The 57,671-nt window shown below is 37.4% G+C and carries 50 protein-coding genes, 1 tRNA gene and 1 riboswitch (2 of these 52 running past the window's edge); of the genes, 21 read left to right on the forward strand and 30 right to left on the reverse strand.

Translation table 11 applies throughout. The annotated features are described in order from the left end of the window. The 8 genes from pheT to Q8S25_RS01020 all read left to right on the forward strand — a co-directional run. A protein-coding gene (pheT, locus tag Q8S25_RS00985; RefSeq protein WP_305533980.1) for a phenylalanine--tRNA ligase subunit beta crosses the window boundary here: on the forward strand, positions 1-148 show its end. The gene continues 2,267 nt to the left of window position 1, outside the view; only the last 148 of its 2,415 coding nucleotides appear in the window; its start codon lies off the left edge, out of view; it ends in the stop codon at positions 146-148. Between the two features lie 16 nt (positions 149-164). Beyond that, a complete protein-coding gene (locus tag Q8S25_RS00990) occupies positions 165-452 on the forward strand; it encodes a hypothetical protein (protein ID WP_305533982.1) in 288 nt (95 codons plus the stop codon). A gap of 4 nt (positions 453-456) precedes the next feature. Then, a complete protein-coding gene (locus Q8S25_RS00995; RefSeq protein WP_305533984.1) occupies positions 457-753 on the forward strand; it encodes a cell division protein ZapA in 297 nt (98 codons plus the stop codon). 127 nt (positions 754-880) lie between these two features. Then, positions 881-2,446 carry a ribonuclease Y gene (rny, locus tag Q8S25_RS01000; RefSeq protein ID WP_305533986.1) on the forward strand — a complete coding sequence of 522 codons (1,566 nt, stop codon included), beginning with the start codon at positions 881-883 and terminating at the stop codon, positions 2,444-2,446. Positions 2,447-2,515: 69 nt separating this feature from the next. Beyond that, entirely contained in the window at positions 2,516-2,866 is a 351-nt protein-coding gene (gene rplS / locus Q8S25_RS01005) for a 50S ribosomal protein L19 (RefSeq protein WP_295190795.1), read from the forward strand. 106 nt (positions 2,867-2,972) lie between these two features. Beyond that, on the forward strand, positions 2,973-3,161 hold the full coding sequence (locus Q8S25_RS01010; RefSeq protein ID WP_295190796.1) for a twin-arginine translocase TatA/TatE family subunit: 189 nt from the start codon (positions 2,973-2,975) through the stop codon (positions 3,159-3,161). Further along, positions 3,161-4,597, forward strand: a complete 1,437-nt coding sequence (gene gatA, locus Q8S25_RS01015; RefSeq protein ID WP_305533989.1) for an Asp-tRNA(Asn)/Glu-tRNA(Gln) amidotransferase subunit GatA — start codon at positions 3,161-3,163, stop codon at positions 4,595-4,597. The genes Q8S25_RS01010 and gatA overlap by 1 nt, the downstream gene beginning before the upstream one ends. Then, positions 4,594-5,616 (forward strand): lytic transglycosylase domain-containing protein, encoded by a 1,023-nt coding sequence (locus Q8S25_RS01020; protein WP_305533991.1) that lies wholly within the window; start codon positions 4,594-4,596, stop codon positions 5,614-5,616. Before gatA ends, Q8S25_RS01020 begins: the two co-directional genes overlap by 4 nt. 14 nt (positions 5,617-5,630) lie before the next feature. On the opposite strand, the gene Q8S25_RS01025 is transcribed toward Q8S25_RS01020, so the two are convergent. Next, positions 5,631-6,104 (reverse strand): ribonuclease H-like YkuK family protein, encoded by a 474-nt coding sequence (locus tag Q8S25_RS01025; RefSeq protein ID WP_305533993.1) that lies wholly within the window; start codon positions 6,102-6,104, stop codon positions 5,631-5,633. Positions 6,105-6,215: 111 nt separating this feature from the next. Here Q8S25_RS01025 and Q8S25_RS01030 point away from each other — a divergent pair, with 111 nt between their 5' ends. Then, positions 6,216-8,006 carry an ABC transporter ATP-binding protein gene (locus tag Q8S25_RS01030; protein WP_305533995.1) on the forward strand — a complete coding sequence of 597 codons (1,791 nt, stop codon included), beginning with the start codon at positions 6,216-6,218 and terminating at the stop codon, positions 8,004-8,006. A gap of 7 nt (positions 8,007-8,013) precedes the next feature. On the opposite strand, the gene Q8S25_RS01035 is transcribed toward Q8S25_RS01030, so the two are convergent. Beyond that, complete coding sequence (locus tag Q8S25_RS01035) at positions 8,014-9,153, reverse strand: ATP-binding protein (protein WP_305533997.1); 1,140 nt, start codon at positions 9,151-9,153, stop codon at positions 8,014-8,016. A gap of 84 nt (positions 9,154-9,237) precedes the next feature. Beyond that, on the reverse strand, positions 9,238-9,687 hold the full coding sequence (locus tag Q8S25_RS01040; protein WP_305533999.1) for a DUF2721 domain-containing protein: 450 nt from the start codon (positions 9,685-9,687) through the stop codon (positions 9,238-9,240). A gap of 219 nt (positions 9,688-9,906) precedes the next feature. Between Q8S25_RS01040 and Q8S25_RS01045 the strand changes: the two genes are divergently transcribed. Next, positions 9,907-10,446 (forward strand): T9SS type A sorting domain-containing protein, encoded by a 540-nt coding sequence (locus Q8S25_RS01045; protein WP_305534002.1) that lies wholly within the window; start codon positions 9,907-9,909, stop codon positions 10,444-10,446. Positions 10,447-10,456: 10 nt separating this feature from the next. Continuing rightward, a complete protein-coding gene (locus Q8S25_RS01050) occupies positions 10,457-15,811 on the forward strand; it encodes an S-layer family protein (protein ID WP_305534004.1) in 5,355 nt (1,784 codons plus the stop codon). 71 nt (positions 15,812-15,882) lie between these two features. Here the strand turns inward: Q8S25_RS01050 and Q8S25_RS01055 are convergent, their stop codons facing one another. From Q8S25_RS01055 to Q8S25_RS01065, 3 genes are all read right to left on the reverse strand, one after another. Further along, entirely contained in the window at positions 15,883-18,276 is a 2,394-nt protein-coding gene (locus Q8S25_RS01055) for a TonB-dependent receptor (RefSeq protein ID WP_305534006.1), read from the reverse strand. Positions 18,277-18,362: 86 nt separating this feature from the next. Then, complete coding sequence (locus tag Q8S25_RS01060; RefSeq protein ID WP_305534009.1) at positions 18,363-19,937, reverse strand: DUF1501 domain-containing protein; 1,575 nt, start codon at positions 19,935-19,937, stop codon at positions 18,363-18,365. A 10-nt stretch (positions 19,938-19,947) separates the two neighbouring features. Further along, the gene (locus Q8S25_RS01065) at positions 19,948-21,567 is read right to left on the reverse strand and encodes a DUF1800 family protein (RefSeq protein ID WP_305534011.1); all 1,620 of its coding nucleotides are present in this window, start codon (positions 21,565-21,567) and stop codon (positions 19,948-19,950) included. Positions 21,568-21,661: 94 nt separating this feature from the next. Between Q8S25_RS01065 and Q8S25_RS01070 the strand changes: the two genes are divergently transcribed. From Q8S25_RS01070 to uvrC, 4 genes are read left to right on the forward strand one after another with little or no spacing between them, the layout of a single operon-like run. Further along, positions 21,662-22,240 (forward strand): RNA polymerase sigma factor, encoded by a 579-nt coding sequence (locus Q8S25_RS01070; RefSeq protein WP_305534013.1) that lies wholly within the window; start codon positions 21,662-21,664, stop codon positions 22,238-22,240. Between the two features lie 10 nt (positions 22,241-22,250). Beyond that, entirely contained in the window at positions 22,251-23,678 is a 1,428-nt protein-coding gene (locus tag Q8S25_RS01075) for an outer membrane beta-barrel protein (protein WP_305534015.1), read from the forward strand. 27 nt (positions 23,679-23,705) lie between these two features. After that, positions 23,706-24,293: a hypothetical protein gene (locus Q8S25_RS01080; RefSeq protein ID WP_305534017.1), complete on the forward strand. Its 588-nt coding sequence runs from the start codon at positions 23,706-23,708 to the stop codon at positions 24,291-24,293. Beyond that, on the forward strand, positions 24,293-26,101 hold the full coding sequence (gene uvrC, locus Q8S25_RS01085) for an excinuclease ABC subunit UvrC (protein WP_305534019.1): 1,809 nt from the start codon (positions 24,293-24,295) through the stop codon (positions 26,099-26,101). Before Q8S25_RS01080 ends, uvrC begins: the two co-directional genes overlap by 1 nt. Positions 26,102-26,288: 187 nt before the next feature. On the opposite strand, the gene gldN is transcribed toward uvrC, so the two are convergent. The 6 genes from gldN to Q8S25_RS01115 all read right to left on the reverse strand — a co-directional run bounded on the left by gldN (position 26,289) and on the right by Q8S25_RS01115 (position 33,175). Next, positions 26,289-27,452: a gliding motility protein GldN gene (gene gldN, locus Q8S25_RS01090; RefSeq protein WP_305534021.1), complete on the reverse strand. Its 1,164-nt coding sequence runs from the start codon at positions 27,450-27,452 to the stop codon at positions 26,289-26,291. 8 nt (positions 27,453-27,460) lie between these two features. Then, positions 27,461-29,002: a gliding motility protein GldM gene (gldM, locus tag Q8S25_RS01095; protein ID WP_305534023.1), complete on the reverse strand. Its 1,542-nt coding sequence runs from the start codon at positions 29,000-29,002 to the stop codon at positions 27,461-27,463. Positions 29,003-29,054: 52 nt separating this feature from the next. Next, positions 29,055-29,798, reverse strand: coding sequence for a gliding motility protein GldL (gldL, locus tag Q8S25_RS01100; protein ID WP_305534025.1), 744 nt, complete (start codon positions 29,796-29,798; stop codon positions 29,055-29,057). 25 nt (positions 29,799-29,823) lie between these two features. After that, positions 29,824-31,107: an SUMF1/EgtB/PvdO family nonheme iron enzyme gene (locus Q8S25_RS01105; protein WP_305534027.1), complete on the reverse strand. Its 1,284-nt coding sequence runs from the start codon at positions 31,105-31,107 to the stop codon at positions 29,824-29,826. 272 nt (positions 31,108-31,379) lie between these two features. Continuing rightward, on the reverse strand, positions 31,380-32,267 hold the full coding sequence (locus Q8S25_RS01110) for a uroporphyrinogen-III synthase (protein WP_305534029.1): 888 nt from the start codon (positions 32,265-32,267) through the stop codon (positions 31,380-31,382). Positions 32,268-32,299: 32 nt separating this feature from the next. Continuing rightward, positions 32,300-33,175, reverse strand: coding sequence for a DUF4271 domain-containing protein (locus tag Q8S25_RS01115; protein ID WP_305534031.1), 876 nt, complete (start codon positions 33,173-33,175; stop codon positions 32,300-32,302). A gap of 78 nt (positions 33,176-33,253) precedes the next feature. Here Q8S25_RS01115 and hemW point away from each other — a divergent pair, with 78 nt between their 5' ends. After that, positions 33,254-34,381 (forward strand): radical SAM family heme chaperone HemW, encoded by a 1,128-nt coding sequence (hemW, locus tag Q8S25_RS01120; RefSeq protein WP_305534033.1) that lies wholly within the window; start codon positions 33,254-33,256, stop codon positions 34,379-34,381. A gap of 11 nt (positions 34,382-34,392) precedes the next feature. Here the strand turns inward: hemW and Q8S25_RS01125 are convergent, their stop codons facing one another. The 5 genes from Q8S25_RS01125 to Q8S25_RS01145 all read right to left on the reverse strand — a co-directional run bounded on the left by Q8S25_RS01125 (position 34,393) and on the right by Q8S25_RS01145 (position 40,202). Continuing rightward, positions 34,393-34,764 (reverse strand): helix-turn-helix domain-containing protein, encoded by a 372-nt coding sequence (locus tag Q8S25_RS01125; RefSeq protein WP_305534035.1) that lies wholly within the window; start codon positions 34,762-34,764, stop codon positions 34,393-34,395. A gap of 50 nt (positions 34,765-34,814) precedes the next feature. Next, positions 34,815-35,810, reverse strand: a complete 996-nt coding sequence (locus Q8S25_RS01130; RefSeq protein WP_305534037.1) for an NAD(P)H-dependent glycerol-3-phosphate dehydrogenase — start codon at positions 35,808-35,810, stop codon at positions 34,815-34,817. Positions 35,811-35,903: 93 nt separating this feature from the next. After that, positions 35,904-37,283, reverse strand: coding sequence for an efflux RND transporter periplasmic adaptor subunit (locus Q8S25_RS01135; protein WP_305534039.1), 1,380 nt, complete (start codon positions 37,281-37,283; stop codon positions 35,904-35,906). A 10-nt stretch (positions 37,284-37,293) separates the two neighbouring features. Beyond that, positions 37,294-38,754 (reverse strand): TolC family protein, encoded by a 1,461-nt coding sequence (locus Q8S25_RS01140; protein ID WP_305534041.1) that lies wholly within the window; start codon positions 38,752-38,754, stop codon positions 37,294-37,296. A gap of 104 nt (positions 38,755-38,858) precedes the next feature. Further along, on the reverse strand, positions 38,859-40,202 hold the full coding sequence (locus Q8S25_RS01145) for an APC family permease (protein ID WP_305534043.1): 1,344 nt from the start codon (positions 40,200-40,202) through the stop codon (positions 38,859-38,861). Between the two features lie 13 nt (positions 40,203-40,215). Next, positions 40,216-40,418: riboswitch (cobalamin riboswitch) on the forward strand. Between the two features lie 114 nt (positions 40,419-40,532). Between Q8S25_RS01145 and Q8S25_RS01150 the strand changes: the two genes are divergently transcribed. Genes Q8S25_RS01150 through Q8S25_RS01170 form a run of 5 tightly spaced genes read left to right on the forward strand, consistent with a single transcriptional unit; the run spans position 40,533 to position 45,561 of the window. Then, on the forward strand, positions 40,533-42,464 hold the full coding sequence (locus Q8S25_RS01150; RefSeq protein ID WP_305534045.1) for a TonB-dependent siderophore receptor: 1,932 nt from the start codon (positions 40,533-40,535) through the stop codon (positions 42,462-42,464). Between the two features lie 8 nt (positions 42,465-42,472). Continuing rightward, positions 42,473-43,498, forward strand: a complete 1,026-nt coding sequence (gene cobT, locus Q8S25_RS01155; protein WP_305534047.1) for a nicotinate-nucleotide--dimethylbenzimidazole phosphoribosyltransferase — start codon at positions 42,473-42,475, stop codon at positions 43,496-43,498. 22 nt (positions 43,499-43,520) lie between these two features. After that, entirely contained in the window at positions 43,521-44,363 is an 843-nt protein-coding gene (locus tag Q8S25_RS01160; RefSeq protein WP_305534049.1) for an adenosylcobinamide-GDP ribazoletransferase, read from the forward strand. Beyond that, positions 44,348-44,950 (forward strand): alpha-ribazole phosphatase, encoded by a 603-nt coding sequence (cobC, locus tag Q8S25_RS01165; protein WP_305534051.1) that lies wholly within the window; start codon positions 44,348-44,350, stop codon positions 44,948-44,950. Before Q8S25_RS01160 ends, cobC begins: the two co-directional genes overlap by 16 nt. Positions 44,951-44,979: 29 nt before the next feature. Beyond that, positions 44,980-45,561: a MarC family protein gene (locus tag Q8S25_RS01170; RefSeq protein WP_305534053.1), complete on the forward strand. Its 582-nt coding sequence runs from the start codon at positions 44,980-44,982 to the stop codon at positions 45,559-45,561. A 9-nt stretch (positions 45,562-45,570) separates the two neighbouring features. Here Q8S25_RS01170 and Q8S25_RS01175 read toward each other — a convergent pair whose 3' ends face one another. From Q8S25_RS01175 to rfbA, 13 genes are all read right to left on the reverse strand, one after another. Further along, positions 45,571-47,241: a sodium/sugar symporter gene (locus Q8S25_RS01175; protein ID WP_305534055.1), complete on the reverse strand. Its 1,671-nt coding sequence runs from the start codon at positions 47,239-47,241 to the stop codon at positions 45,571-45,573. A gap of 298 nt (positions 47,242-47,539) precedes the next feature. Continuing rightward, positions 47,540-47,611: transfer RNA gene (locus Q8S25_RS01180), tRNA-Arg, on the reverse strand. A 30-nt stretch (positions 47,612-47,641) separates the two neighbouring features. Further along, the gene (locus Q8S25_RS01185; protein ID WP_305534057.1) at positions 47,642-48,571 is read right to left on the reverse strand and encodes a 1-phosphofructokinase family hexose kinase; all 930 of its coding nucleotides are present in this window, start codon (positions 48,569-48,571) and stop codon (positions 47,642-47,644) included. A gap of 9 nt (positions 48,572-48,580) precedes the next feature. Next, positions 48,581-49,750, reverse strand: a complete 1,170-nt coding sequence (locus Q8S25_RS01190) for a lycopene cyclase family protein (protein WP_305534059.1) — start codon at positions 49,748-49,750, stop codon at positions 48,581-48,583. A gap of 4 nt (positions 49,751-49,754) precedes the next feature. Beyond that, on the reverse strand, positions 49,755-50,222 hold the full coding sequence (locus Q8S25_RS01195; protein WP_295190886.1) for a sterol desaturase family protein: 468 nt from the start codon (positions 50,220-50,222) through the stop codon (positions 49,755-49,757). 1 nt (position 50,223) lies between these two features. Continuing rightward, the gene (locus tag Q8S25_RS01200; RefSeq protein ID WP_305534062.1) at positions 50,224-50,898 is read right to left on the reverse strand and encodes a carotenoid biosynthesis protein; all 675 of its coding nucleotides are present in this window, start codon (positions 50,896-50,898) and stop codon (positions 50,224-50,226) included. 5 nt (positions 50,899-50,903) lie between these two features. Continuing rightward, a complete protein-coding gene (crtD, locus tag Q8S25_RS01205) occupies positions 50,904-52,406 on the reverse strand; it encodes a 1-hydroxycarotenoid 3,4-desaturase CrtD (RefSeq protein ID WP_305534064.1) in 1,503 nt (500 codons plus the stop codon). A gap of 5 nt (positions 52,407-52,411) precedes the next feature. Then, the gene (idi, locus tag Q8S25_RS01210; RefSeq protein ID WP_305534066.1) at positions 52,412-52,936 is read right to left on the reverse strand and encodes an isopentenyl-diphosphate Delta-isomerase; all 525 of its coding nucleotides are present in this window, start codon (positions 52,934-52,936) and stop codon (positions 52,412-52,414) included. A gap of 4 nt (positions 52,937-52,940) precedes the next feature. After that, on the reverse strand, positions 52,941-53,777 hold the full coding sequence (locus Q8S25_RS01215) for a phytoene/squalene synthase family protein (protein ID WP_305534068.1): 837 nt from the start codon (positions 53,775-53,777) through the stop codon (positions 52,941-52,943). Continuing rightward, complete coding sequence (locus Q8S25_RS01220; protein ID WP_305534070.1) at positions 53,770-55,269, reverse strand: NAD(P)/FAD-dependent oxidoreductase; 1,500 nt, start codon at positions 55,267-55,269, stop codon at positions 53,770-53,772. The genes Q8S25_RS01215 and Q8S25_RS01220 overlap by 8 nt, the downstream gene beginning before the upstream one ends. Positions 55,270-55,294: 25 nt before the next feature. Next, positions 55,295-55,795, reverse strand: coding sequence for an RNA polymerase sigma factor (locus Q8S25_RS01225; protein WP_305534072.1), 501 nt, complete (start codon positions 55,793-55,795; stop codon positions 55,295-55,297). A gap of 150 nt (positions 55,796-55,945) precedes the next feature. Next, a complete protein-coding gene (locus Q8S25_RS01230; RefSeq protein WP_305534074.1) occupies positions 55,946-56,824 on the reverse strand; it encodes a MerR family transcriptional regulator in 879 nt (292 codons plus the stop codon). A 39-nt stretch (positions 56,825-56,863) separates the two neighbouring features. Continuing rightward, positions 56,864-57,671 carry the 3' portion of a glucose-1-phosphate thymidylyltransferase RfbA gene (rfbA, locus tag Q8S25_RS01235; protein ID WP_305534076.1) on the reverse strand. 56 nt of this gene lie beyond the right edge of the window, so the window shows 808 of its 864 coding nt (coding positions 57-864); its start codon lies off the right edge, out of view; the stop codon is at positions 56,864-56,866.

Consider the following 57,671-nt stretch of genomic DNA (forward strand, 5'->3'; position numbering starts at 1 on the left):
TAAACTCGGTGCCGATAAAAAATCAATGGCTGTTAATTTCACTTTTTCAGACGATACCAAAACATTGACCGATCATGAAATTGATGCAATGATGAATAAATTGATCAAATGTTTTGAAAAGGAAATTAATGCTGAAATCAGAAAATAACGTCTAATTTTTGACTATGGCTCTGTTGAATGAACATATAACTGAATTGCAAGAAAAACTGCAAGTATTGTTGAAAGCTTATCGCCAGGTTCAAAAAGAGAACCAGCGACTAGAAAAAGAGTTGAGCAATATTCAACAGTTGCAAGCGAGTAATACAGCCACATTAAGTGTATTGGAACAAAAATTAGCAGCGGCCAGAATGAGTTCAGGCAGCTGGGATCCGGAAGAAAAACTCAAATTGCAAAAACAAATAGATACCTATCTTAAAGAAATAGATAAATGCCTGGCGTTGCTGCACGCTTAATACCATGTCTGAATTAATACCCGTAAATATTGTTGTTGCCGACCGGAACTACCGCTTAAAAATTGAAGCGGAAGACGAAGAAATGGTGCGCAAAACAGCCCAAACCATCAACGAAAAAATTGCCCAATTCAAAACTGATTTTGCGGGCAAAGACACACAGGACTATTTGGCCATGGTTTTGCTTTGGTTTGCTACCGAGCAAAAAGACAATGCTAAACTGGCTTTACTGGCCGATGAAACTTCCAAACAAATTAAAGAACTGGCTCAATCCATTGATAAAGCATTGGAAGATCACCCCTAATTTACCTTAGTACTCAAAAATCTCCTATCTTCTTGTTATCTTCGTAGCAAGTCAATTACTTATTATATATAAATGAGATTTGATCTGTTAAATAGAATTGTGAACGTTTTAAACCCTTGCCAAGAACATGGATCCAATAATTATTTCCATCATATCAGCTGTAGTAGCCCTAGTAGCGGGTGTTGTAGCGGGTAAAGTCATTTTTGCAAAAAACACCCAAAAACAAGTAGAAGACGCCGAATTACAGGCGCAAACCATTTTAAAAGAAGCAGAACTAAGAGCAGAAACCGTAAAAAAGGAGAAGCAATTAGAAGCAAAAGAAAGGTTTGTACAATTAAAATCGGAGTATGAGCGCGATGTGAACGAGCGCAATCGCAAAATTGGCGAAGTAGAAAATCGCATTAAGCAGAAAGAGATTACCATCAACCAAAAGGAAGCCAGCATTGAAAAGCAGGTGAAAGAAAACGATGCTATCAAAGAAAATTTGAACCGTCAGATTGAGTTGGTGAATATCAAAAGAACTGAATTAGAGAAGCACCAAGAAGAGCATATCCGCCGATTAGAAAAAGTGGCTGGCTTAACTGCTGAAGACGCTAAAGCCCAGTTAATTGAAAGCTTGAAGCAAGAAGCGCACACACAGGCATTGGCATTACAACAAGAAATTATTGAAGACGCCAAGCAAAAAGCCAATAAAGAAGCCCGCAAGATTGTTATTCAGTCTATACAGCGTACCGCTGCGGAGCATACCATTGAAAATACGGTGACCGTTTTCAACTTAGAAACCGACGAAATAAAAGGTCAAATCATTGGTAGAGAAGGTCGTAATATCCGCGCCATTGAAGCCGCTACTGGGGTTGATTTAATTGTGGATGATACGCCGGAAGCCATTATACTCAGCAGTTTTGATCCACTAAGAAGAGAAATTGCCCGCTTGAGTTTACAGCGCTTGGTATCCGATGGACGTATTCACCCTGCACGTATTGAAGAAGTGGTAGAAAAAACCCGTCGTCAATTAGAAGACCAGGTAATGGAAATTGGAGAGCGCACCGTAATAGAAATGGGCATCCATGGTTTACACAAAGAGTTAATTAGAATTGTAGGTAAAATGCGTTTCCGTTCTTCTTACGGCCAAAACCTATTGATGCATAGCCGTGAAACAGCCAATTTATGTGGGATTATGGCCTCCGAGTTAGGCATGAACCCTAAACTGGCTAAAAGAGCGGGATTATTGCACGATATAGGCAAGGTTCCTGACGAAGAAACCGAATTAAGCCACGCCTTATTAGGGGCTAAATTGGCCGAGAAATATGGCGAAAACCCTGCGGTAGTAAACGCAATTGGGGCTCACCACGACGAAATGGAAATGTTGTACGTGATTTCTCCGATTGTTCAGGCTTGTGATGCTATCAGTGGTGCAAGACCGGGTGCTAGAAGGGAAATTATGCAGCAATACCTGCAAAGAATCAAAGATTTAGAGAACCTAGCATTGGCTTACCAAGGGGTAGAGAAAGCGTATGCAATTCAAGCAGGACGTGAGTTACGCGTGATTGTAGAAGCAGATAAAGTAAGCGATGTAGACAGCGATAAACTCAGTTTTGAAATAGCACAAAAAATACAAACAGAAATGACCTATCCAGGTCAAATTAGGGTGACGGTAATTAGGGAAAAGAGGGCTGTAAACGTAGCTCGATAGAAAATTCATGAAAATTTGCATTTTTTAAAATATTCCCATTACCTTTGCCGTCCGATAAAAATAAATGTTATGCAGGCAGCAGTACAGTTTGTTCACGAACAATTGACCACGAAAAGAGAATTACCTAGCTTCAAAGCTGGTGATAATATTACCGTTAACTATAAGATTGTAGAGGGTGGTAAAGAGCGTATCCAGTCTTTCCGCGGAGATGTTATTAAACTACAAGGTGTAGGAGCTACTGCTTCATTTACCGTACGTAAAATCTCTGATGGTGTAGGTGTTGAGCGTTTGTTCCCCATCCAATCTCCAAATATTGAGTCAGTTATCTTAAACAAAAAAGGTAAAGTACGTCGTGCGAAGTTGTTTTACCTACGTGAAAGAAGCGGTAAAAGTGCTCGTATTAAAGAAAAACGTTTCTAGTAGAACGATAAATTATATAAAAAAGCGTCCCGAATTATCGAGGCGCTTTTTTTATTGGGTTTGTGGTACAGTTTTGCCTTAACTTTACGGCATTAAATAATATACTATGGGAAGTTTAGGTTTTCAGGAATTACTGATCATTGGTATCGTAGTCCTAGTTTTATTTGGTGGAAGAAAAATTCCTGAGTTCATGAGAGGTCTTGGTAAAGGTATCCGTGAATTTAACGACGCCAAGAATAACGTGAAGAAAGAATTAGAAGAAGGCATTAAGGAAAAAGACAGCACAACCGCGTAATGTTTGGTTTTACTACAATCAAAGCATTTCATACTGCATTGCAAAACGGCCAAACCACTTGTGTGGAGGCCGTTCTTTTTTATACTAAGGCCATTGCTCAAAATGCTCACTTAAATGCGTTTTTAGAAGTTTACGAAACCGAAGCAGTAGAAAGAGCAAAGCAGTTAGATGCTGCAGCAGCCAATGGTGTGCTTGCAGGCCCATTACACGGTGTGGTAGTGGGACTAAAAGATGTGATTGCCCATAAAGGGCATACACTTACTGCCAGCTCAAAAATGTTGGGCACTTTTGAGTCCGTTTACAACGCCACTGTTACCGAAAAATTATTAGCCGCCGGAGCCATTATTATTGGCCGTCAAAACTGCGATGAATTTGCCATGGGCAGCAGCAATGAAAATTCTGCATACGGCCCTGTTTGCAATGCAGCAGATACCAATAAAGTTTCCGGAGGCTCTTCAGGGGGATCAGCAGTTGCTGTGCAAGCAGGACTCTGCATGATTAGCTTGGGCAGCGATACTGGCGGCTCTGTAAGACAGCCAGCAGATTTTTGTGGCGTAGTGGGTATTAAACCCAGCTACGGAAGAATCTCGAGATATGGGTTAATTGCTTATGCTTCTTCCTTTGATCAGATTGGAATTTTTTCTACCACTGTGGAAGATACCGCATTGGTATTAGAAGTAATTGCCGGTGCTGATGAATATGATAGCACGGTTTCTCAGCGGCCTGTAGAACCATACAGTAGCGCTATTGTAGCACCCGAAAAAAAATACAGATTAGCCTATTTTAAAGAAGCATTAAATCATCCTTCTTTAGATGCAGCAATACAAGAACAAACTTTCTCCTTTATAAAAAGTATGCAAGCAGCAGGGCATACAGTAGAAGCCATTGATTTTAATTTACTCGAATACGTAGTGCCCACTTATTATGTATTAACCACTGCAGAAGCATCTAGTAATTTATCTAGATACGATGGAGTACGCTTTGGTCATAGAACAAACAAAGTAGGAATTGATTTAACCGAAATGTACAAAGCTTCTCGCTCAGAAGGTTTTGGAGAGGAAGTAAAAAGAAGAATTTTACTAGGCACATTTGTATTGAGTGAGGGATTTTTTGATGCTTATTTTACGAAAGCCCAACAAGTTCGACAACTACTGAAACAACGAACTGATGCTATTTTCGGCGAATACGATGCCATCCTTTCTCCTACTGTTCCATCAACTGCATTTACGATTGGCGCAAAATCGGATGATCCTATTGAAATGTTCTTGGCAGATATTTATACCGTATATCCAAACTTAGTGGGCATACCTGCTATTTCCATTCCTTTGTTTACGCATCCCAATGGAATGCCATTTGGTTTGCAACTTATGACGCGTTCTTTTGATGAAATGAATCTATTGCAATTGAGTGCTCAATTGATGGAACTAAAACCATGAAAAACTGCCATTATAATCCAACTATAAAAAATCTATTGCGCATATTTATACAAGCAATATTAGTAGGATTATGCATGCTCCCAAACACTAGTGCTCATGCACAAAAAGACAGTACGACCGATAAGTTTGGTTTTAAATCGCTCTTCAAAAACAAGTTTGATGCATCCAAGCCTTATGCCGCACAACTCAATCCCAGGGCGGTTTCCTTTGTACAAGAATACATGCGAAAGCATACCAAGTCTTTAGAAAAAATGAAGTTGTGGGGCAAGCCCTATTTTGATTTGTATGATGCCGTATTGGTGCAATATGGGATTCCTAAAGAAATGAAATACCTCAGTGTAATTGAAAGTAATTTAGGCGCAGGGGTTGTATCCTGGGCAGGCGCAGCAGGCCCTTGGCAAATCATGGACTTTGAAGCAAAGCGTTTTGGTTTAAGTGTGCGCAACCCCGATGAGCGAATGGATTACAACAAGAGTACCCATGTTGCAGCAAAAATAATGCGTGAATTATTTGCACAATTTAACGATTGGTTATTGGTAGTAGCAGGTTACAATGGAGGCGCAGGAAGGGTTAGACAAGCCATCAAAAAAACAGGCAGCAGCAATTTCTGGCAATTGCAATACCATTTGCCCGAAGAAACGCGCAACCATGTAAAGAAATTTATTGCAACGCATTATGTAATGGAAGGTGGAGGAGGATGGACCACCATGACGGCTGCTGAAACCAAATACCAGAAAGAGAATACCCCACAAAACGGAAATACTGCATTATTAAGCGCAGAAGAATTGGCCAACTCTACAGAAATAAAAATTACTGGCAGGTATCAATCATTGGTAATAGCCAATGAGCTAAGTTTAGATATACAACAATTTAATAAATGGAATCCCGGATTTGAAAAGTCTTTGTCTGCGGGAAAAGAATACCCTATGCGCTTACCAAAAGATAAGGCAGTACTATTTGAAGCAAAAAAACAAGCCCTGTTGGCAGCATCATTGCGGGCTTTGCTACAGAACTTTTAGCGTGTTGCTTTTACTTAGTTCACCGCTTTGTCTGCACAACAACTGCTGGCAAATGCATCTGGCTTGGCTTTAAAGGCAAAACCCATTCCCAATATATACCCCATTGCTTCGCGCAAAGCATCATTGCTTTTAAACATGGGGTTGGTATTAATGTCGGCATGCACTTCCATTTCAATTTGGTGCTCAATAAACAATGGGCAAAGTTCGTAGGCAATTTCAATGCTCTTGGCCACTTCAGTAAGCATTCTTTCTTTTAAATGATACCGCTGTTTGGTTTTTTCGTTGTGGATGTACATAAAGCCACCACTGTGTTCGCGCAAGAAAACAATCACTGTGGCAAACTCAGTGTCTTCTCCTTTAACCTGGCTGTCGGTGCCAATACAAACTTTTAGTTTAGTGCCTTTTGCCGTTTCTTTTTTGATGGCTTCTTCTACCGCATCTTTAATGGGTAATACGATGTTTTCTCCATTGAATTTTCTCCAACGCATAAAATAGGGTTTTTTGAAGTTACCAACTAAAAGCCCTAATTACCGCAAATCCATATCATCTTATTATTAACAGTGGTGGATAATGCCCCAAATGGTAACTTTGTCCCTACCATGAAATTACTGTTACAATACCTCAAACCTTATAAATGGCTGATTGGATTAGCCTTGCTATTGGCAGCCATCAACCAAAGTTTTAGCATGCTCGATCCCTACTTTTTTGGTAAGCTATTAGACCAATATGGTATGCATCCTTTGCAAACAGGTTACTTTAATGAACAAAAACAATTTGTTGCTACTGGCACCAGAACTGAATCGGAATTCATTTGGGGGGTATTGGGCTTCTTAGGCATATTGATAAGTGTTGCCATGGTATCAAGAATTGCGAAAGCATTTCAAGACTATTTTAGCAATGTTATTGTTCAAAAATTTGGTGCTAAAATTTTTACGGATGGATTAAAGCATTCGATGCAGTTACCTTACCAAGAATTTGAAGACCAAAGAAGTGGAGAAACTTTATCCATTCTTTCTAAAGTAAGAACTGATACAGAAAAATTCATCATTGCATTTATTAATGTGCTCTTTAGTATACTCGTAGGTATTGTATTTATTTCTGTTTATTCATTCCGTTTGCATTGGAGTATCATGCCCATTTATGCAGTAGGTATTGTGTTTCTTTCTTTGCTTACCAGCTTTTTAAGCAAGCGCATTAAAGCCATTCAAAAAGATATTGTAAAAGAGACCACTACCCTAGCGGGCACTACCACAGAGAGTTTGCGCAATATAGAGTTGGTGAAAAGTTTGGGATTAACCGAACAAGAAATTAGCCGACTCAATAAAAATACCTACAAAATTTTAGGCCTTGAATTACGCAAAGTAAAAAGCATTCGATCATTAAGTTTTGTGCAAGGCACATTTGTAAACTTGCTCCGACAAATTATTATGTTCACTTTGCTGTGGTTGGTATTTCAAGGAAAGCTAACAGCTGGAGAAGTAATGACATTAACCTTCTACTCCTTCTTTATTTTTGGACCACTTCAAGAAATAGGTAATATCATTTTAAGCTACCGAGAAGCAGAAGCATCCTTGAATAATTTTCACAAGCTGATGCAAAAACCATCTGAGCCTAAACCTGCTAGTCCTAAAGCCATTGGCCCAATTAGCAACCTAGCTTTCAATGATATTCGCTTCAAGCACCAAAGTGCCAGTTTTTATGCATTAGATGGAATAACATTTCAGGCAAAAAAAGGAGAAACCATTGCATTTGTAGGGCCATCAGGTGCAGGTAAAAGTACTTTGGTTAAATTATTAGTAGGGCTTTACCATACCCAAGAAGGATCGGTAGATTACAATGGAATACATGGCCATGAGATTGATATGGAAGAACTTCGCAATCAAATAGGATTTGTAACACAGGATACCCAATTGTTTGCAGGCACTTTAAAAGAGAATTTATTATTTGTGGCACCCAACGCCAGTGATGAAGAAATAAAAGCAGCATTGCATAAAGCCAGCTGCGACAACCTATTGGCCAAGGCCAACGATGGCATTGATTCATTAATTGGCGAAAGTGGATTAAAATTAAGCGGTGGAGAAAAACAACGATTATCCATTGCCCGTGCATTAATTAGACAGCCAAAATTGTTGATTTTTGACGAAGCCACATCGGCCTTGGACAGCATTACTGAGGAAGAAATCACCAATACCATAAGATCTATTTCTGCTTTAAAAGAGCAGATTACCATCATGATTGCTCACCGTTTAAGTACTATTATGCACGCCGACCGCATTTATGTACTCGAGAAAGGCAAAGTGGTAGAGACAGGAAGTCATGCAGAGTTGCTAACTGAAAAAGGTTTGTACTACGCTATGTGGCGTCAGCAGATTGGGGAGAGGAAGGGGTAAGGAGGATTTAAATAATTTTATTCGACCATAATTTTTCTAAAAAAACTTTCCAAGGCATCACTATTATATCGCCTATTTTTCGTTCAAGTGGATCGTTACTAACGACTATTAATTTCTTTACTTTATACTCTTCAGAAAAACTTTTGAGTCCTTTTATATGACGAGATTGCACATTGTCTGTTCCTTTTACTTCAACAGCAACTTCATGGTCGCCTAAAATAAAATCAACTTCAATTTGTGAAGTGGTTCGCCAGTAGGCAATAGAATAATTTTTATCTGAGTAATTACTGTGCGCGTATAATTCTTGATAAATAAAATGTTCAAATGCCCCACCAAATGCTTCACTACCGATTTCAATTTTTCCTCTCTTCAATAAATTGTTTGCAATGCCTATATCAAAATAATAAAACTTAGGAGCTACAATAACTCTTCGTTTGGGCTTTTTCTGAAAAGCAGGCACGAATCTACCAATCAATGTATCTATTAAAATTTGAAAATAGTCTTTTACAGTATGATAGCTTACACCACATTCGGATGCAATATTTGAATAATTAACCATTTCCCCATTTGAAAAAGCAGCTGCTTCTAAAAATTGCGTAAATGCATTGATATTTCTAATTTTTGCTTCAGCAATAATTTCATCTTTTAAGTAATTACCTAGATAAGCATCTATCAATTTTTTGGGATTGTCTGCTAAATAATGCCTTGGCAATAAACCATTATTTAATGCTCGAGTCAAATCAAAATCAGGAATTTCTGATTCAATTAATGGATACAGCTCATACCGAACTGCCCTACCCCCTAATAAATTTGAACCAGCTCTTATAATTTTTCTAGGACTTGATCCACTCAATATAAATTGAATGGGATGATTCACAATGAGCCAATGTATTTCATCTAATAATTCAGGAATTTTTTGAATTTCATCAACAATTACAATACTGTTTGTTTCACTCGCTAGTATGGTCTCTCTAAATTGAGCAGGGTTTGCTTGATATCTTCTATAAACGTCGGATTTAAGTAAGTCAAACCAAATAGCATTAGGGAAAAGCGATTTCAATAAGGTACTTTTTCCCGTTTGGCGAGCACCCCAAAGGAAAAGACTTTCATTACCAGCCCCTTCAAAAACTTGCTTTCTAGTGAACATATGCGAATAAATTACTTACTAAATTACATGATATTTAGAAGTAGCAGTTCTAATTATCATGATATTTAGAAGTCAAATATATTCTTAATCCTTGTCTTTATCAAATTTGCTCTTAATGTATTCAATTACCGTAGGGTCTTCTAATCCCTCCATATCACTTAATTCTAGCTCGAGGGCCTTGGTGCTTAATTGAATTTCCCAAAGCGATAATGCAAGTGAGCAAGAAAAACTGAGCAAACTGAAAGCAAATACCCAATGACTCATGATCATCCATTCTATGTAAATAAAATACATACAGATAATGCAGCTTAAAAATGCCATTACGCCCAAAGCTTGCATTTGCTTGATGAGTTTTATTCTAAAACGTAAATTCTTGATTTGACCATGCACTACAGGATTGTTATCCGTTTTATTGTATTCGCTGTGTAAGGTTCTAACTCGAGTAGCCAATGCTAAAAAACGATTGGTATATGCCAACATAATTAAGCTGATTGCAGGAAATAAAAGTGCAGGAGTGTTGATGCTTATGTCCATATAGTTCAAGTTACAAATTTATATTTTAACCATACTATAAGAAGCATTACTAACGCGTGTAAGTAAAAGGGTTTTTTATATACAATCTTGTAGTTGAAAAACTACATGAAATCCTTTAAAAGCGTTTAAAATCAGGGGCAGCAGAGAGATAATAAATTCTATCTTGTTTATACCAAAGCAATCTAAAATTCGTTTATAAAATTGTTCGTACCCCCCTTTATGAGAATAATAAAACTACTAGTCTGTTTATTGCTAGCAATTGGTGCCAATGCACAATTGTTAGAACCAGGCACAATGAATTCAACAGGTGGCAACTATGTATTTAGAGGTGCCCCTACTATACCCAATTTTAGTTTGGTTTGGAGTGTTGGAGAATCTACCATGATTGAAACCTTCTCGGTTAATGGAGGAATGTACATTCTTACACAAGGTGTGCTACAACCCTTTGTACCATTAGATTTGCAAACAGTACCCATACAAGGATGGAACAAGGAAGAAGTAAAATACTATCCCAATCCAGTAAGTACTCAACTACAATTTGATTTATTCAGCAACGATACTGGAAGAGTGGTTTTAAGAATACTTGATTTACTGGGTAATACACATGGCGTAAGAGAGTTTCAATACAACACATTACCAGTTAATCAAAAAATCGATTTCAGCAAATACGCATCAGGCCCTTATTACTTGATGCTTTCCTTATATAGCAAAGGGCAATTAAAGAAACACGGAGTGTTCAAAATTTTAAAATTACGGTAAATCCAATATTATGTTCAAGAGATTCTTATTGCTGCTTTTTGTTTTCGTTCTAGTAGCATCTATGCAAGCAGATGCACAGCAGCTAAACTATCAGGCAATTGCCCGAAATGCCAATGGTGTTGCACTTACATTTAGAGATGTAGGCATTCGATTGAGTATACGTGATGGTTCTCCTAATGGATCCATTGTTTATTCTGAATCAAGAAATATCAGAACCAATCAATTCGGTTTATTTACCGTAATTATTGGAAGCCCTGGCGCAACTAGTGTATTAGGAAGCATGGCTTCTATCAATTGGATCAGTGGTAACAAATATTTACAGGTAGAAATTGACCCAGAAGGAGGAACCAATTATTTTCAAGCAGGCACTTCTCAACTACAAGCAGTTCCTTATGCATTGTTTGCTAACGCCGCTTACCCTGTTGGCCCAGCAGGCGGAGACTTGTTGGGATCAACCTATCCCAATCCCATTATTGCACCACTAGCAGTAACCACAGGAAAAATTGCTAACCAAGCAATCACTACTCCCAAAATTGCAGACCTAAATGTAACTACGCCAAAACTGGCAGACCAAGCAGTTACCAATGCAAAAATTCAAGACAATACCATTGCGAATATTAAATTAGTGAATAGCAGGGTTACTTTAAATGGCCTGATTTTAAATTTAGGAGACACACAAGATTTTGCAATTGGCACCAATGGCATTGATGTTAATATCGTTTCTGCAGGCAATACCCATACGTTTAATTTTCCAGATGCGTCAATTGCCAATAGAGGATTGATTACTCCCAATGCACAAACCATTGGCGGAAATAAAACATTCAATAATGATATCACGGCGGCTCGCATCATAAGAGCAGGTGGATTAGCTGCACAATTTTTAAAAGCAGATGGATCAGTTGACAACAATATTTATTTAACCGAGAATCAACCCATTATTGTAACAGCCACTGGAGATGCAACAGGGGTTTCAACCAGCAGCAGAACCGCACCTGTATTGCCTTTAACGCTTGCAACAGTAAACAGTGCAGTAGGTACTTATGGAACAAGTATTGTTGTTCCATCTATTACAGTGAACAACAAAGGCTTAGTAACCAATGTTGTGGCCAACCCAATTCCTACTGCAACAGCCATTACAAGTGGTTTGCTCACTGTAGGTGATTGGAATATCTTCAACAATAAACAAAACGCCATACCATTAGGATCAGCAGCACAATATTTTAGGGGAGACTTTACCTTAAGTAATTTTCAAACAGATGTAAGAAATCAATTAAGCGCCGGCACGAATATTACTTATGCTAATGGAAATATTGGACTCACCAATAATAGTGTTACCCTTAATACATTACCATTAACATTAGGAGGCGCTCAAACATTTGCAACAGGAACTACTGGTGTAGATTTTAATATTAGTTCTGCAGGATCAGTGCATACATTTAATATTCCAACCGCATCTGTATTTGCAAGAGGATTAATAAGTAGTACCGATTACACCAATTTCAACGCAGCATATAACAACAGAATAGCCAGCCTTACTACCACAGGAACGAGTGGTGCAGCCACTTTGAGCGGGAATGTGTTGAATATTCCAAATTACACTATTGCGGGATTAGGTGGCGAAAATGCAATAGTACCAGGAACTACACTTCAATATTGGAGAGGTGATAAAACTTGGCAAACACTGAACTCATCTGTTGTTCCAGAGGGAACCAACTTTTATTACACAGATACCAGAGCAAGAAATGCATTCTCCATCACAACCAGTGGAAGCAACGGTGCAGCAACTTACAATAGTGCTACAGGCGCTTTTAATATACCAGCTTATACACTAAATGGTTTAGGAGGTGTTCCATCTAGTAGATTAATCAATGGTTTAGACTTATCTGCAGATAGAACATTTAGTACAAGTGATATTGCAGAAGGCAGTAGACAATATTTTACTGATGCAAGAGCAAGAACTGCCATTAGCTTAACTACCGTTGGAACTGGTGGGTTGTCTACCTATGATAATAGTTCTGGTGTATTAAATATTCCTAATTATACCGTAACAGGTTTAGGAGCTGAACCAAGTATCACTGCAGGCAATGCATTACAATATTGGAGAGGAGACAAAACTTGGCAAACATTAAATACCACAGTCGTTCCTGAAGGCGCTAACGAATATTTTACACAAGCAAAAGCAAGAGCAGCATTAAGTTTAACAACCACTGGAAACAGTGGGTCTGCTGTTTATAGTGCTGCAACAGGAGTATTAAATGTTCCTAGTTATACATTAACAGGATTAGGTGGTGAAACAGCAATCACTCCTGGAAGTATTTTAGAATATTGGAGAGGTGATAAAACTTGGCAAACATTAAATACTACAGTTGTGCCTGAAGGAACTAATGAATATTTTACTCAAGCAAAAGCAAGAACAGCTATCAGCTTAACTACTACAGGAACAAATGGTGCAGCAGCCTATGACAATACAACTGGTGCATTAAATGTACCTGCTTATACGTTAACTGGGTTAGGAGGTGTTCCAACTTCAAGACAAATCAATGGAGTTGATTTATCAGCAGATAGAACTTTTACAACTACGGAAATTAATGAAGGAACTAATTTATACTTTAACAATACAAGGGCTAGATCTGCAATTAATTTTTCAACAACAGGAAACAGTGGTGCAGCAACTTACAATACAATTACAGGTGATTTAAACATTCCACAATATACAATTGGTGGTTTAGGCGGTGTTTCTACAGCAAGAACAATTAATGGGATTGATTTATCTGCTAATCAGTCATTTGCAGTTGGGACTGCAGGAACCAATTTTAATATTGGAATTAGCGGAGGCACAACACATCTATTCAATATACCCAATTCATCTACGGCATTAGTTACTGGAGGATTACTTAGTAATACAGATTGGACAACATTTAATAACAAGCAAAATGCAATCAGTGGAACTGGTTATAGTAAATGGTCTGGAACAACTCCTTCATTTATTACTCAAATACCGTTGGGAACAGATGTCACAGGAACGCTTTTAGCAGGAAACTTTGGAGCATTAACTGGTGATGTAACTAATACTGCTGGTTCTTATGCAACAACAATTAGTAATAATGCAATAACTACTGCAAAAATCTTAAATTCAAATGTTACTAATGCTAAATTGGAAAATAGTAGTTTGACAATTGGAACAACTCCAATAACTTTAGGAACTGCTGAAACTACTATTGGAGGATTAACTTCTGTAACTTCAACAAATTTTACAGGCGCACTAACTGGTAATGTTACAGGAAATGTTTCTGGTTCGGCGGGTTCCGTAACAAATAATTTAACATTTGCAAGTGATGGTTCAGGAGCAATACCAACTTCTACATTTAATGGAAGTGCTGCAAGAATTATTTCTTATAATAGTGTAGGAGCATCTCCATTAATTGGTTCTAACTCATTTACAACTGCAGGAATTATCACTACGGGTACATGGAATTCCGATATTATAACTGGTCAATATGGAGGGACAGGGGTAGCAAACAATGGTAAAACAATAACTCTGGGAGGTGATTTAACAACTGCAGGAGCATTTGCAACAACACTTACTTCAACAGCTTCAACGAATGTTACTCTTCCAACAACAGGAACACTTGCTACACTAGCTGGAACTGAAACATTTACCAATAAAACTTTAACCACTCCAATTATCAATCTCCCTGCAATAAGTTTTACAAATGTTGCCTTGTCAGCAGGAACTGATGTACAAAACTCAGCTGCAATAACAAATGACTTAAATATTATTACAACTGCCTCCTCCTCTCCTTCAGGCATTACATTACCAGTTGCTTCAGCTGGGAGAAGGATTGTTATTTTGAATAGAGGTGCCAATGCGGTAAATGTGTATCCAGCAACTGGCGGTGAAATTAATTCTTTGGGGGCCAATGCTGCCTTTTCAAATATTCCAGCAAACACTTATGCGGAATTTTATGCTACTTCTGCAACACAATGGTATTCCGCAAATAGTGCTACTGCATCAACTACACAATGGAATGTATTGGGTAATACAGGCTTAAATGCATCAAATAATTTCGTAGGAACAACAGATGCAGTTGCCTTAAGATTTAGGGTAAATAATACATTCGCAGGACAAATACATCCAGATGCTTTAGTCGGGAATACTAGCTTTGGATTAGAGACAAACGCTACAACAAATAATAGTAGTTACAACTCAGCCTTTGGCTCATATGCATTAAGAGCAAATACAAATAGTGGAGTTAGAAATTCAGCTTTTGGTGCTTTAGCATTAGCTTCAAACAATTCAGGTTTAGATAATACTGGAATTGGACAAGGCTCATTAACTGCAAATTTGAGTGGTGATAATAATACAGGTGTTGGACAAGGTGCGCTAGCATTTAATAGCACTGGTTCAAGTAATACTGCTGTTGGTCAAGCAGCTCTTAACACTAATACAACAACTTCAAATAACACAGCTGTTGGTAAATCAGCATTATTTGCAAGCACTGGTTCAAATAATACAGGCATTGGACATTTTGCATTATTAACAAACACAACTGGAAGTGCAAATACAGCAGTTGGACAAAATAGTCTTAGTGCAAATACAACCACCTCAAATAATACTGCCGTTGGTTGGGAAGCTCTAAGGAGTACAACGAATAATGGCAATGTTGGCATTGGCTATAGAGCAGATGTAGGAACAGGCATATCGGAAGCTGTTGCAATAGGTATTAATTCAAATGTGACTGCTGATAATTCAATTGCAATAGGTAGAAATTCTTCTGCTACAAATATTAATTCAATTGTACTTGGAAATACTGCAAGTACAACACAACAAAATACAGTTTCAATTGGATTTACTGCATCCACAACCAATGCATATGCAATTGCAATTGGGGATCTCTCCAATGCTTCAGGGGAAAATTCAATAGCAATAGGAAAGTCTTCTGCAGCATCCAATCAAGGAAGTGTAGCTATTGGAGATGGAGCTACAAACAATACAATTAATTCTATTTTACTCGGTGGTACATCTAATACAATAGTTAACGTTACTGGTGCACTTACTTCAACTGGAAGAATAACAGCTACTGGCGCAAGATTTGCTTACAGAGCTTCTGCCATAGCTACAACTTTAACTGTAAATGATTATTATTTAAAAATGACTTCCAATGTGCAAGTTACTATGCCAGATGCAACAACTATGGCAGGTCAAAAATTTGTTATTTTTAATGGCACTGGTGGAGTATTTAACGATTTCGCATTTTTTGGTGCACAAACAATTGTTGGTGCTAGTTGGACTGGATTGGCATCTGATGGTAGCGTTACTTTATTTAGCGATGGAGCAAACTGGCTAATTGAATCTAAGAACTAATAATCAACAAACGCACCCCTTTCACAAGGAGTGCGTTTTCTTCTTTGTAAAACCAAACCAACAAAAAAAAGCTATTTCAATTTCCACTCAAGTGGAATATTCATTCGTAGGGTAAAGTTTCTTCCCATATTAAATACGCCAGCACGACCTGTTACTAAATTATCTGCTGTGTATTTTAATCGGCTCAAGTGATTTTGATAAGCCACATCAGTCATATTATTCGCTGCTAAATTAATGGTAGCAAATGTTCTACCCTTGCTTTGGATGTCGGCACCAATTCCAAAATTGAGTAGAGAAAATCCTGCTGTTGCAGTTTCTGTATTATAAGTAGTGAATACCCTGTTTTGTGTAAACATATTATCCAACTCTAGCTTCAAGTAAAAATTCTTTAATGCGCCGTTGGCCGCTTTTGCAAAGTCTGCTCTTAATTCTGTGGTCCATCTTGCTGGTGGTATAAAAGGCAAGCGGTTGTTTCCTTCATAAGGCGTATTAAATTTTCCTGCTACATAAGAGAAAGTACTTGCCAAGTGTAACCAGTCTAATGGATGCGGATGTATATCTATCTTAGTTTCAAAGCCATACAATCTTGCATTGTTTTGTCTAAACTGAAATGCCATCATATCTTCTCCATCAACATTCACCAATGAATCTCCACCTGCCACACTACTCAACTTAGCATAGAAAATATAATTACTGATGCTATTGTAAAAAGCGGTTACTTGAAAACTAAAATGCTGGGTATTTACTTCTATTCCTGCATCTGCTTGTATAGATGTTTCATTTTGCAGATTTTGATCGCCATGTTCATACCTATTCGTTCCTTCATGGGTGCCATTGCTCGCTAATTCAGATACAGAAGGCGCTCTATAGCCTCTTGATACATTCGCTTTTAATGTAACTGCTTCTGATGCATTGTAGCTTACTCCAACAGATCCACTGATATTGCTAAAGGTTTTACTGAATGTATTAAACTTTACTTCTGTTCCTTCAGTGAATCCTTCACTGTTTAATTTTCTATAATCGCTTCTAAGTCCTCCACTCAAAGTCAATTTATCATTGAATGTTTTTCGTGTGTAAACAAATAAACCCGCGTCAAATAATTTGTATTCTGGAATCAATACCTCATCTGCTTTATTTTGATTTTGTTGCTGCATTCCGTTCACTCCAATACTGGTTTTCCATCCATTCATATCGGCAAAATGGTATTGAAGATTATAGTTAACAGTGCGCAAATCAAAATACAATTCAGGACTAGTGGGCGCTTCAGGGTCTCCAAATTCTTTTCGTTGGTTTCTTTGGTAGCCAATATTGAAGTTGAGTCTTCCAGTTCCTAAAGCAATATTATTGTCTAATGCAATTTTAAAATGATTAATTCCTTGTGAGGGTGTTTGCACGTTACGCGAATTCAAATCTGCATCAGTGGCAATTCTTTCTAATGGAGAACCTGCAAACAAAATAAACTTTCCTGTTGCATCATCTCTATCTCCTTCTACTAAGCCCAAATTTTGATTAAAATTACTTACCATCAAATGACTGTATCCCCATTTTTTATTGATGCCTATATATCCACCAAAATTTCTTTCATTAAATCGGCTTCCTAGCACACGACCATCGTATTTATTTTGATAATCTTTAGCAGTTTTAAACGATCCATACATATTGTAATTGAATCCATTTTTAAAATGACCGGCTGTATTAAAATTATTGCTGATTAATCCATTATTACTATTGGTAGATACATTGTAATTGGCTCTAATGCGGCCTTGTTCAACTGGTACATTCGTGATAATATTCACTACTCCACCCATACCATCACTTCCATACAATAATGAAGCTGGTCCTTTTAATACTTCTACTCTTTGCACACTGGCTTCATCAATTTCTATACCGTGCTCGTCGCCCCATTGTTGTCCTTCTTGTCTTACTCCATCGTTAATGGTGATGACTCTATTGTATCCCAATCCTCTTATGATGGGTTTGCTAATGGCTGGTCCAGTACTTAATGCACCAACACCTGGAACCAATTTGCTTAACGCATCTATAATATTGGTTGAACTTCCACGCATTAAATCGGTTTTTCTTACTACTGAAATAGCTTGTGGATTTTGCGAAATTCTTACTGCTGATGCAACACCTGTTACTGTTACTGCTTCGTGCTCTACTACCGATTGCTTTAAGGCAATATCTAACACTTGGGCTTGAGTAATGGCAATGGTTTTTAAGAATGCACTGTATCCCATAAAACTTACTTCTACTAAGTATTTGCCTGATGGAATCGTAAGTGTTTGATAACTACCATCGGATCCAGTGATGGTCCCCGTTTTTAATTCATGTAAATAAATGGATGCCCCCACCAATGGCTTACCCGTTTGCGCGTCGGTCACTTTCCCTTTTAATGAACCATTGGCCAAAGCGGTGGCTGTAATTGAACCCAAAAAAAACATCGTCAAAACAACAGATTTCATATACTTCTTTTTTGCTACTATGTTGCAAATATAGGGAAGCATTTGAATTTTTACATCATTGTTGCAAATATTTTTTCGGGTAGATTTTACCTGACTTTTAGCATAGGCCGCACTTGCTGTACAGATAGGTTTTGAAAGCGGGCATAATAGACTCCTGTTGGCAAAAATCCACTATTGAATGTGACGGTATAGGTTCCTGCGGGGTATTCTTTATCGGTCAATACTGCCAATACCCTGCCACTGGTATCAATGATTTGAATTAAGGTATGTCCACCCGCGGTTTTGAATGTGATGACGGTGCTGGATGTAAATGGATTTGGATAATTGCTTACCAATTGCTCTGTTGCCAATGGTTGTGGCTTCTTACATGCTGCTCCACTTACCAATGGTAGGTTCTGGTAATTCTTTAGCATGATTTGTTGCAAATCGTTGTCGTCTACACATAACCAATTGCTCAATAGTGTAGAATACACCGATCTAAAATCGTATTGAAATGGAACGTTGTCGCCCACTCCCACACTTGCGCCAAAATTGGGAGTATTACCCGTAACTCCTCCAATTACTTGTTTACCAAAAACAAATACGGGTGCGGCTGCGCCGTGATCGGTGCCGCTACTGCCATTGCTCTTGATGCGTCTTCCAAACTCAGAGAAAGTCATTCCTACTACTTTATCATCTACTCCTAAAAATGCCAAGTCGGTTTGAAAGGCTTTAATGGCATCACTCACTCTTCCTAATAATGTGGCATGTGTTCCAGTGGTTGTATCTGCCGCATTTACCTGTGATGCATGCGTATCAAAGCCTCCGGTACTTACCATATACACCCTGGTTTGTAAGCCCCCTTTTATTAGTCGGGCAACAATTTTTAATTGATCACCCAAAGAATTATTGGTTGGATAAGTTGATTGTGTAGGCACTTTTGCAGCTGCATCTTTTATGACTGTTGCATACTGCTGCGTTTGTTGGGTGATCTGTCTTATATAAGTTAATTCTTTTCCGGCAGGTGTTGCTGGTGCTGGATCTTGTACGCCATTAATCAGGTTATAAAAATTACTAGTGTTGCTGATGCTCATGGCCATATTCACCGAAGGTCCTTGCATAGTAAGCGATGTAGCCGATCCTATTTGTATAGCCAATGGATCTTTCATGCTTGCATTGGGGTATCCAGTTGGAAAATTAGGATACTGATAATCTAAGTATCTGCCAGCCCATCCACTGTTTACCACCGTATTAGAATCACTGGCACTCATCCAAATATCGGTTGCCCTAAAATGGGAAAAGCTCGGTTGCGGATAGCCTACTGATTGTATAATATTTAATTTTCCATCGTTGTACAAACTTTGTAACCCGGTCATGGCTGGATGCAATCCCGCTTTATCTACGCCTGATAATTTTAAAACTTTATTTTCTGGAATAAAAATATTGGAGCGGGCATTGGCATAGTTCGCAAAATTTTCTAATGGAATAATTGTATTTAATCCATCATTGCCTCCATTCAATTGTATAAGTACTAAAATATGATCGTTCTCTTCTGCTTGCATTTGTAGTGCCGCGGCAAAAACTGAAGATGCACCAAATACCTTGAACGAAAATCCACTCACCAAAGAGGGAAGCAATATACCTGCTGGTACAGTATTTTTTAAAAAGTCTCTCCTTTTCATATAAGTGGTTTTAGGCGAGTTGGTATTCGGCTAGGTTCATTAAATATTTGATTAGGTCGCGTACTTTATTTCGGACGGTTGTGGCATTAGCAGTATTACCGGGTGTGCTAATAAATAAATTCCATGCATCCGTCCAATAATGGTCACTGGTTTGTCCACTCAATAATATATCTCTTTTTAATTGTGCCTTTGATGCATCGGAAATATCTAACCTAAACATATGGGCAGTTAAATCGTTAATCAATATATTCGGATCGGCAGGATTGCTAAGGGTTCTAACAAATGTGACCCCATCTATTTGAATTCGTTTTCCGCCAAAACTATATCCACTCACAATCATGGTATCGGTAAACTGATTGCGCTTGGGAAGGGTATCGCTGTTGATCCATATTTGATAAAACTGTGGCTCTTGGTAATATGCTTTCCAACCACTTACATCGGGTGGGTCTCCAATATTTTGTTGCATATTACTTACCCATGTAACCATATAATTCCAATGGGCGTAATTGGTTACATAATCAGTTGAAGGTGGAAACTGAATATTAAATTCTCTACACATGCCTACTACTAAATCTACCGGGCTTTTAATTTGACATCCACGAGAAAGTGTATCAAAAAAATGTTCGCTTTGTAGTAAAGCTTGTAATACTGGTTTTATTTCATAATTATTACTTCTAAAAATATTGGCAAGCGGTGTAATAATATTGGATTCTACCGATGCATCAATATCATAGTAAACAAACCATCTGTAAATACGTCGGCAAATATATTTAGCTACTTCCTGCACATTAAAAATCATATTCAACATATCGTCTAACTCCAAATCTCCTGCAGTTGCACCTGTTCTTCCTGTAATAACAGTGTTATTATAAAAAGAAGAGAAAGCCTTTGGATTGGTATCGTGTCTGGTAGCATCAAAATAGGCAATCATGGTGGTGTTGTTATTCCTCCATCCCGTCAAAACCCTTGCTGCTGCTTTAACATCGGCTTCTGTGTACAATGAGTCTGGTCCCTTCCCACAACAAAATAATTCTTGTAATTCTCTACCATAGTTTTCATCGGGTGCAGTTCTTGTATTGAGTTGCCCATTCAAATAAACCAGCATGGCAGAATCTACAGTAACAGCTCTTGTAAGCACTTTGAAATTTCCCAATGCATATGTTCTTAATAACTGATGGTGCCTATAAACATATTGTGCATTACTAATATCATTAGACTCAGTAGCAAAATGATTGTGCCAAAACAGTGTCATTTTTTCTAGTATTGACCTGTCTTGGTTAATCATTAAACCCATCCACCATTTTTTAAATGAAGCCCTTCTTTGGCTTTGCACCGTTCCATCATTATTTAAATCACCCACCCATGTACTGCCTAGTGCAATTGCAGTATCAGGTGCCGATGCAGTAGTGGAAGTGGTGTATTCTTTTATTGGGGGAGCTGGGGCTGTAGTTATTGGATTCAGTATTTCATTTAGCACAACCGCTAAAGATTTTCCGCCAAAATAAGTCAGGTCGGCCTTACTAGCGCCAAACATGGTCCGCTTAAGCAAATGTTGTAATTCAACCTGGGTAAAACTACCAGAATAGGGCGTTAAACCAGTAAGGGGTGGTGGGGTAAATGAGTTATCCATATGCAGAATTGGTAATCGTATGATGCTAAATAAAGCTTTTATGCAGCTTTTTAACATTAAAATTGTCTTATATTTAGGGAAATAAAACCCCCAAATGACCGAGCAAACCATTCTGGTAGGCTGTTTAAATAACGATCCCTCCGCACAGCGGGAACTGTACAATAGATACAGTCCTAAGATGTTGAGTGTATGTTATAGATTCGGCAATAGCAGAGAAGATGCAGAGGACATGTTGCAAGAAGGCTTTATCAAAATCTTTACGCAAATACATACATTTCAGAACAAGGGTGCATTTGAAGGTTGGATAAGAAGAATCATTGTTCATACTTGTATTAATTTTCTAAAGAAGAATAAAAAATTCAGCAACAGTATAGATCTTGACCAGGCCGATTATTTAGAAGTAAAAGAAGAAACCATGCCTTCAGTAATGCAGGCAAGACAAATTATAGAGTGTATTAGACAACTGCCTTTAGGATATAGAACGGTTTTGAACTTGTACGCAATGGAAGGGTATAGCCATAAAGAGATTGCTGATATGCTCGATATAGAAGAAAGCACTAGCAGAAGCCAGTACACTAGAGCAAAAGTGATGTTAGAAGGAATTTTAATTAAGAAAAGAATTATAGAACAACCAAGAGAGCGTTTCAATTGGGCGGCTGCTTTTAAGAAGTAGCATTTAGTATATGGATCGTAAGTATTACCAAGACAACGAATTTGAGCAATTCTTGCAAGAAGAGCTGAAGGACCATCGCATGTATCCTGCAGATGATGCGTGGAAAAATATCCGCACTCATTTGCACGGTAATCCTGCTTGGCCTGCACTTACCGTTATTTCGTTACTGGTAATTGTTAGTTTAACTATTTCTACTTTATTAATTGCCCCCTCTGCAGATCGTTTCAAATTTGTTGCCACTACCACTACTAAAGTGAGCAAGCCAGCTGTTGAAACCCGCATGCACGCCCCTGCTCCTAAAGAAGCTTACTATCAAGCAATTGAACCCAATCATATAACAGAGCAAACCATAACTCAGCTAAGAGAGCCTGTTGCAACTGTTCCTACTTTAGCCAATCCTGAATGGCAAATGGCCCATACTATTATTAGTAGCAGTGCTATTACAACTGTACCAACAATAAATGAAGAACTGATTGCAAATAACGAAGCCAAAAAAGAAATAGAAGTATATGAAGAAGTGCTTCCGTTGGCATTAAAATTAAACGCAACAGAAACCATTTCGAGCTCTGCTGCTCTTGCTGGCATTGGACAATTACAATTGGCTAAATCTGCGGAAGAAACATCACTGAGCATTAATTTAAATGATGAAAAACGAACTCAGCCCATTAATAATGCTATTAGTTTACCAATTCCTAATAAGCGCATAGGATTTCAGTTTTATATAACTCCTTCAACCAGCTATCGCTCTTTGTCTGATGCTCAGGTTAAAGAAATTATACAACCAACTAATATAGCAGCTGCCCAAAACGTACCATTGGCACTCAACTATACAGCAGGAGTTAATGACGTAGTCCGTCATCGCCCTGCAATGGGCTTAGAAGTTGGATTGGCAGCACTATACAATATCAATTCAAAACTTAAATTTAAAACGGGAATTCAAGTAAATATTCGCCAATACCATATTGAAACATTTAAGGCCAATACCGGTTTGGCAACTGTTTCTTTAATTAACAATGGCAGTGTAGAAAACTTAAACATGTTCTCGAACTATAATAATTCAGGTGGCTATAAACAAGAGCAATTAGATAATAAAAGTTTTCAAGTTGCTTTACCTGTAGGTGTTCAGTGGGATATCATAAAAGGAAAACAATTTGGTATTAGTGCAGAAGCAACAGTACAACCCACTTATTCTTTTAACTCAAGTGTATTCTTACTTTCTACCGATTTTAAAAACTATACCGATGGCAATGAATTTGTACGCAGGTGGAATATCAATACCAGCGCAGGCATTCACGTAAACTTCAAATCGGGCTCCAATCTTTGGCAGTTAGGCCCTCAAATTAGGTACCAACATTTGCCTACTTACACCAACCGTTATCCAATTAAAGAGTACCTAATGGATTATGGTATTCGCTTGGCGTTTACTAAGCAACGCTAATTGCGCTATTTTGGATAGTTTTGTTGCATGAATATTTTTCTTCGTATTGGTTTGTTTTGCTTTTTCTGTTGTGGAATTGTAGCTTGTAATAACAATAAGACCGCTAATACTTCTGCCAATAAAGTAGCAGCAGACACCGCTCAATTTTATCCAGTTGCCAATTTTATTGCAGATGAAATGAAATATGTAGACCTCCGCAATTTTACTATTGTAGAAAAAAAATCCAATTTAAAAGATACCAGTTCACACGAAATCAGCAAAGACGATTTTCTATCGGCTGCATCTGTTATACTACAACAAGCCCAATGGTTCATGTCTAATAAATATTTATTTAATGAATCAATATTCCAAGACCTAGGCACAGAAAGTTATACCATCAATTACAGTAGCACTAAAGCCCCAATAAAAAGCATTGACTTGCTTTTGAACCAGCAAACTAATTTGCCCAAAAGATTGTTTATACGAGTAATTCAACAAGTGGGAGATACTACTATTACCGAACAATACAGCTGGATAGCCAATAAACAATTTGTTATCAGCAGTTCTAAGAGAACACAAAATGGCTTTAATGAAAGTAATAGCAAGGAAATTAGTTGGAAAAACCAGGAACAATAATGACGCAAGAAGCTTTTCAACAAATAGCACATACCATTCCTTTACAACCTGGTATTTACAAATACTTCGATAAAGAGCATACGCTTTTATATGTAGGAAAAGCAAAAAGTTTACGCAAAAGAGTCAGCTCCTATTTCAGTAAAAGTTTTGTTGGATATAAAACACATGAACTGGTTAAGCGAATTCATCAAATTGAATTCACTATTGTAGATTCTGAACAAGATGCTTTTTTATTAGAGAACGCTTTAATTAAAGAATACAAGCCAAAGTATAATATTGAATTAAAAGACGACAAAACCTATCCTTATATAGTAGTAAAACGCGAGGCTTTCCCTAGGATATTTTTAACGCGAAGAAAAATAAATGATGGGTCAGAATATATTGGCCCCTTTACCTCTGCGGGAAAAGTTAGAGAGCTCATTGAATTTGTAAAACAATATATTCCATTAAGAAGTTGCAAGCTCAACTTAAGCAAGGAAAATATTGCTGCAGGAAAATTTAAAGTCTGTTTAGAATACCATTTAGGTAATTGCAAAGGGCCCTGCGAAGGTTTGCAATCGTTGGAAGATTATCAAAATGGCATTCAACAAATGCGCAATATTTTAAAAGGAAACCTGGGCTCGGTGATTGCGCAGTTTAAAGAAGAAATGCAGCAATATGCCATGGGGCTTGAGTTTGAGAAAGCCGAAATGATTCGAAAAAAGATTGATCATTTAGAAAATTATCAATCTTCATCTGTGGTAGTAAGCAAGCATTTAAACAATATAGATGTATTTAGTATTGCCAAGGACGACAACAAAGCCTATGTGAACTATTTGATGGTTCAAAATGGAACCATTGTACAAACCCACTCGGTACCTATTGAAACTAAATTAGAAGAAACAGAGGAAGAAGTATTGATTTGGGTAATAGGCGAGTTACGCAACACATTTAATAGCATGGCTAAAGAACTAATTGTTCCCTTCCCTATTGAATATCCTGACCCCTCTATTATCATTACCATACCCAAAGCAGGTGATAAGAGAAAACTATTAGACCTCTCTTTAAAAAACGTGGCTTACTTTAAAGAAGAGTTGAGAAAGAAAAAAATGTTACGATTGGAGGGCAAAACGGATGATGAGCAAAAAAAGGTATTGTACGAATTACAGCATTACTTGCAATTAAATGAAGTACCACTTCATATAGAATGCTTTGATAACTCCAATTTTCAAGGTGCTTATCCGGTGAGTGCAATGGTTTGCTTTAAAAACGGCATTCCGGCCAAAAACGACTATCGCAGGTTTAATGTAAAAACGGTTGAAGGCATCAATGATTTTGCAACCATGAAAGAAGTGGTTTATAGGCGCTATAAACGCTTGAAAGAAGAAGACTCGCCTTTTCCTCAATTAGTGATCATAGATGGTGGAAAAGGGCAATTAAGCTCTGCAATGGAGGCTTTTAAAGAACTTGACTTAATTGGTATTACAACAGTGGTTGGCTTGGCCAAAAATGAAGAAGAAATATTTTTTCCAGGAGATTCAGAATCATTTAAACTACCCATGAGTAGCGACTCCTTAAAATTGGTCAGAAGAATTAGAGATGAAGTGCATCGCTTTGGCATTACGTTTCATAGAAACCAACGTTCTAAAGGCACATTTAAAAATGAATTGGAACAAGTGCCTGGCATTGGCAAAGCAACTATTGATGAGTTATTGCGCAATTTTAAATCTGTAAAAAATATTAAACTTCAATCGGAACAAGCGTTGGCATTGGTGGTTGGAGTAAATAGAGCAACCATTCTAACGAAGTATTTTAAGGGGAAGGAATAAAAAAAGGGCCAGGATAGAAATCCAGCCCCGTTTTTAAAATCCAATATCCTATGAAAAACCGAGGTGAAATTACAGTTTCCTCCATAAAATATAAAAAAAACTTTATCCATTTACTGTGAATAAGATTTTTTAATTCAAAAAGGGGCTAGAAGCCCCTTTTTGTTGAAACAAATAATATTAAATAGACTTAATAAGCCCACAAATCTTGCTCGTAATTCATAATCTTAGATTTGATATTCTCCCCTTCTAATAATCGGAACAAAGGGTCTTTAATAAACGCGCTTAATGATTTATCTCCAGGGTTATTAATGGTACTCTTGATGATATAGCTACTGAAGAAACGGCTTTCGAATAATTCTTCCCAAGTCATTCTTGCTGCAATATTTTTGGGATTGTACACGTCAAATTTTGTTAGAGAAGCCCTGATATCTGGATAATATACCCAGAATAAAACCCTTGGTAAAGACTTGCCAGCAACTACTTGCTTGGCAATTGGCGCAATACCTAGAATGCGGGTAAACATCCTGCTGCTTTCTTTGTCGAAAATGATTTGTTCTTTAATTCGGAAAGTATACACTGAATCAGGACTAAACTTAGGTTTCTTAGTAATAACTTTTTCAACAGCTCCAGTAGCAGGATCAACTACATCAACAGTGTCTAAAGCACCACTAACCATAGACATCACATAAGAAGTGGTAAGCGGGGTGGTGAATCGATCGTTGTCTGATGAAAAAGCTGTAACACTATCATTTTTAATTGCACTCAACAATAAAGAGAAAAAGCGTTGATCACCATTATCATCTTTACCTGGATACATAAAAGATTGATTTATTTTTTCTCTTGCATCAATCTCTCTCCAAATAAAATGACTAAATACCGCATCGTCTTCGCGTAAGTCTTCGTATTCTAAAGGCTTGCGATCTCTAACTTGTGTTCTTAGCATAGCATAATTGTTTCTTAACGAAACCTCAGGCTTTGCATCAAAACCACCTTGAACCGTAGTATCAAAACTAAAAGTAACAGGTGCAGTAGGATTAGTGGTAGTAGTACCTGTTCCTAAAGCAGTATTATTGCTATTTCTATACCTTGATGTTCCTGTAACAGCTTGAGCAGGTACAATAGTAGTGTCGGCAGCAGGATTAACTTGGTTGATATTATTTTTTGCAGCTGCGTATTTTGAAGTGGGCTTTTTAGCAACTGGCTTAGCTTTTGTGGTAGCTGGCTTTGCAGCACTTGCAGCAGGTTTTGTAGTGGTAGTTGCAGGCTTTTTATATTTAGACTGCGCCATTGCACCCATTGCTACTACCAAGGCAGTAGTCATTAATAATCCTGAATAAACAATCTTTTTCATACGCACAGTTATTGTAGAGTAAATGAAATATTTTGATCCAACAATCTGGTTCCACCAGGTCCGCTCACTTTAATTTCGTCAATCACCACGGTTGATCCAGCTTGACATTTATTTAATAAGGCCTTTGCTTCTGCGTTAAAATATGCTCCTGATACTTCTGCAATTCCAAATCCACTTTCTTCAAAGCCTCTTCCAGTACAAATCAACGTAAAAGAAACAACTTCATATTTTACACCTTCAAACACAAAGTCTTTTAAATCTGCAACAACTCCACGCTGTACCCTGAATGCATTGGCTACAATAGGTCCACCTCCTTTACCACCAACCGTTGCCAAAGGGTTGGGAACACGCTTAATAGGTATAACAATCTTTTGAGTATTCTTACCATCTGTTGCGTTCACTGTAGCAGATCCTAAAGCAGAAGCTGTTACAATATATTGACCAGGGCCCTCTTTACGGAATCCAATTCCTGCTCCTTCAATAGATACATTCACTTTCTCGTCTCCACTTCCACCTGTTACACTCAATGGGTTTTCTAACCCTTGATAAAACACACGCGTTTTATCGGTAGATACTACTAATCCTGAAGGAACACCTACGGTGTATTTAATTTCTTTAGTAACTGATGCCGTTGTGCCATCTGGCTTTACAAAGGAAATTGTTACGTTTTTAGAACCAGTTCCGCTAGGTCTAAATTTATATTCGAATGAACCATCTGGTGTAGGGGTTGCACTAGCACCATCCACAGTTACTCTTGGTTGAGAAGCACTATTGAAAGCACCCACACCAGCATTAATAATAATTTCTTCACCAGGCATTACATAGCTGGCGTTGGCATTGGCAATTGCCTGAAATTGGTCATACACTAATTCTACCTGTCCTATTTCTTTATGACAAAATTCTACCGCCTGAGATTCACTATTCTTAATATCATTTTGAAACTTACTTAACATGGTAATACCAGCAACAGTAGGCGTCATATGAAAGAAAGTATAAGCCCATTCTTCTTTATCTTTTTCACTTTTGACAGCAGGTAAATCTAAAGGCAAGTTGGTTCCAATTGCAGCAGCCATTTCAGGATCTATTTCTAATAATTGCTTCTTAAAATTAGCTAACTTATCAAATAATTCCTTTCCCTTTCCTTTACCAGAAGGGGGTGCAGATACAAATAAACGAGTAGCGGCATCTAAATCATCTTCTTTAAAATCTTCTTTGCCATCTACCATTTTAAGCCCCGATTCTTTTTTTAATTCCGCTTTTAGCGCTTCAATATAATTGTACACTTCATCAGAAAGTTTTTTGGCAGTTTGGGCTTTGGGTAACCAAATTTCTGCCTTTTCTCTGGTAGTTGGATCTTCGATTTTTTTCTGGAACGATTTAAAAATTTCTGAATTCTTTTTCTCCGCAACACCTGTTGCTGTCATCAGGCTTTTGTCTACGGTTTTAAAAGCATTCAATATTTCTGAAGAAACGTTCAAAGCAAGCAAAGCCGTTAACACGAGATACATCATGTTAATCATCTTCTGCCGCGGTTCCTTGGGTAATGACATACTATCTTTTGTTTATCTAAATACGTTTGATCAATTCAGTTTACTATTCAGCTTATCTACCCTGCATTGCAGTAAGCATACTTCCATATACCTGATTCAACTTGGTAAGGTTATTCGCTAAAGCTGCAATTTGTTCCTTTGCTCTGTTTGCATCTTCAGCAGTATTATTCATCGCTTCTGAGGCAGCAGATAATTTACCATAAAACTGATTCAATGCTTTAAGGTGATTATTACTCTCTTGTAATTCTAATTCGTAAATAGTATTTAGAGATGATAAGTTTTTAGTTAGTCCTTGAACTTGAACATGAAACTGCTTATTGCTTTCAGCTGCTGCTTCAAAACTAGATAAGGAATGTACTGCACCATTTACTGCTGTAGCTACAGAACCCAATGCAGTGGCTGCTGCTTTTGAATTTGCAGTAAAATCGCCTGTAGATTTTACCACATCGCTTATTTCGCCCATCTTCTCTACAGTACTTCCTAGTTTCTTAAAGCCTTCGCTCAACTTTCCTAAATTGGCAGGGGTAATATCGGCTTCTGCCAACATTTTTTCCATGCTTTTTAAAGCAGGATTACCCGCATCTGCAACAACGGTTGGCGCACCCATATCTGGAGGAGGCAAAATAGCATAGATAATAAATATCAAAGCCTCGGTTGTTAAACCAATTTTTAATGCCCAGTCTGCCCAAGAAAGGTGAAGTATTTTTGCCATTGCACCAAAGATCACCACGGCTGCACCAAGAGATACAACAACGTTTACCGCGCGATTAACTGTAGGAGAAACACCTGAAGCCATAATTGTATTTTTTGTAGTTTATTTTTTACTTTTTCATTTTTGGAGCCAAATCAATCACACAACGGAAACCAATATATGATTTAGCTGTGTCTTGGTATTCGTAGTTACGAGTACTAACTTGAATTTGGTATTGAGTATCTTTCCAAGAACCACCTCTAATTACTTTGCGTTTCTCACGAGGACGGTCAGAATCTTTTGCGTCATAACGAACATCAGGGCTCATATCTGAAAGGAAATTATAAGATCCTTCATAAAAGTAAGAACCCGTCCACTCTGCAACGTTTCCGCTCATATTGTATAAGCCATAATCATTGGGCCAATATGCATCGGCTCTAACAGTATAGAATCCTCCGTCTTCTGCATAATTACCTCTGCCTGGCTTAAAGTTGGCCAATAAGCAACCTTTTTTATTTCTGGTATAATAGTTACCCCAAGGGAACATTGAATTGGTTCTTCCACCACGAGCAGCATATTCCCACTCCGCTTCAGAAGGCAAACGATAATCGCCATCGAATGCTAAGTTCTTTTTACCTAAGTAAGCATTTTGATAATGTGTTCTCCAGCTACAAAAAGCCATTGCTTGCTTCCAAGTAACCCCTACCACTGGATAATTTCCAAATGAGGGATGAGAGAAATATCTTTTGGTCATTGGTTCGTTATATGAATAAGAGAAATCTCTCATCCATACCAATGTATCAGGATATACTTTCTGATTGCGCTTTACAATGAAATTTTTACGAGGCTGTCCTGCATTTTCTCTTTTTGCAGCTTCTGCCAAGTCAAAATATTCTATTCTATAAATCAATTTATCAGGATCAATTTCTGGCTTACCGTATAAACGATTGTCTGGTGCAAGGTTTAATTCATTTAACTGCTCAACCGTTTTTCTATCCCACTTAATGGTTTTTACCTTGGCCCAATCAACTGCCATGGTATCATCGTCTTTATTAATTCCTTGTCCAAATAGAATTTTGAAAGAAAGTGAGTCTCTAACCCAGTTAACAAACTGGCGATAATCGTCGTTAGTGATTTCAGTGGCATCCATCCAAAAACCAGGAATAGACACTTGTCTGTTTCTGGTAGTATATTGGTAGCTGATGTCTTCATCGCTAGGCCCCATATGGAAAGTTCCTGGTTGTATGTAAACCATGTTCCTCGGGGGATTCATATTCTGCTTAGCATTTGGCGAAACTCCGTGAAGTTGGCCATCGTCTGGCAATCCTTTTCCACCCTTCGATTTGAAGGGATTACACGAAGTGACCGCTAACGCACAAAACGCCGTGATAACCAAATAAAAATGTCTTTTCATGACCACAATTGATTTTGACAGGAGCAAATATATGTTTCAAATGACTTGGTACTAATAAAAGTGCCTCGTCTTATTGGTTTTTAAGTAAAATTTACAATCAATAGTAACTAATTAATTTCTAGTAAAATAGGTTTGTTCATAGGGCCTGTCCAAAGCAAATTACTTATAAAGTTGTTACATAATTGCTAAAGATAGTTTAGAACGGAAAAAAAGGCCAAATGTTGCCTGTTGATAAAAAGAAACCCCTCAAATGAGGGGTTCTTCTTAAACAATTATTTTGTTGCTTTTGCTGCTTTTTTGGCTGGCGACTTTTTGGGGGCTTTGCTTGCTGCCTTTTTGGGAGCTTTTGAAGCTGTATTGGTTGGTGCTTTTGTGGGGGCACTCGCTAAAAATATATCTAACGCAGCCACCATACTTGGGCGCTGTGGGCTAGGCACTTGAATTTCTAGATTAAATCCAGCTTCTAAAACCGCTTTCGAGGTATTTCCACCAAATGCCGTTAAAACGGTACCATTTTGCTTGAAATCAGGAAAATTATCCAATAAGCTTTTTACTCCGCTTGGGGTGAAAAAGCAAATCATATCATACTCATTCTTTTGCAAAACAGGCTTGATGTCGTTGCTAATGGTGCGATACATATATGCCAACTGAAAGTCGCATTTATTATTCTTTAACCAACTACAAATTTCACTGTCTTGTTGGTTCTCACTGCATACATACAAAAACTTCTCAGCCTCTTTGTGCTTATTAATAACGTCTAACATGCTCTTATTGGTACCATCGGCACCATAAAACACTTTGCGTTTTCTATAAAGAATAAATTTTTGTAAATAGAGCGCAACCGCTTCTGTAATGCAGAAATACTTGGTATCCTGGGCAATACTTAATTTTAATTCCTCGCTCATTCTAAAGAAATGATCGATTGCATTTCGGCTGGTGAAAATGATGGCAGTATATTGCTGTACATCAATTTTTTGTTTGCGAAAATCTCTTGCAGGAATTCCTTCTAACACTATGAATGGATGAAATACCAATTCAACATTGTGCTTTCTTTCTAGGTCAAAGTAAGGAGATCTTTCACTCTCAGGCTTTGGCTGCGAAATTAGAATCTTTCTGGCTGTCTTCGAATTTCCTTCTTGCTTAGACCCGTTTTTGCTCATTGCTTGCTCTTGTATTTTGCAAATGTAAAATATCAGCCTATATTTTCTACCAAAAGCTTATAAATCAGCGCCATTGGTAAAATTTCCACGGCGCAAAGGTAAAGGAAAAAATGAAAAGGATTTAGCTGAAGATCGGTCCTAAGTAGACCAAAGGATACTAAATACCGATAAATAAATAACAATGTTACAACACCGAAGGAGATAGTGGCAACAATTGCCCCAATTGTTGGGTCTGCAAAAGCCAATAAAACTGTTAGAGGGAGCAAAACCACTCCCATGATGCGGTTTACCACTGCAACCAAAAACAAATATGAAGCAGCTGATGCACTATTGTTAAAAACCCACCCTGCAAAGGAAACAAAAAGGTATTTTCCTAAATAAATAATACCCAAAACAGCAGTTACATAAGCATACAACAACCAAAATTGCAAACTGGCCCATTGATTGTATTGTATAATCAATGTAATGAACAATCCTGTTGAAAGCAAAAAAAGCAGGTTAATGAGCAAGGAAGCAAAACTATCTTGAGCCAACTGTTCTTTTGTTTGTTTTTGCCTTAATGAGGTTTGAAAAAACAGTTTGAACAAATTTTGAAAATATTTGGGGAAGGCGGTCTTAATAAACCCTAACAAGAATACCAATAAAGCAAGTGTATAAAAAAGGGCATCTTTCGACTCTTTTTCATGATACTCTACCAACATATAAATAGCTGGCTTGTGCAATGGCAAATACGGATGTGCAGCAATCTTTTTATAAGTGACGGTGTCTATGAGTGGAACTGCAGCCGGTAAGATGATTGGTTTCGAAATACTAGTATCGGCCGCTATACGGAGGCTTGAATCCTGCTGTGCAGAAACCATTAGCCCCGATGTAATTAAAAATAAAAACAAAAAAATACGCATTCGCATTACAACAAAATTATTGAATGGTTATGATTAAACGTTCATGTTAGCAGAACAATGCTAATTTTAATTTTTAAATAGCCAATGGCCGGAATTTATATTCATATCCCTTTTTGTAAAAAAGCTTGCAACTATTGCAATTTTCATTTTTCTACCAATCATCAATTGATTGATCAGGTGGTTGAAGCCATTGTACATGAAATACAACTGCAAAAAAAATATTTAGCTGAGCCCATTGAAACCCTGTATTTGGGCGGTGGCACTCCATCTCTGTTAAAGAAAGCATCGCTGACTAAGATATTTGAAGCAGTTAAGCAGCATTTCAACTTACTGCCTCATGCAGAAATAACATTAGAAGCCAACCCTGATGATATTGATAACGAACAATTATTGAATTGGATTGAATTGGGCGTTAATCGTTTGAGTATTGGCATTCAGTCTTTTAGAAACGAAGACCTACAATGGATGGGACGTGCGCACAATGCTGATCAAGCTTTGGCTTGTATTGGATTGGCACAGGCTGCAGGCATTCAAAATATTTCGATTGATTTAATTTATGGTGGGCCCAGTTTATCTAATAAAGATTGGATCAAGAATCTCCAAATTGCCATCAACACTGGGGTTCCGCATTTATCTTGTTATGCGTTAACAGTAGAACCCAAAACAGCACTAGCCCATAAAATTAATAAACAAGAATTGCCGAATGTAGATGCTGCACACCAAGCTGCTCATTTTAGTATTTTGCAGGAAATGACTGCAAATGCTGGGTTTGAACAATATGAAATTTCGAATTTTTCATTGCCAGGCAAAAGAAGTATACACAATGCCAACTATTGGTCTGGACAACATTATTTAGGGATTGGACCTGCGGCACATTCTTTTAACGGCCGTAGCAGACAGTGGAATATCAGTAACAATGCTTTATACATTCAATCATTAGCCCAAGCTATAGTGCCATTTGAAATAGAGGAATTAACTGTTGTTCAACAAATTAATGAATACATTATGACGGCGCTCAGAACCATTGAAGGCATTGATGCAAATAGGATCAATGCAATTGCGGACAATGCCATTTTTGATGCCATTTTACTAGATGCAGCCCATTATATTAATGAGGGACTATTGACTCACGCTAATCGTCAATTAAGCCTTTCCCCTAAAGGTAAGTTTATGGCAGATGGTATTGCTGCTCATTTATTTAGAGAGGAATAAACTATAGGGAACTAGTGAATATTGTCTACCGTTGTATCCACTGTTTGTAATAAAGTCATAACAATTGGATAAAAATCATGTTTATGAGGGTGCTTCTCACTTAATTTATCGGCAATCTGTTTGATGGCCATTAGTAAATTCTCTTTATTAATGCTCTCAGTATGTATATGATTGGGCTTATGTATTTCAAAATCGTCTTTCAATAATTCCATTAAAGAGACTTCTAAAATTTTAGATAGCTCTTTAATATGCTTCACTGTAAGCTGGGTGTAGCCGTTTTCAATTTTGCTATAAGCATTTTGTGATATGCCCATTTGTTTTGCTACAAAATCTTGGGTGTAATTTCTTTGTTCTCTTACTTTTCTAATAATTGTTTCTGGCACTTTGAATAGTTTATATATTTAATACATATTTAAGAAAATTTTGTTTAAATCTATATCAAAAAACTTTCAATTTGTTTAAACCCGTCTTCCGCTGGCAGCTGCTCCCATAAAACTGCATAGATGGCACTAGCTATAGGCATATAGGCCAAAACCGTATTATTTGTTTTATAAATACACTTGCTGGCAAAGTATCCTTCGGGTAACATATTCAGTTCAAGCTGTGCCGATTTAACTGAATAACCCTTACCCAGCATATTGCCAAAAGTGCGATTTCTACTGAATAAAGAATAACAGGTTACCAATAAGTCTCCTAAGTAAACGGAGGCGGTATAATTTTTTTCTTTACAAGTTCCCGGTGCTATCTTTTCTAGGAACGATCCCATTTCGTTGGCACAATTGGCAATATATACACTCAGGAAATTGTCTCCATATTCTAAGCCATGGGCAATACCAGCACCTAGCGCATAAATATTTTTCATGACTGCTGCATACTGTACCCCTACCACATCGGTATTAACTACTGTATTAATATACTCGGTTTTAAAGCAAGCAGCAATAGCGGCTGTTTCTGCCTCATCGGCTCCAGAAAATGTGAGGTAAGATAATTTTTCTGCTGCCACTTCTTCGGCATGACAAGGACCTAATAAAGTAAAATAATCTTTCAACGGAAATTGAACAGTCTCGGCTAAATACTCATGCAATAACTGGTTCTTTGTAGGAGTAATTCCCTTTACTGCAGAAATAATTTTTTTATTCTTCCATTTTTCTGCAGATACTTGTTCCAATGCATCTTCCACATAAGCAGAAGGAACTGCTATAACCAATATATCAGACGCTTCAATTACTGCATTAATATCAGTAGTCAATTTCAATTGCGCAGGATTAAAATAAGCAGTACTTAAGTAATGCGGGTTATGCCTTCTTTTTTTGAAATGATGAATACTGTCTTCATTACGGATAAACCAATGAATTGTATTGCCGCTATCTGTGAGAATTTTAGCTAAAGCAGTAGCCCAGCTTCCCCCTCCAATAATTCCAAACTGCATATGGCTGTTTTATCGCTATTAATTCAGCAAACATACAGAAAAACAAATGGACGGTATTTAGCCGTCCATTGATGAATTATTATTGAAATAATTTTAGTCTTTTTTCTTCTCTTCAAAAAGTTTGTCCTTTTCTACTACAGTAACCAGGTTGCCATCTTTTAGCATTTTGCTTACAATAGAGTATGGCCCAGTAATTACTTTATCTCCTTCTTTCACGCCCTCTGTAATTTCTATATTATTCAAGTCTTGAATGGCTGTTTTTACTTTTACTTTTTTTACTTTACTATCGGCCTGTAAAATAAATACCACTTCTTCAATTGAATCATCAGAACTCACCGATTTTTGTTCCGCTTTTTCTACTTGTGCTACTTTAGCAGCTGGTTTCTTTTCGTCTTTTTTCTCCTTCTGATCTTCTTTGCTATCTCTAGTAGTAACCGCATTTAAAGGAACAGATAATACATTGTATTTACTCTTGGTTTGTATATCTGCACTGGCTGTCATTCCTGGACGGAAAGGGAAAGATCTACCTGGAACAACCAAGTCTTTATAACTTTCTTGTAGTAAACGAATATGCACTTTGTAGTTGGTTACCTCTGCACTTGCATTAGCAGTAAGATTATTACCAGTACTTGGATTGGCAATTTTATAAACAATGCCCTTGAACTTTCTACTGGTATAAGCATCTACTTCTACAATAGCAGTATCGCCTAATTTAACTTTAGGTATATCATTCTCACCAACATCTACCCTTACTTCAAAACTGCGCATATCGGCCACCCGCATCATTTCGGTACCTACATTAAAACTATTACCTGCAACACGTTCTCCTTTTTTAATAGCCAATAAGCTAATTACACCATCCATTGGTGAAGTAATTAATGTTCTTCCAATATCTTTATTGGCTCTGTTTAATTGTGCTTGAACACTTTGAACACCAGCTTTAGCACTTTTGATTCCTTCCATTGCAGCATTGTAATTGGCTCTTGCACTTTTAACAGCTTGTTCTGCTTGTTCAAATTCTAATCGGCTGATTACTTTTTCGTCTAATAATTTCTTTTGACGATTGTATTGTGTTTCTGCTTGATCTAGTGTTGCTTTAATAGCAGCAGATTGTGCGGTAGTATTAGAAACCTGTGCTTGTTGTTGGCTTACTCCTGCAGCAACTTGATCTCTTTGAGAATTTAATATATCTGCATAAATTCTAGCCAATACTTGCCCTCTTTTAACAGTATCGCCTTCAGCAACGGTTAATTCAACAATCTCACCGCTGACGTCGGGGCTAATTTTTACTTCAATTTCAGGATATACTTTTCCGCTCGCATTTACGGTTTCAATAATCGTTCTGCGCTGTACTGCTTCGGCAGTAACTTTTATTCCTTCTTCTTTACCTATTATTCCTGCTTTTTTTAGGCCTATGATAACGCCTATAATTACTACTAGGCCTACAATAATCCAGATTAACTTCTTACTCATGATTTGTTTTTTATAATTTAATGCCTTGACCTTTGTAAAATTCTAGTAGTTTAATTCTAAAAATATAATCAAACTGATTATTTAATCTATCCAATTTAGCTCTTAATAAATTGTTTTGATTGGTAATTAAATCCAACGTATTAGATAAGCCCGCTTCAAAACGTTTCCGTGCATAATCGTAGGCTTTTTGTGAAGCTTCCACCGATTTATCACTCGCATGAAAACGTTGAATTGCAGCCATTGCATTGGTATGTGCTTGATAAATATTTTGTTGCAATGTTAAGTCTGCTTGTTGTCTAGAAACTTGCGCCGTTCTTAAATTTAATTTAGAACGTTCATATCCTAATTTAGCTGAACCAGCATTAAAGATGGGTATCTGAACGTTTAACCCAAAGTTTTGCCTAAAGTTTTGCTCTAACTGACCACTCCATCCATTCCACATCTGAAAGAAATTTCTTTTAGATGAAGTCAACTGAATATCTGGCTGAAACACTTGATAGTTCTGATTATTAACTGTAACAAAACTAGTAGTAGGCCTAGTACCAATAATATTAGCACCAGTAACAGTTGTTGCTGAATTAGCAAAGTTAGATCCCATTCCTCCAAAAGCAGAAATGGTTGGATAAAACGCAGAACGGGCTCGCTTAATAGAAGCTTCTGCCGACTTAATTCTTAAGTCGCTTACTTTTTGCGCTGGTTGATTATTTAATGCCAATTGATATAAAAATGCTGGATCTAATTCACCTAATGGTTGCAATGGTATATTATCTACTGCTGGTATTTCTACATCAAATGAAACAGACATGTCTAAGTTGATTGCAGCTTTCAACTGAATTACGGCTTGCTGAAAAGTGGCATTAGCACTAACCAATGAAGTACTATCTCTTGCAAGCTGTGCCTCAATTTCTGCGGCACTTAACTCTGGTAGCGCTCCCGCTTCTACCCGCTTGCGGGTAAACCCTAACTGAGATTGGGTTTGGCCTACTTGCACTTCAGCAATAGCAATTTGTTGCTTTGCAGCCACTACTTGTAAAAAGAAAGTGGCTATACTTAATGATACATCATTGGTAATTCTTTCAATATCAGTTAGCGCTGCTTGTGCATTAAATCCTGCAATTTGACGGTCGGCTTTTAATGCTCCCCAGTTAAAAACAGTGGCATTCACATTCAGGTTCACTTGTTGAAACAACAACTGTGTAGTGGTAAACAAGTTGGTGGTGGGATCAATAGATCTACCAAACTGGGTACCCAAATTGGTACTTGCACTTGCAGACGGGTATTGAGACAATTTGGTTCGCTCTACTTCCAAAGCAGCCAATCTTGCTTGTATATCGGCTTGCTTTACCGAAATATTGTTTTTTGCAGCGTATTCTACACAACGCTGAAGGTTCCATTTGTCTGTTGAACCCTGGGCTGCTATTTGCCCAGCGAACGTAAAACAACCAACCATTAGTAATAATAAATTCCTCATAGAACAAAAATAAGTTATTCGGCGAGGCTTTCACAGAATTTAGACAGACGGAAAGGAAAGGGATGGTTTTGTGTTAAAATTAGTATGAAAGGCAGTTTATGGCACTATGCCGGCTTTTTAAATCGCTGGGTAATGAAATAAATAGCCATAAATGCAGCCAGAACAGCCGTGCCAATAATAGCAGTATTGGGTGTTTGGATGGCTATGCTCACCCCAACAAAGCAATAAGTGGCCATAAAGATCAAGGGCAATATGGGAAAGAGCTTCATTTTATAGATGCCCGTACCATCCAAATGTTTGGTTTGTTTTCTCAACTTAAAAATGGTGGCACTAGAGGCAACCATACCAAAACAATCAAGGAAAATGGTAAAATTTAAAATAGCATCAAAGGTTTGGGCAAAAAATAAAATAAGCAAACAAGTAAGGGTAAACACCGTTAACGATACTACCAATACGCCATTCTTTTCGTTTTGCTTTGAGAATATTTTAGGAATCGTTCCCTCATCGCTCATGGCGTACATGACTCTTGGGTTGCTCATCAAGAGCGCATTTACATAAGCCAGTACCCCAAAAAATAAGAAGAAAGAGAAAATGGCTGCGCCCTTGGCACCAAATACTTTGTCTATTACCACATATGCAATTTCTTTTTCACCTTTCATTTGCTCAAAACCTACAATTTGGTAATAGCTAAAATTAACCAGCAAGTACAAACCAATAATAATGGCAATCCCAAAAAATATTCCTTTAGGAATATTGCGTGCAGGATCTTTTACTTCGCTTCCAAAATTGATGGTCTGCTGGTAACCACCATAAGTAAATGACACAGCAATTAAACTATAACCCAAACTTTGAATCCAACTCATTTGAGGGGTTGGGGAAATTGGAGCCGTAGCCAAATCAGCAGCCGCTGCAGCAGTGCTTGTTTCGTATGGAAAAAATAATGCTGCAATCAACACCAGGATCATACTGATTTTGATGACCATTAAAATATTCTGTGCACGAGAACTCATTTTCAGCCCTCTTAAATTAATAATGTAGAATAAAATAATGGCTCCTGCACTTAACAATGCTTTGTCTACATCTGTCCAAGGTGTGCCAGGAAATAGTTTAGCAATATATCCGCTTCCTATAATAGCTACTACACTTAAACTGGCAGCATTGCTAATTAAAATAATGCAGTTGATGGCAAATGCAATACTAGGATGATAGGCATAAGAAAAGACTTTATAGTATCCACCAGTTACAGGAAACCTACTTCCTATTTCTGCATAAGTTAATGCGCCACAAAGGGCTACAAAACCTCCGATTAACCAAGCTGCAAAATATACAGAGGGCTCAATGGCATGCTGGGCGCTGGTTGCAGCCGATCTAAAAATACCCATCCCTATTACTAAGCCCACCACAATCATGGTGAAACTAAAAACATTTAATTGTTGGTTCCCTTTCATAAGGATAAATATATACATTTGCTGCGTTACTGGTTCATCTGCCTCAGCCAGATGATTAAAAGGGAAGTTCGGTGTAATTCCGGCGCTATCCCCGTAGCTGTAACCCGCGCCATTTAGGCAAACTTTTGAATCACTACAACCACTGTTCTGAAAAGGATGGGAAGGACATTCAAAGGGCGGGAAGCCAGAAGACCTGCCAATAGCAAACAAGTATTCACGGCTTTCGGGTGAAAAGCATGGAATCTAAAGTGCTGCTGCAGCAGTAATTTATTTTTCGCCGTTTTTTTATTTTCCTGGAAGCTCATTGTTGACCTTTAAATTAAATGGACAATGAGCAAAAAATTAACGCTCTTCCTAACCTTGCTATCAGGTTCTGGCCTGTATGCACAAAAAGACAGTTTACGCACCAGTGTGCTAGACGAAGTAGTAGTAACTGCCAATAAGCAGGAACAAAAACAAAGTACTACCGGCAAAGTGATTACCGTAATTGGACAAGCTGAATTGTCTAAAAGTTCAGGTAAATCATTGGGTCAAGTATTGAATGAAACGGTTGGTATTACTATTAATGGCGCCCTTAACAATGCAGGTACCAATCAAACAGTATTTATGCGAGGGGCCAATAGCGGTAGAACGCTGATATTAATGGATGGTATTCCTGTATATGATCCTTCGCAAATTGGCAATGAATTTGACCTCAATCTTTTTTCTATTAATGATGTAGAAAGAATTGAAGTATGTAGAGGAGCGCAAAGCACGGTATATGGTAGTGATGCAGTTGCAGGTGTAATTAATATTATTACCGTAAAGCAAAATGTAAACAAAGCCATCAATGTAAAAGCAACGCTTACTGGCGGTAATTTAAACAGCTTTAAAAACAACCTTCAAGTGTATGGCAAGTATAAAAAACTAACTTATAGTTTGCGCAACGCGGGCATTAGAACCGATGGATTTAGTGCAGCTACCGATACTATTGGTAATAGAAATTATGATGCAGATGGATACAAGGGCAACAGCACCAGCGCTGCAGTTCAGTATGCAGTGAACAATCAATTATTATTGAAGGGTTTTGGAATGTATAGCCAATACCAAGCAGGAATTGATGCGGGCGTTTTTAACGACGACAAACAGTATCTATTAAAAAACAATTTATTGAATACTGGTTTTGGTATGGTATATAAAACAAAGGGCTTGCAAGTTACTGCCAACTACCAATTTAGTCAAACCAACAGAGGATACGAAAGAGATAGTGCAGACAAAGCAGTTTTTAGTTTTTATCAGCGCAACAAATATTTTGGGAAAACACAGTTTGCAGAATTGTATGCGTCCATTAAATTAAATCAATCTTGGTCTTTGTTGCAAGGGGTAGAGTACCGTTTTGCCAGTATGAATAACCAGTATGAATCGGTTAGTAGTTTTGGGCCTTTTAAATCTGGTTTCAAAGACACGGGAATTCATCAATCATCGGTATACAGTTCCTTACAATTCAATAACCAGAAAGGCTTTTTTGCAGATGCAGGATTTAGGTTGAACAAACACTCTATTTACGGTAACAGCAGCACATTTACTTTTAACCCTTCTTTTGCTGTGTCAGAACAGTTAAGGGTATTTGGTAGTGTAGCTACTGCATTTAAAACGCCTTCATTGTTTCAGTTATTTGATTCCTTTAGCGGAAGAAGAGATTTAAAAGCAGAAACAAGTACCACTATTGAAGCAGGCTTCTCGCATAATTACACTGGTTTTACCAGCAGGTTAGTAGCTTTTTATAGAAATACCAATAATGGAATAGACTACGATTATGTACGAAACAAGTATTATAATTTTATAAAGCAAACTGCTTTTGGAGTAGAATACGAAACCAATATTCGATTGAGCAATCGTTTGCAAATGAATATGAATTTTAGTTACTTAAGCATGATTGATTCTACACAAAGCAGAACCAATTTTAAAGACACTGGCTATATCTATGGCTTAAGGAGACCTGGGTTTCAAAGCAATATGAGTTTAAATTATTCGAACGAAAAAGCAAGCATTTCTATAATAGCTAAATACGTTGGAAGCAGATCGGATATTGGTGGATTTAGGCGAGCCGATGTGTTGCTACCCGAATATTTTATTTTGGGAGCTTATGCCGAATATCGTTTTAGCGAGAAACTAAAACTGTTTGTTGACGCTCAAAATATTACCGGTAAGAAATTTACCGACCTAAGAGGATTTAATAGTATTCCTTTTTTAATTAATACGGGTATTAGTTTACACTTATAAAACACACTATGCTTCAAGATCAGCTGCAAAACAAAATCAATAGCAAAACCAAACCCTTGGGGGCATTGGGTATGCTAGAAGAGATTGCATTACAAGTAGGTTTGATTCAACAAACTACACAACCTTTTATTGCAAGACCTACTATTATGGTTTTTGCAGCTGATCATGGCATAGCTGCTACCGGATTGGTAAACCCTTATCCACAATCGGTAACTGCTCAAATGGTGTTGAATTTTCTAAATGGGGGCGCCGCCATTAATGTATTTACTCAAATGCATCAGTTAAAATTATTGGTGGTAGATGCTGGTGTGAATGCAGATTTAAGTCATTTAAACCAACCTGATTTTATTCATGCAAAACAAGGGATGGGAACGTCTAATTATTTATTGACGTTGGCAATGACGAACGATTTGGTGCTGGGTAGTATTGAAAAAGGAAAAGAATTAGTAAAAATAGTTTCGCAAGGAGGTTGTAATTGCATTGGATTTGGTGAAATGGGCATTGGGAATACTTCTTCTGCTGCTTTAATTATGCATGCCATCACCCGTATTCCTATTCAAGATTGTGTTGGTAGAGGAACGGGGGCCAATGACGAGCAATTATCTACTAAAATAAATACCCTTGAAAAAGTTGCTGCGCTTCATCAATTGCAGCATCTTGGCAACGAACCTTTGAAGTTATTAAGTGCAGTTGGCGGTTTTGAAATTGCCATGATGGTGGGTGCTTACCTAGCAGCAGCGGCAGAAAAAATGGTTATTGTAGTAGATGGTTTTATAGCAACCGCTGCATTATTAGTTGCGTGTCAAATAGAACCTATGGTAATGAATCATTGCATTTTTGCTCATTGTAGCGATGAACAAGGCCATGCAAAAATGTTACAATTTTTAAAGGCAAACCCCTTGCTGAATATAGGCCTTAGACTAGGAGAAGGAACAGGGGCAGCACTAGCTATTCCCTTAATTGAATCGGCTGTTGCTTTTTTAAATCAAATGGCTTCATTTGAACAAGCAGGTGTAAGTACTGCAACAGAATAATTATCTTCATGCAAACCTTTACATGAAACACCAGTGGCTTCTATTTAAAACTGCGTTGATGTTTTTTACTCGCATTCCTGTGGGTAATATTCCATTTGAACAAGCTCATTTACAAGCATCTGCCAGGTATTTTAGTTGGGTTGGATTAGTGGTTGGAATAGTAGGTGCTATTGTATTAGTGTTGGCTAATCTACTTTTTTCTCCTGCACTTACCATTTTGTTTTCAATGATTGCAACTATTTTATTGACCGGATCTTTTCATGAAGATGGTTTTGCAGATTGTTGCGATGCTTTTGGTGGAGGTTGGACCAAAGAAAAAATACTAACCATCATGAAAGATAGTCGACTTGGTACTTATGGAGTAGTTGGATTAATTTTAATGCTGTTTTTAAAGTTTTTGTTGTTATTAGAATTAATGCAATTTTTTCCTATAGAATTAGTTGCTGTAACCTTGATAGCTGCGCATGCCAATAGTAGATTCTGGGCTACCACTTTAATGCAGAAACTACCCTATGTACAAGACATAGATACCAGTAAATCTAAACCACTGGCAGATCGAATTTTAACCAAACTAGAAATGGGTGTGTTGGCGTTGGGCTCCTTACTATCACTTACCCTAGTTTTTATTTTAATTTACAGCCCCATTGACCAACTAGACCATTTATTGTTTAGCTATGGATTTGCAAGCTGGTTATTCTCCTTTATTCTTTGGGTTCAAGCGCCTGCTTATCTAGTTCAAATATTTGCAGGCAGGTATTTTATGAAATGGATTGGCGGATATACTGGCGATTGCTTGGGTGCCACACAACAGGTTTGTGAAATTGCTTTTTATTTAGGATGTTTACTCTTATGGAAATTTATTTAATTAGACATACCACCCCTAAAGTAGAAAAAGGCATCTGTTACGGACAGGCCGATTTAGATATTACTGAAACTTTTTTAGAAGAAGTGGAAGCCATAAAACCGCATTTGCCTTCTGCCGGTGTAAAAGTGTACAGTAGTCCATTGCAACGTTGCAAAAAATTAGCCGATGCATTATTTGATGGATTGGAAATTGATATTCATGATGATTTAATGGAGCTCAATTGTGGCCAATGGGAATTACTTCCATGGAATGATATTCCTAAAGAAGAGATACAACCTTGGATGGATGATTTTGTGAATGTACCTGTTCCAAAAGGGGAAAGTTATGTAGACTTGCACAACCGTGTGGTGAATCGCTTTAAAGAAATTGTAGAAAAACAAGAGTCAGCAGTCATTGTTGCGCATGGCGGTGTGCTCAGAAGTATTCTATCGCATATCACTGCTACCCCTTTAAAAGAATCTTTCGATGCTTTTACCTTACACTATGGTTGTGTGGTAAAAATTAATGTAACTGAAAATAGTATGACCCACGAATTACTCTATAATTACTCTAGACAAGGTAAAGAATGGCATAGACCTACTCTTTAGTAAAATTGTATCTTTAAAAAAACAAGCGCATGGATTTTCAAGTAGATCAACTGCTAACAGTTACTTTTACCCTTTTTGCGGTAATTGATATTGTAGGGTCTATTCCCTTGCTTATTTCTTTAAAGGAAAAAATGGGCGGAGGTATACGTTCTTTACAGGTAACATTGATTTCTGGGGCCTTAATGATTTTGTTTTTATTTGCTGGCAAACCTTTTCTTAAAATTCTTGGATTAGATATTCGATCTTTTGCTGTAGGGGGATCAATCGTAATTTTTTTACTAGGTCTTGAAATGGTTTTAGGCCATGAAATTTTTAAAGGCGACAACAACGCCAAAAGCGGAAGTGTTGTTCCCATTGCATTCCCCATTATTGCTGGTTCTGGAACACTTACTACTATCATGTCATTAAAAGCCAACTTTGATGAAATGTATATCTTGTTTGGTATACTAATTAATTTGGTGGTGGTTTATATTACTTTAAGATTACTTAAAGTAATTGAACGAGCACTAGGCGAATCAGGATTACTGGCCGTAAGAAAATTCTTTGGTGTAATCCTGATTGCTATTGCTGTTAAAATCTTCAGTACCAATATTGCAGCATTTGGTAAGTAAGAACGGTACTTACCAAAGTATGGTATAAATAGCGGCAATTATTCCAAATAATATTAAGACGCCTACTACAAATGCTGGATGCAATTTAAACATGCTTCGGTCTACTTCTAATCCATTGGTTTGAACACCTTTTCTAATATCGTTCATGCTAATAAAATACATACCTAGTAAACAAATCAAGAATACTATTCCCATTCTATCTAAGAATGGAATTTCAAATACTCCCTCAGCATTAGCTACAGCATATCCAGATGAAGCCAACCAAGAAAGGTCAACGTAATTTGGCATGAACTTAAAAATGATAGAGAGTACAAATCCACCTATAGTGGCAAACAATGCTGCATTAGAACTGGTTTTCTTCCAGAAGAATCCTAAGAAGAACATGGCAAATACGCCCGGTGAAACAAAGCCGGTATATTCTTGAATATATTGGAATCCGCCTTTTTTGTCTATGCCCATAAATGGCGCAACTATCATTGCTAAAATCATTGCAGCAATAATGGAAATTCTTCCAATGTTTACCATTTTTTGCTCTCCTGCTGCTGTATTAATTTTCTTTTTGTAAATATCTAAAGTGAAAATAGTAGCAATACTATTGGCTTTACCTGCTAATGAAGCAACTACTGCCGCAGTAAGTGCTGCAAAAGACAGCCCCTTTAATCCCACCGGTAATAAATTTAATAATACGGGATATGCTCTATCCGGATTTATTTCTCCATCCTGTAATAACTCTGTTTGAAAATATCCCTGCTGGTGCATTACATAAGCTGCAATACCTGGTAATACTACTATGATGGGCATGATTAGTTTTAAGAATCCAGCAAATAACAATCCATTGCGAGCCGTTTTTAAATCGGCTCCCAACGCTCGTTGGGTAATATATTGATTACATCCCCAATAATTTAAATTGGCAATCCATAATCCCCCAATCAAAACAGTAAGCCCCGGCAAATCGGTAAAGCTTGGATTATCTGGCTTCAGAATCATATGAAAATGATCGTCTGCTTTTTCTCTTAACACAGCTAATCCATTGAGTAATCCGCTTGTTCCGTTTTGCTCTGCTACTAAATTCAATGCTATATATGTTGCTGCCAATCCTCCTAAGATTAAAAAGAATACTTGAATTACATCGGTGTATCCTATTACTTTCATTCCGCCTAATGTAATCAGTACTGCAAAAAATCCAAGTGCTAGCATACATACGGTGAAAGATATTCCAGAGATACTGCTAATGGCTAATGCGCCCAAAAATAAAATTGAAGTAAGGTTTACAAATACATATAATAATAACCAAAACACTGCCATAATCATTGCTACGGTATCGTTGTATCGTACCTGCAAAAACTGCGGCATGGTAAATATTTTATTCTTCAAATAAACAGGCATGAAGAAAATGGCTACCACTATTAATGTTACCGATGCCATCCATTCGTAACTGGCTATGGCCAATCCCATTTTAAATCCACTTCCGCTCATTCCTATGAACTGCTCTGTAGAAATATTAGATGCAATTAACGATGCCCCAATGGCCCACCATGTTAATGATCCTTCCGCTAAAAAATAGTCTTTAGAACTGGCTTCCTTTGCTTTCTTTCTTTGGTATACCCAAATACCATATCCAGCTACTAGAATAAAATAGAATAGAAATACCAAATAATCGGTTTGTTGCAATGCATTCATACAGCTTAGTTATAATCGTTTTAAACTCTCGTAAGCTATACAATTATCAAATGCGGTTGAATTTATATGGCGGGATTATTTTATCATTTGTGGGGGGTGGGTGTGTCTTGCTTCGCCAGGATTGTCTTCCTGACTTTGCCAGGATTGTCGGTCTGCGACCGACTTCCCCCGTATTGAACTTACTCAAACCCCTTACGGCTACCTTCGGTAGCCTAGTCTTTCATCCTCGTCAGCTTTCACACGCAAGCGTGTGACGCTGCCTCGAATAAAAGACTGCAGCTTTCGCTGCGGGGGTTTGTGGTCTCGCCAGGAATCGAACCTGGATCTGGAGCTTCGGAAACTCTTATACTATCCATTGTACTACGAAACCAATAATTGTTGCAAATGTAATTGAAGCAAATTAATTCTGCTTGATCTGCGCAAAAATGCGTTCGGTATCTGCTAATGAACAAAGCTCTGTTCCTTTATGTAATGTTGCTGCGGAACCTGCAGCTACGCCGTATTGCAATACTTGCTCCCATCCCCAACCTTTGGTTAATGCTGCTAACATTCCTGCAACCATACTATCCCCTGCCCCTACGGTGCTTAATACCGGTGCCTTTGGTGCAACAGCTTTAAACTGTTCGGTGGCTGTAATCAACATGGCCCCTTCTGCTCCCATTGAAACGGCCATGGCTTTGCATGAACCTGCTGCTATTACTTGTCGAGCGGTTGCTATCACTTCTGAAATATCAATCCAATCTTTGCCCACTAAAGAAGCCAGTTCGCGTAAGTTGGGCTTAATTAAATATAAGCCCTCTTTAACAGCTGCTTTTAATCCATCACCTGAAGTATCTATAATCAACTTTGCATTTAACTGTTCTGCAATAACAGCTATCTCATGAAAAACTGCTGTTGAAGTTCCTGGTGGCAAACTTCCACTCACTACAATATAATCTGCATGTGCACAATTACCAATCGCTTGCATTACCAATCCTAATTCTTGATCAGAAACCGACTCTCCTGGCATTCCAAATCGGTATTGCAATTTTTTGTCTTCATCAAACACCACAAAATTTTCACGGGTATCTCCTACTGTTTCAATGGCAGTAAATGTAACCTGTTCTTTGGCCAATAAAGCTTCCAATGTTTTTCCAGTATATCCACCAGATAATATAATGGCTTCTGATGCTACTCCTAATTTTTTCAAAGCCCTGGAAATATTGATGCCGCCACCACCTGGTTCTACTTTTGAAGACAGCGCTCGTAATTTTTTTTCAGGAACCAATTCGGGAACCGTAATACTTTTATCTAATGCAGGATTGAGTGTAATGGTTACAATGTTTGCCATTGTATAAAATTACAGTAATTCTTTTAGCGCAGCAGGCAAGAAAATGCGCGTAGGCACACTGCTCATAATCTTTAAATCGGTCAAAATACTACTTTCATTGTCTAGGAAGGCCAATACATTGTTGGCTTTATTCCCTTTAAATATTGCTGCGAATATTTCATCTCCTGGCATTTTATGAAAATGCAATACATGCAACAAAACAGCATCATATAAATGTCCTTTTGTATCATTCATGGTTTTGCCATAAGTTAAGTCTTTGCCTTTTTTAATGGCTTCAATTAACTGTGCAGTTCGTTTTTGAATAAACTTAAATGCATAACCACTGCTTGCCTTAGCTTGTCCGCCTGCAATTCCGATAAAAATATTTCTTCCTTTTGCATAGGAGAATTTTTTAGTGGTCATAGGAATCACCCCCTTTTCCTCGTGCAAAATTTCGAAGTCGTTGATGTGTAATTGTTCAGCAATGTATTTTTTCAACGCTGCATTATAATCATCATCGGCTAATAACTGTTCAGTAAATAATGTGTACTCAATTAATGCGGTATTAGCAGAAGTGGGCAATACATACATAAAGGTAGTCCCCTGTTCTTGCCCTACCCTGAAATCCATGAATACTGCTTTACTTGAATCAAAACAATCAGTGACTGTTTTAATTTCCCATCCTTTAAAATGTTGTAAAAAGTGATATTCATCAGCAGCTGCTTTAATAGGTTCAAATAAAATGCTGCTGAATACATACTCGGCATAGATGATTTCACCATCAACTAATTCAACTCCGGCTAAATCGTTTGTACCTATGAATTCAAAAGTGGTATCAACCAATTTCTTTACAGACGCTTTTCTCCACTCAATATTGGGAGCCGCCAATGCATTGGTTTTTACATAATTGTAAAAATCAAGTCCCCTGATCATTTTATAGGTATAAGGATCTATTGATAGTTCCGAGGAATAATGATTTGAATAGAAATTGAGTTTTGTCCATTGGTGATGCACAATGGACTCAAAAAGATCGGGCTTGGTTTCCCAAAAGCACCAAGTACGGTCATTTTGCTGCTTAGCATCAGCATCCACTACCAATATTTTTTTTGAAGCAAAGAAGGGATCAACAACCATTCTCATTAATAAACTCATGCCTGCGCAACCAGCTCCTGCAATAATATAGTCGTATTGTTTATTCAACTAGTTAAACTGCTTTTAGCTTTTCGTCTCTCCTTATTTTATCCCAGTATTTCTTTGCAACAATCAACATACCAAAGCTCTCCCCTTCTTCTTTGTGCAAATGTTTGTGGTGCATTTTGTGCGCCCACCTAATTGCTCTAATATATCTGTTATTACTACGGGTAAATAATTTAATGCGTTGGTGTATAATAATTTCGTGCACCAAAAAATAAGCGAAACCATATAAAGCAATACCTGCACCAATACTTACTGCCCAATAGTTTTGATTCATGCTCCCCAACATGATACATAACCAGCTAGGTATGGCAAAAATCACAAAAAAAGCATCGTTCTTTTCCCAAAATCCAGGCCCTTTTTGGTGATGGTCTTCGTGCAGGTACCATAGAAATCCATGCATCACATATCGATGGGTTAGCCAAGTAATCCCTTCCATTACAACAAATACCAATAAGGTTACTAATACATAAATCATCTTACAAGAAAATTCTTAGTGATAGAAAAAATAAAGCCTGTATAATCAACAAATGTATGGCAAAATGGTTTTGTGCTTTCATTCTCAGCTGTTGCTGAATGGCCAATAAAATGGCACTAATTACAAACCAACAAGCATAGTTGAGCATAGGGATTGTACCCCCCTCCCAAGTCCAGAATCCTAATTGAATGGCTACAGGCTCCATTAACCAATCAAAAAAAGTAGCCATTACAGCTCCATCTATTACAACAGACCATTTGATAATGGCCCTCGGTATTGGGGCTTCGTATTTTACCAACATTACTTTATTCAATTGTTGCATTAATGACCCACAACAAAAAACAATCACAAACCAGTTCATCCCTATCAAAAATGGAACACCCATCAACTTTGGCCCCATAACAGTTCCATAAGCATAATTTCCAAATAAGATTCCGGTATTTACCCCAATCATTTCGGTAACCATACCTGTTGCAAAAGACAATAAAAAAAATGCAACAAACCCTTTCTCTATCCGCTCTTGACTTGCTGCTAATAATACCCCCATTAAGATTAAAGTAAGGGGCGTATTATTAATGAACCAGTCTTTATAAGGCGTAAATAGAATACCTATTACACCAGTAATATGGAATAGTATTGCTAGAAATAGCGGTATTCTTGGCCTTGCGTATAACATGTTTGTTAATGCTTTTGTTTATGCTGTTCGTTTACTAGGTTAGCCATAATGGCCGCACTCGATAAACAAAGTGGAATTCCTCCTCCTGGATGAACACTCCCCCCTACAAAATACAACCCTTTTGTGGTATTGCTGAAATTAGGGTGTCGCATAAATGCTGCAGTTTTGCTATTAGAGCTGGTTCCATACAATGAGCCCATATAAGAGGCTGTTTTAGACTCTATGCTAACTGGGGATAATACTTCTTCCACTTCAATGAGTGGTTCAATATCTTCTCCCAAAATATTACCTAATTTTTTGAGTATGGCGGTCTTATAGAAGTCTTTAATAGACTCCCAATCTTGTCCTTTATTAGCGGGAGCATTCACCATCACAAACCAATTCTCTTTACCCATTGGGGCCTGGATAGAAGGCTCTTGTTTGCTAGTTATATTAATATAAACTGTTGGATCAGCAAACGGTTGTTTGGTTTTAAACAATGATTCAAACTCCTTTTCATATTCGTTACTAAAAAAGATATTATGCAAATCCAATTGCGAAAAGCTTTTATTAATTCCCCAATAAAAGATAAACGCACTGCTGCTTCTTTCTTGTTTTAATACTTTAGCTGCTTTAGCAGTATCTCCTAATAACTGCTGATAAGTAAAATAAACATCCATATTGCTCACAACTATATCAGCAAATTGATTTTCATTATTCACCACCACACCCTTAACTACTCCTTGTGTTCGAATAATTTTTTCCACCCCATTTCCAAAATGAAATAATACTCCTTTTTTTAAGGCTAATTCATAGAGTGCATTGGTAATACTAATCATTCCTCCTTTAGGATAAAAAGTACCTTCATTGTGTTCCAAATGAGGAATCAAAGAAAGCATAGCTGGTGCTTTGTAAGGATTGCTTCCATTATAAGTTGCATATCTATTAAACAATTGAACCAATTTAGCAGATTTGAAAGAGCGCATATTATAACTATTCAACGAATTGAACAGATAGGGCCATTTTACCGTTTGAATGGCTTTAAATATTGGTGCCTTAAATAGTGTTTGTATTTTATGTAGTGAGTATTGTAAAAATATTCCAGCAATATGATTGTATGCATCAGCCGATCTATTCAAGTACCTATGTAAGTTTTCTACAGGCTCATTGGTTTTTGCTTGCAATTCTGCAGCAAATTTTTCATGATCGGCATAAGCACTAATAATAGTACCATCTTCATAAAAATAATTACAAGCAATAGGAACACGTTCATAACTAAAATAGTCGTGCATGGGTTCTCCAGCAAGTTCAAATAATTCTTCTATTAATTGAGGGCGTGTAAACAAACTTGGACCAGCATCAAACTGATAACCACCTAATTCAAAATGACTCAGCTTACCACCAGGATAATCGTTTTTTTCAAAAACGGTAACTGCATATCCCATCACTTGCAATCGAATTGCTGCTGCTAAGCCAGCTACACCTGCTCCTATTACGATTGCATTTTTTGTGGGGGTAGTAGTACTCATCTCCTTTATTTATTATGTTGCAAGTGCCATGCCTTCACCTTAGGATAAGCAATTAAAAACCAACTTGTAAATATTGCAGGTTCTGTTGCAATCAGTTGATCTATGTTTTCAAATGTACGGAAAGCACAGTCTTTAACCTCTAAAGGATTGGGTTGAATATTCCCTTGATAGTTTCCTATAAATACATGGTCAAACTCATATTCGGTTAACCCATTGTCGAATGGAGCTTTATACACAAAATCGAAGGCCTTCTCTAAGGGAGTATCAAAGCCCATTTCTTCTTGTAATCGCCTATGTGCAGCGTAAATGGTATCCTCCCCTGGTTTAGGATGACTACAGCAAGTATTGGTCCATAAATTGGCACTATGGTATTTGCTGCTGGCTCTCTGTTGCAATAACATTTCGCCTGCATTATTGAATATAAAAACACTGAAAGCCCTGTGCAACACAGCTTTTTCATGTGCTTCCATTTTTTCCATAAAGCCTAATTCCTGATCAGCTTCATTTACCAGAATCACTTGTTCTAACATGTATTTAGAGCAGATTTAATTGACTTCTAATACCCGCTTTTGCCAAAATAAACATCTTACCGTGGTCGGGTATTCTAACCCTAGTGTCTAGAATTTTTTGTGGCTGAAGTTTCTTGATTTTCTTAAATAAACTCAAATAATATTTATAAGCAACATAAACACCAAAACGAGCTTTTAATGGCAATTGAAGTATGCCCTCATATGCGTGATCAAAATCTTTTTGTATGTCTTCTTCTATTTTTAATTTGTCTTCCTGAGTAAAATTAGTGAAGTCGCAACCTGGAAAATACATACGATCCAAACCTTCGAAATCTGCCTTTAAATCTCTCAAGAAATTAACTTTTTGAAATGCAGAACCAAGGCTACATGCATAGGGTTTCAGCTGTTCGTAATTGGTTCTATTGCCATTGCAAAAAACATACAAACACATTAAACCAACTACTTCAGCACTTCCATAAATATATTCTTCATATCCAGATTTATCATATTGCTTCTTTCCCAAATCCATTTCCATGCTATGCAAAAAAGCATCAATCAATTGAGGGTCTATTTTAAATTCATTTACCGTAAGTTGAAAGCTGTGCAAAATGGGGTTCAAAGAAATTTTCTGATCAATTGCTTTATAGGTTGCTGCTTTAAATTCTGCTAGTAATGTTTCTTTATCAAAGTCATGAAATGTATCTACTATTTCGTCTGCAAACCTTACAAACCCGTAAATATTGAATACGGGTGTTCTAAGATCTTTATGCAAAAGACGAATAGAGGAAGAAAAACTAGTGCTATAAAGCTCGGTAGTAATTCTGCTACATTCTTGGCTTACCTGGTGAAACAGTTTAATCATATAATTTCGAAATTTCTTTCGCCACAACTTCACCGCTGATTAAGCTGGGAGGTACTCCTGGCCCGGGAACGGTAAGTTGCCCTGTAAAGAATAAGTTTTTTACTTTTTTACTTCTACACGATGGCTTTAAAACAGCAGTTTGTAGCAAAGTGTTCGCTAAACCATATGCATTTCCTTTAAATGCGCTGTATTCACTAATAAAATCGCTTTGCGCAAAGGTCTTTTTATAAATAATGGCGTCTTCAATTGACTGTCCAATCTGCTTTTCAATCCGTTTTACAATCAATTTAAAATATTTTTCCCTCAACTCATCTGTATCTCCTGTTAAGCCCGTTGCAACTGGTATTAATAAAAATAAGTTTTCACATCCAGCAGGTGCTACTGTAGCATCTGTAACTGAAGGAACACACATATAAAACAATGGATCGGTTGGCCACTCTTTGGTTGTATAAATTTCTTTACCGTGCAACCCAAAATCTGTATCAAAAAAAAGTGAATGATGTGGCACACCTGTTAAGCGTTTATTTAAGCCAATATAATACAGCAAACAGCTGGGAGCCATTACACGTTTATCCCAATATGCGGGCGTATAGGTTTGGTATTGGGGCTGTAGTAAATCGGTTTCAACATGGTGATAATCTGCTCCGCCCACTACAACATCTGCTTCTAGATTAATCATCACTTTTCCTGCTGGCGTATTAGCCATACAAGAAACTGATTTTGCTATACCATTTTCTACATTAATTTGATTTACGCTATGATTGAATCGGAAATTGACCCCCAAAGAAATGGCTAAATCATACATGCCTTGCACAATTTCATACATCCCCTTATTAGGATACCATGTTCCTCCTTTTATGTCGGCATAGTTCATTAAACTATACAATGCTGGCGTGTGTTCAGGTAAAGCACCTAAAAATAAAACGGGGAATTCCATTAATTCAACCAGCTTCGGGTTCTTAAAATACTTGCCCACATGAGATTTCATTGAATTAAATACATCCAATTTAAAAACTCCTTTTACTAAATCAATGTCTAAGAATTCAGTGAGTGATTGCCCTGGCTTAAATACCAATTTGTTTACGCCTACTTCATATTTGTAGGCTGCTTCTTTCATGAATAAATCCAATTGCCTCCCAGCTCCTGGCTCTAGTTTTTCAAACAAATCTTTTAATGCTTGATAATTGGCTGGTATATCTATTACATCATCTGGCCAATACACCCTATAAGAGGGATCTAATCGGGTAAGCTGATAATAGTCGCTCACTTTTTTTCCAAACTGTTCAAAATAACGTTCAAATACATCGGGCATCCAATACCAACTAGGTCCCATATCAAAAGTGAATCCTTCGGCAGCGTACTTTCTGGCTCTACCACCTGGTAATTCATGCTTTTCTAGAACGGTAACTTTCCAGCCCGATCTGGCTAGAAAGGAAGCTGCGGACATGCCCGCGAAACCACTTCCGATAACGATCGCTTGCTTATTCTTCACTTGATACGTAAGTTAATGAAATTTCTTAGAAACGCTGTACATGCGCTTTCAGCAGTTTTCTGGCAAAGTGAATTCTGCTTTTAATAGTACCCAACGGCTCTTCTAACATTTCTGCAATTTCGTGGTATTTATAGCCATCAAAATATAACAAAAATGGATTTCTAAAAATCTCTGGCAAATTATGAATAGCTTGTTTTACTTCCTTCATATTTATTCCAGCGATGGCTTCATTGGCAACAGCTCCTTGATTAAAGTCTAATAAGTATTCATTGGGCGTATTGTCGAAAATAGTTGCTTGCTTAGATTTTCTTCTGTAGTTGTTGATGAATATATTACGCATGATGGTGTACAACCATGCTTTAATATTAGTACCAACATTGTACTTGTCTTTATTTGCCAATGCCCTAAACAAAGTTTCCTGATAAAGGTCTTTGGCCGCTTCTTGATCACGTGTTAAAGTAACAGCAAATGGTTTCAAAAAATCCGCATTATTAACCAGCATTTGATTGAAATCTAGCGTAGACATGGCGTATTGTTTAATTTATTATACTGTAAAGTTAAACATAATAATCGACAAGTAAAGATATTTTTGTTTAATTTTTACTAAAGAAATGTGAAACAAAAAACCCGCTGATAGCGGGTTGATTGATTGCTGTTTAAACATTATAATATATTGCTATAAGGCTGTTATGTATTCCATAACCTCAGAAAGTGACTTCTTAAATGACACATTTGTAGGGATTCGCTTCTTGTAATTCTGGGTTAAAGCTCCTGAAACAATCACTTGAAATTCAGGTATTCTGTTCTGCACATTTACCAAGAACTTTTCAAAATTGAAATTATTGGCAACAGAAGTTAAATGAGAATATAAAAAGTCGGGCTTCTTTAAAGTAGCTACATATTCCACATCTTTTAAAGGCACATTGGCGCCCAAATAGATGACTTTAATTCCTCTACTCTTAAATAAATAATTGGTAAATAAAATACCCAATTCATGGTGTTCCCCCTCCGGCAAAAAGACTAATACCGTCTTTTTTTGAACCAATGGGGCATGGCAGGTTTCAATACCCATGATTAATTTTTGACGAATAATATTGGTGACCAAGTGCTCCTGAGCTGGGTTAATATGATTGGTTATCCATAAAATACCAATACGCTCTAAAAACGGAAAGATGATTTGTGGAATGGTTCTTTCAATTCCTTTAGACTTGATATAGCCATCTAAAAGCATCTCGAATTCTTCAATCTTCATGTCGACCATGCAGCTTATCAACTCATTTACCATTCGCTCTATTTGTGCTTGCGATTGGTTCAGAGAAAGCGTTTTCTCACGCATTTCTGCCGCACTCATTTTGTCTATATGGGAAATCTTAAAACCGTATTTGTTCAATAATGCAATATTGAGCACGGTTTTTAACTCATCCCCAGAATAATAACGGATATTGGTTTCTGTGCGCTGTGGGTTTAGGAACGAGTACCGCTGCTCCCAAATACGGATGGTATGCGCTTTAATACCCGACAGGTTTTCTAAATCTTTGATTGTAAAGGCATTCATACAATAGTAACGCTGCGAATCCAGATTTGTTTAAAAGATTTACAAAACCTTTAAACGCTTTAAGTATTCCCCATACCCACTTTTAGCATATTTCTCCCCTAAAAGCATCAATTGTGCCCTATCAATAAAGCCCATTCTGTAAGCTACTTCTTCAATACAACCTACTTTCTGGCTCTGGCGTTTTTCAATTACGCGAACAAATTCACAAGCATCCGCAAATGAATCAAAAGTACCCGTATCTAACCAAGCGGTTCCCCTATTCATAATACCCACTTGCAAAGTTCCTTTTTCTAAATAAACCCTGTTTACATCGGTAATTTCATATTCACCTCTGGGTGAGGGAGCTATATTTTTGGCAATTTCTACTACACTGTTGTCATAAAAATATAAGCCTGGCACTGCATAATTAGACTTAGGCTGTTTAGGTTTCTCTTCTATTGAAATAGCTTGTTTTTGGTCATTAAATGCTACTACACCATATCGCTCAGGATCATTTACTTCGTAGGCAAAAACGGCCGCCCCATTTACATCATTGAAACTTTGTACCAGCTTACTAAAGCCTGCTCCATAAAAAATATTGTCGCCTAAAATCAAACAAACTTTATCGCTGCCAATAAATTTTTCGCCGATTACAAATGCTTGTGCCAAGCCATTAGGCTCATGTTGCACTTCATAAGAAAATTTGCACCCAATTTCTGAACCATCGCCCAACAATCTTTTAAATTGGTCTTGATCTTGTGGCGTTGTAATAAATAAAATCTCTTTGATTCCTGCCAACATCAATACCGAAAGTGGATAGTAAATCATGGGCTTATCATAAACCGGCATCAGCTGTTTGCTGATTCCC

This window comes from Sediminibacterium sp. (genome assembly GCF_030695065.1).
In the GTDB taxonomy this organism is placed as follows: domain Bacteria; phylum Bacteroidota; class Bacteroidia; order Chitinophagales; family Chitinophagaceae; genus Sediminibacterium.

Bases quoted from the DNA above. Each gene is read 5' to 3' on its own strand.
- Q8S25_RS01115 (WP_305534031.1), bottom strand. From the start codon at position 33,175: ATGCGAATGCGTATTTTTTTGTTTTTATTTTTAATTACATCGGGGCTA.
- Q8S25_RS01225 (WP_305534072.1), bottom strand. From the start codon at position 55,795: ATGTCTACGCTAGATTTCAATCAAATGCTGGTTAATAATGCGGATTTT.
- Q8S25_RS01215 (WP_305534068.1), bottom strand. From the start codon at position 53,777: ATGATTAAACTGTTTCACCAGGTAAGCCAAGAATGTAGCAGAATTACT.
- Q8S25_RS01010 (WP_295190796.1), top strand. From the start codon at position 2,973: ATGGGAAGTTTAGGTTTTCAGGAATTACTGATCATTGGTATCGTAGTC.
- Q8S25_RS01170 (WP_305534053.1), top strand. From the start codon at position 44,980: ATGGATTTTCAAGTAGATCAACTGCTAACAGTTACTTTTACCCTTTTT.
- Q8S25_RS01060 (WP_305534009.1), bottom strand. From the start codon at position 19,937: ATGAAAAGGAGAGACTTTTTAAAAAATACTGTACCAGCAGGTATATTG.
- Q8S25_RS01040 (WP_305533999.1), bottom strand. From the start codon at position 9,687: ATGGACATAAGCATCAACACTCCTGCACTTTTATTTCCTGCAATCAGC.
- Q8S25_RS01185 (WP_305534057.1), bottom strand. From the start codon at position 48,571: ATGGCAAACATTGTAACCATTACACTCAATCCTGCATTAGATAAAAGT.
- Q8S25_RS01195 (WP_295190886.1), bottom strand. From the start codon at position 50,222: ATGATTTATGTATTAGTAACCTTATTGGTATTTGTTGTAATGGAAGGG.
- Q8S25_RS01160 (WP_305534049.1), top strand. From the start codon at position 43,521: ATGAAACACCAGTGGCTTCTATTTAAAACTGCGTTGATGTTTTTTACT.
- Q8S25_RS01065 (WP_305534011.1), bottom strand. From the start codon at position 21,567: ATGGATAACTCATTTACCCCACCACCCCTTACTGGTTTAACGCCCTAT.
- gatA (WP_305533989.1), top strand. From the start codon at position 3,161: ATGTTTGGTTTTACTACAATCAAAGCATTTCATACTGCATTGCAAAAC.
- Q8S25_RS01150 (WP_305534045.1), top strand. From the start codon at position 40,533: ATGAGCAAAAAATTAACGCTCTTCCTAACCTTGCTATCAGGTTCTGGC.
- Q8S25_RS01230 (WP_305534074.1), bottom strand. From the start codon at position 56,824: ATGAATGCCTTTACAATCAAAGATTTAGAAAACCTGTCGGGTATTAAA.
- gldM (WP_305534023.1), bottom strand. From the start codon at position 29,002: ATGTCATTACCCAAGGAACCGCGGCAGAAGATGATTAACATGATGTAT.
- crtD (WP_305534064.1), bottom strand. From the start codon at position 52,406: ATGAGTACTACTACCCCCACAAAAAATGCAATCGTAATAGGAGCAGGT.
- Q8S25_RS01135 (WP_305534039.1), bottom strand. From the start codon at position 37,283: ATGAGTAAGAAGTTAATCTGGATTATTGTAGGCCTAGTAGTAATTATA.
- Q8S25_RS01045 (WP_305534002.1), top strand. From the start codon at position 9,907: ATGAGAATAATAAAACTACTAGTCTGTTTATTGCTAGCAATTGGTGCC.
- cobC (WP_305534051.1), top strand. From the start codon at position 44,348: ATGGAAATTTATTTAATTAGACATACCACCCCTAAAGTAGAAAAAGGC.
- Q8S25_RS01080 (WP_305534017.1), top strand. From the start codon at position 23,706: ATGAATATTTTTCTTCGTATTGGTTTGTTTTGCTTTTTCTGTTGTGGA.
- idi (WP_305534066.1), bottom strand. From the start codon at position 52,936: ATGTTAGAACAAGTGATTCTGGTAAATGAAGCTGATCAGGAATTAGGC.
- Q8S25_RS01035 (WP_305533997.1), bottom strand. From the start codon at position 9,153: ATGTTCACTAGAAAGCAAGTTTTTGAAGGGGCTGGTAATGAAAGTCTT.
- Q8S25_RS01050 (WP_305534004.1), top strand. From the start codon at position 10,457: ATGTTCAAGAGATTCTTATTGCTGCTTTTTGTTTTCGTTCTAGTAGCA.
- uvrC (WP_305534019.1), top strand. From the start codon at position 24,293: ATGACGCAAGAAGCTTTTCAACAAATAGCACATACCATTCCTTTACAA.
- Q8S25_RS01140 (WP_305534041.1), bottom strand. From the start codon at position 38,754: ATGAGGAATTTATTATTACTAATGGTTGGTTGTTTTACGTTCGCTGGG.
- cobT (WP_305534047.1), top strand. From the start codon at position 42,473: ATGCTTCAAGATCAGCTGCAAAACAAAATCAATAGCAAAACCAAACCC.
- Q8S25_RS01200 (WP_305534062.1), bottom strand. From the start codon at position 50,898: ATGTTATACGCAAGGCCAAGAATACCGCTATTTCTAGCAATACTATTC.
- gldL (WP_305534025.1), bottom strand. From the start codon at position 29,798: ATGGCTTCAGGTGTTTCTCCTACAGTTAATCGCGCGGTAAACGTTGTT.
- Q8S25_RS00995 (WP_305533984.1), top strand. From the start codon at position 457: ATGTCTGAATTAATACCCGTAAATATTGTTGTTGCCGACCGGAACTAC.
- Q8S25_RS01110 (WP_305534029.1), bottom strand. From the start codon at position 32,267: ATGAGCAAAAACGGGTCTAAGCAAGAAGGAAATTCGAAGACAGCCAGA.
- rplS (WP_295190795.1), top strand. From the start codon at position 2,516: ATGCAGGCAGCAGTACAGTTTGTTCACGAACAATTGACCACGAAAAGA.
- Q8S25_RS01105 (WP_305534027.1), bottom strand. From the start codon at position 31,107: ATGAAAAGACATTTTTATTTGGTTATCACGGCGTTTTGTGCGTTAGCG.
- Q8S25_RS01020 (WP_305533991.1), top strand. From the start codon at position 4,594: ATGAAAAACTGCCATTATAATCCAACTATAAAAAATCTATTGCGCATA.
- rny (WP_305533986.1), top strand. From the start codon at position 881: ATGGATCCAATAATTATTTCCATCATATCAGCTGTAGTAGCCCTAGTA.
- hemW (WP_305534033.1), top strand. From the start codon at position 33,254: ATGGCCGGAATTTATATTCATATCCCTTTTTGTAAAAAAGCTTGCAAC.
- Q8S25_RS01025 (WP_305533993.1), bottom strand. From the start codon at position 6,104: ATGCGTTGGAGAAAATTCAATGGAGAAAACATCGTATTACCCATTAAA.
- Q8S25_RS01070 (WP_305534013.1), top strand. From the start codon at position 21,662: ATGACCGAGCAAACCATTCTGGTAGGCTGTTTAAATAACGATCCCTCC.
- gldN (WP_305534021.1), bottom strand. From the start codon at position 27,452: ATGAAAAAGATTGTTTATTCAGGATTATTAATGACTACTGCCTTGGTA.
- Q8S25_RS00990 (WP_305533982.1), top strand. From the start codon at position 165: ATGGCTCTGTTGAATGAACATATAACTGAATTGCAAGAAAAACTGCAA.
- Q8S25_RS01055 (WP_305534006.1), bottom strand. From the start codon at position 18,276: ATGAAATCTGTTGTTTTGACGATGTTTTTTTTGGGTTCAATTACAGCC.
- Q8S25_RS01175 (WP_305534055.1), bottom strand. From the start codon at position 47,241: ATGAATGCATTGCAACAAACCGATTATTTGGTATTTCTATTCTATTTT.
- Q8S25_RS01030 (WP_305533995.1), top strand. From the start codon at position 6,216: ATGAAATTACTGTTACAATACCTCAAACCTTATAAATGGCTGATTGGA.
- Q8S25_RS01130 (WP_305534037.1), bottom strand. From the start codon at position 35,810: ATGCAGTTTGGAATTATTGGAGGGGGAAGCTGGGCTACTGCTTTAGCT.
- Q8S25_RS01075 (WP_305534015.1), top strand. From the start codon at position 22,251: ATGGATCGTAAGTATTACCAAGACAACGAATTTGAGCAATTCTTGCAA.
- Q8S25_RS01145 (WP_305534043.1), bottom strand. From the start codon at position 40,202: ATGAAAGGGAACCAACAATTAAATGTTTTTAGTTTCACCATGATTGTG.